Below are 54,440 nucleotides of genomic sequence, written 5' to 3' on the forward strand. Positions count from 1 at the left end.
TTGCCTAATCGACTTATCAGTTGACCTGTAGTAATTTTGACGAGTTAAATACAGGTTATGCTTTCAAACTATTGTTTTGTCTAGGTTCGGGCGCTTGGTGCGGCTCGAGTGCCGTTACAAGCGCATTTACTAATATAGCCCCTCTATTAGCCACTGTCAACCTTTTTGACTATCTTTTTTTTAAATTGTCTGAAATTCCTACCAGAGTGCCTTTTGAGCTAAGTTGGGTTGGGAAAACAAAAGACATTGGTTAAAGTGAGTTTTTAGAGATGGCAGCCTTACCTCCATTGATAGCGCTAGACCCTCTTTTGCGTAGTTGGTTGCTAGAGGATATCGGTCGAGGCGATCACACAACCCAAGGCTTGTTCAGCTCAGAGATTCGGGTAGGGCAAGCTGAATGGACTGCCAAGGAATCTGGTGTGATTGCGGGATTACCCATCGCTAGGCGGGTATTCCAGCTATTGAGCGAACAAACGCGCTTTATTCCTACTGTTGAAGAAAGTGAACCCTGCCGTCCGGGACAGATAATTGCTCATCTACACGGTTCCCTTGATACCCTACTGATGGGAGAACGAGTCGCCCTTAACCTCGTAATGCATTTAAGTGGTATTGCTACCCTGACACGCCAGTATGTAGACAAAATTGCCGATTTGCCGACTCAACTGGTCGATACCCGCAAAACAACACCCGGGCTGAGGCTGTTGGAAAAATACGCTATTCAGCTTGGAGGGGCGACTAATCATCGATTAGGGTTAGACGATGCCGTGATGATTAAAGACAATCACATTGCTGCTGCTGGTGGTATTAAGGAAGCGATCGCTTCCATTCGTTCTCAAATCCCCTATCCCCTGACGATTGAAGTTGAAACAGAAACGATTGCACAAGTCAAAGCAGCCCTTCAGCATGGAGCCGATATCATTATGCTAGACAATATGCCACTAGATACAATGCGGCAAGCCATACAGATGATTCGGGCTGCCAGCGACCGGATTAAAATTGAAGCCTCCGGCAATATCACTCTAGAAACAATTCGCAAAGTGGCTGAAACTGGAGTAGATTATATTTCCAGCAGTGCTCCAATTACGCGCTCAACTTGGCTAGATTTAAGTATGAATCTAGTGCAATTTGGCAAAACCAATCCACTCCTCTAGATTTTCTCAAATTTAGATACATATTTTCGTTATAAAAGAATTTGCACTAAAATTGTCTATCTCTACCCTAATGAACTCCACGCTTGAAGAGCTAAAAAGAAAATTTGAACAGGCGTTGACGGCAGCTTTTGGTGATGATATTGCTAGAACCGATCCCATGTTAGTACCCGCCAGCAATCCTAAATTTGGCGATTATCAATCAAATGCTGCTCTATCTCTTGCCAAACAGCTTGGTCAGCCACCACGAACGATTGCTGAACAAATCGTTCAGCATCTTGATGTAGCTGACATCTGTCAAGAACCTATTATCGCTAGACCTGGTTTTATCAACTTTACGCTGAAGCCATCCTATTTAGAAACAAAACTCAATACCATTCAAGCAGATCAACGCTTGGGAGTAGCATCCACTAAGCAACCACAGCGGGTCGTCGTAGATTTCTCCAGCCCCAATATTGCCAAAGAAATGCACGTTGGTCATCTGCGCTCCACAATTATTGGAGACTGCATTGCCCGCACTTTAGAGTTTCGGAATCATGATGTCCTGCGGTTAAACCATGTTGGGGATTGGGGTACCCAATTTGGGATGTTAATTACTTATCTCCGGGAAGTTTGCCCAGAAGCACTAACCAAATCAGAAGCTGTAGACTTAGGGGATTTAGTTACATTTTATCGACAAGCAAAGCAACGATTTGATACAGATAAACTATTCCAAGAAGCTTCTCGGCAGGAAGTAGTAAAATTGCAAGCTGGTGCCGAAGATACGCGGCAAGCCTGGCAGTTGCTGTGCGAACAGTCGCGCCGGGAGTTTAAAGTTATTTATGACTGGCTAAATATCAAACTCACAGAACGCGGTGAATCCTTCTATAATCCCCTACTACGGGGTGTGGTAAAAGACTTGGAGAAATTGGGTTTGTTAGTAGAAGATACGGGTGCTAAATGCGTCTTTTTAGAAGGATTTACTAATAAAAAAGGTGATCCTTTACCGTTAATCGTGCAAAAAGCGGATGGCGGTTATAACTACGCAACGACTGACCTGGCAGCATTGCGTTACCGCATCGAACAAGATGGATCTGAGCGAGTTATTTATGTCACGGATGCTGGACAAGCTAATCACTTTGCTCAGGTGTTTCAGGTGGCACGAAGAGCGGATTGGCTTCCCGATAATGTCGAAATTGTCCATGTCCCTTTCGGTTTGGTGTTAGGGGAAGATGGTAAAAAACTGAAAACTCGATCTGGGGAAACTGTACGGTTGCGGGATTTATTGGATGAAGCCATTGCTCGTGCTCGTGCAGACTTAGAAAACAGACTTCAAGAAGAAAGTCGCACGGAAACAGAAGAATTCAAAACCCATGTCGCTGAAGTCGTTGGCATTAGTGCTGTCAAGTACGCTGACTTGAGCCAAAATCGCACCAGCAATTACGTCTTCAGTTTTGGCAAAATGTTGTCTCTCAAGGGCAATACGGCACCTTACTTACTCTACGTCTATGCCCGAATTCAGAGCATTGGTCGCGAAGGGAATATTAATTTTGATCAGTTAAGGGGAAATAGCGATATTTTTTTGAAAAAAGATGAAGAATTAGCCCTAGGAAAACATCTGTTACAGCTTAGTGAGATTCTCTACGGAGTTGAACAAGATTTGCTCCCCAATCGCCTTTGTGAATATCTGTATGAATTGAGCAAAAAGTACAACCAATTTTATGAACACTGTCCCGTACTTAAAACAGAGGAACCTGTACGAACATCGCGATTAGTTCTGTGCGATCTAACTGCTCGCACGCTAAAGTTAGGCTTATCTCTCCTAGGAATTTCAGTACTGGAGCGAATGTAAGCTATTCCAGATTGGCTTTAAACTGGTTTCGGTAGATGTACTGGCGTTTAATCCCTTTAATGCGATTGCCGGGACAGTTTCAGATGGCAATTGACCAATGGCTGCTAGAACAGCATCAAGCTGGAATATATCCCCCAGTTTTGCGCTTTTACACTTGGGCATCTCCAACAATTTCACTGGGATATCATCAGCATCGGTGGGATTCTGCTTGGCAACAATTAACGTGGCAAGGAACGCCAGTAGAACTGGTACGGCGTCCTACGGGGGGACGAGCTGTATTGCACCAAGGAGATTTAACCTACATGGTGATAACATCAGGACTGACGGGTAAGCGCCTTGACGCCTATCAAAAAATGTGCGGATTTCTAATTCAGGGTTGGCGCTCGCTCGGTGTCGATTTGCACTACGGTTCGGCAGGACGGGACTATATTCGCAATCCCAATTGTTTTGGCATCGCTACGGGAGCAGATTTAGTAACAGCCAATGGCTATAAGCTCATCGGTAGTGCCCAATTACGACGGGGGGATGCAATTTTGCAGCATGGTTCTATGCGTTTGGAACCGGATACCCAGTTGTTTGAGCAAGTCTTTGGGGAAACGTTATCATATGTTAATTTACCTATTATCCAAGAGGGAGATGCCTTAATTCAAACGGTAGTTGAGGTGTTAACAAATGCTGCGGCTGATTGTTTTGGTGTTGAGTTGGTAGAGCAGCCGTTATCGAATGAAGAGTGGCAGAGGATTTTGAGGCAATCAAGTTTAGAACTGGGTTCACCAGTTGGCGATTTTGGGAAGGGTACAAGGGGAAGGGGGAGTTAAGTTGTCCGTATTTGCCAGTAGTATCAGGGAAAAGAATTATAATAGAAACCTTAACTATTTTTAACCCTTTATCCTTTTTTATTTTCCTTTTAGCTCTGAATTATCAACAACTCCTTCTCGCATAGTGGTTTGTAAGAGTCTGTCTCTAAGATGACTTATCTGATTGATTCCCGTTTCTTCCCCAGCATCACGTCCGAATCTGCACCGGCATGAGCAAATATGTCATCTTCATACCACCCAGAGGCGTGAGAATGGCAGGGCTGTTGGCGGCATTCATCTGCATTTGAATATCAGAAGTAGAAAGTGCCTTCAATCCATCAATCAGGTACTTAACATTAAAAGCAATATCTAAGCTGTCACCAATAATTTGAGCCGACAGGGACTCGGTGCCACTGCCAACATCTCGCGCCTCTACCGATACGTCAATCTGCTGGGCATCACTATCAATGCTAAATTTGACAATATTATTCTTCTGGTCAGCCAATACCGCAATCCGTTCCACGGCACTGAGCAGTTGACGCCGATCCATAATAACCTGGCGCTGAAACTGGTCTGGAATAAGCTGACGGTATGCCGGGTACTGTCCTTCCAAGGTACGGCTGGTTAAGCGGTATTCTCCTCCTTGGAAGATAATCTGACCCTGCTCAAACTGCAAGTCAACCATATCATTTGATTGACGCATCCCTAACATCCGTTCAACTTCCCGCAGTGTTCTAGCGGGTAGGGTTAACTCAAAGGAGGGAATCGGGGTAGAATCTTCTTTAACTTCGCCGTCTTCTTCTTCGCTGTTCTCCGTTTCCTGTCTACTATTAGAAGTTTGTACCACAGCTAATCGATGTCCGTCAGTAGCCGCAAATTCCAGGCTATCTTCAGAACAGGTGAGGTGAACGCCAGTGAGCACCTGCTTGGTTTCGTCAGAACTAGTGGCAAATAAAGAACCGCCCAATCCTTCACTTAACGCTGTTACAGGAAGTTGGAGATTAATCCCAGCTTCAATTTGTGGAAGTTCTGGAAATTCTTCAACATCCATTCCCCGCACTTGGTAACGTCCGGATGCAGAGGTTAATGCCACCAGGACACTACTGGCATCATCATCAGCGCTTGCTTCTCCAACTTTGTCTTCTAGGGTAATGTCTCCTTCTGGTAGGCGAGACACGATATCATTGAGCAGTTTCGCTGGAATAGCAATTGCTCCATCACTCTCTACATTAGCTGCAAAGCTGGTTTGAATACCCAGGCTGAGATCGAAGGCAGTTAGACGTATCTGCTGAGTTTCCGTATCTCCTATTAGTAAGACATTCGCCAGAATTGGATGAGTGGGACGGGAAGGAACCGCTCGGAGTACCAGCGAAAGATGGGTATTAAAGTCACTTTGAGTACAAACCAGTTTCATAGGAATTTCAATAAGTTTGAATGTTGTGAAGCTCGAAAGCCCCAGTCCCTGGTAGCGCAGCAATACGTCAGCGCGGTAGGTAAACTCCCGTATTATCGATAAGGGTTAACTGTGGGAAAATGTTACGAGCTTTACTAGGATAGTGCCGAGATTGGTTCTGGTCAACCATCTCATTTCTGCACGGGCATCTCATAAGTAGTGGCTGATTTTTGCCTTTTAGACGCCTCCAGAAATAGGTTGTTACCTTTTTTACCAATTGGTTAAAATAACTATCGCCGGAGAAACTGTGGAAAATGTGGAAAAATTCTTGCCAATTTCTTGACTAACTCTTACAAAATAAGCCGTTGAGGAATCGATTAGTTGTGGAAAAAGCTGTGGAAAAAATAGGAAACTTTTCCACACAGTATTTATACTTAGTCGCTAATTTCCAGCTCATTCACTGATTTTTCACCTCTAGGGTCTTAAGTTTGGTTTTGGGTTTTGCTGGCAAGGTTAATGCGATCGGTGAGCTGACGCAGTTTCTGTACCAATGCGCCATCAGTTTCCTGTAACTGAGCAATTTTATCGCAACTATACATAACTGTAGTATGGTCTTTACCGCCAAATTCTTCTCCAATTCTAGGCAAGCTCAAATTCGTATACTGTCGCATCAAATACATGGCGATTTGTCTAGACCAACTGATTTCTCGACGGCGGGAGTTACCCTTCAAATCATCAATTGAAACATTAAATGCATCTGCCACCGTACTTAAAATCACATCAGGAGAAGCCTGTATGTTCTTTAGGGGTGGGTTCAAAATCGGTGTAATGTTTTCTACTGTCATCGGCAACCCTGAAATTGAGATATAAGCAACTGTCCGAATTAAAGCTCCCTCCAATTCCCGGATATTAGAGGTGTATTGGGTGGCGATATACTCAATGACAGAGCGGGGCAAGCGTATGTTTTCGTACTCTGCCTTTTTTTGCAAAATTGCCATCCTGGTTTCGAGATCGGGGGGCTGAATATCAGCAATCAAACCCATTGAGAAGCGAGAACACAGACGTTCTTGCAAGCGAGTCATCTGGTTGGGAGGGCGATCGGATGCCAAGACAATTTGCTTGCCTGCTTCGTGCAAAGTATTGAATGTGTAGAAAAACTCTTCCTGGGTATATTCTTTACCTTCAATGAATTGAATATCATCTACTAACAGCACCTCTGCCGCCCGATAATGCTCACGAAAACTCTGCATACTGTCCTTGCGAATCGCGGCAATCAGGTCGTTGGTAAACTGTTCGGTAGAAACATAAGAAATTTTAGAATAGGGAGAATTTTCCAAACGAAAATGACCGATTGCCTGCATCAAGTGAGTTTTGCCCAAACCCACACCGCCGCAAAGAAAGAGGGGATTAAATTCGCGTCCTGGGGATTCTGATACTGCCAAAGCGGCGGCGTGTGCCATGCGATTATTGGAACCAACGACAAAGCGGGAGAAAGCATATTTTGGGTTTAACTCTGTAGGTTTGGGTGGTTGGTTGGATGAACTTTCTGAAGTGTTTGTGTCTGCGGGAAGTCCCCAAGACAAATCGGCATCGTCTGCTATCGAGTTGTCATCCCCCGTACTAGCAGTCAGGTAAATTTCCACTGGCTGACCCCAAATATCCTGTACAACCTCTGCGATCGTTTTGATATAGTACTTCTGTAACCAATTTCTGGCAAAGGGATTGGGGGTGCGAATCACCAAACAATTATTTTCGAGCTGCTGAACGCTGGTACTCTTGAGCCAGGTTTCAAAAGTCGGGCGACTTAGTTGCAATTGCAGGCGCTCCAGCACCTGAATCCAGAGCTTTTCGGGGGACGTTTCCACAGGTTTTCCTCTACCGTAGTCTTGACAAGTTCTCCTAAGTTGAGCGATTTAGAGATGTTTTATCACAGTGTCTCTCTAGTTCTCCAGAGTATGGCGTCTTCATACTGCGACTATTCGCCTAATGCCTCTTTACCAACCCAAGGGATGTAAAGGTTAAACTTTACCATTCTTTACACAGGCACGTTTATTTTATGTCGAACTAGTTACAACTCCAACGAAGTTATAAGGTTTTGTGCCGTACATCTCCTTATGATGATAGAGATGAACCCTTCTTTCAATTTCCCTTCATTATGACTGAATCACTACAGATCGCTCAGTTAGGCAACCCCATCTTGCGACAACCAGCCCAGCCGATCGATAATGTTCGAGATGAACATTTTCAACAGTTAATCGACGCCTTGATTACAACGGCTGTTGTATCGAGCGGCGTCGGGATTGCAGCACCGCAGGTATCTAAATCCTATTGCTTGTTTATCGTAGCGTCTCGTCCCAATCTCAGGTATCCCCATGCTCCAGCGATGGAGCCAACTGCTATGATCAATCCTCGAATCATCGCTCATTCCAATGAACGAGTCAGAGATTGGGAGGGTTGTTTGAGCATTCCAGGTATTAGAGGTTTAGTACCCCGGTATCGAGGGATTGAGGTTGAGTACACCAGCCGGGATGACAAGCTGTATCGAAAAGAGTTAACCGATTTTGTTGCCAGAATTTTTCAGCACGAATACGATCATCTAGAGGGTATTGTGTTTTTAGACCGGATCGAGAGTACTCAAAACTTGATGACTGAGCAGGAATACCAAAGACGGATTATCGAACAGCTTGGCTAATAGCAATGACTTATTCAGAGCTACTATCTTGATGGATATCAAAGTCTTGGTTTATATTTTTGGATAAAGGGTTGTTAGTATCCTGAAGAGTGGTGTTTGTTAAGGTATCCTCAGTTGGGGTTGGAACTGAAACAATATCTAATGCAGAGGGTTCTCCTAAGGGGGAGACTGGGGATTCCTGCCGATGGATGCGAATTTGGTGCAGGCGGGGTCCTTCAGCCGATACAACGGTTAATTCTAAATTGTCATGTTTTAACGTTTCACCTTGTACGGGAATTTTTTGAAACTGGTACAGTAAAAAGCCTCCCAGTGTTTGGTATTCGTCAGTTACAGGAAAGTTTAAATCTAGAAGTTCGTTCACTTCTTCTAAGTCCATTTGAGCTTGCACTAGGAAGGTTTGCTCATCTAAAATTTGTAGGGGTAATTCTTCTGTACTCTCGGGTTCGGCGTTGTCACCGATGATTTCGGCGACCAAATCTTTGAGGGTAACTAAACCCGCCGTACCTCCAAACTCATCTACAACCATAACCATAGCTAAGTGCGATCGCTGCATTAATGGCAGTAGCTCACTCAGGGGTGTTAATTCCGGCACAAACCGAGCTGGACGAATCCACAGATCAATGGATGTTTCTAGGGTTAACTTTCCTTGAGATAAGGGTTGAGCTAACTCTTTGAAGTAAATAATACCTCGAATATCATCTAGAGATTCACCGGTCACGGGATAGCGAGAGTGATTGGTATCAGCAATTTCTTCTAGCAACGTCTGAAAGGTTGCAGTGCTGGGAATTGCCTCAATGCTCGTGCGGGGAACCATAACCTCTGCTGCCACAACCTCACCAAATTCAAATACATTGTTGAGTAGCTCTCGTTCTTCTGCTTCGAGTCCGGTAGACTCTCGCTCAGTGGTGATAATGAGCTGTAATTCTTCGGGTGTTACTTGGTTATACCAGCTTTGACCGGTATATTGGATACCTGCAAGCCGTAATAGCAAGCGGGTTGATTGGTTCAAAACCCAGATGAAGGGATTAAAAAACCGAGCGATCGCCACACTGGGGGGACCTAAAAATCTGGCTAGCTGTTCGGAATAAAGCAGGGCAACGGATTTAGGACAGAGTTCACCCAACACAATTTGCAGGTAAGCAATGAGGAGAAATGCCACCGGGATCGCCAGAGAATGGGCAATTAGCGCATTGAGTTCTGGGGATAGGGGAAGTTTTACTAGAAGCGCTCCCACCAGAACTGCCATTGTACTTTCACCAATCCAGCCAAGTGCCAAACTTGACAGGGTAATGCCTAGCTGAGTGGTTGAAAGCAGACGATCAATACTGCGTTGCAGCACTTGAACGGTTCTCGCTTGAACATCACCCGCATCCACAAGCTGATTGATGCGCGATCGCCGCACCGATACCATAGAAAACTCTGCCGTGACGAAAAAGGCATTGATTGTAATGAGGAGGAGTACCGATAACAATCGCAACAGAATATCTTGACTGGTGAGGTTAGTAGAAGCACTCGCTGTCAAGAGAACCATCAGGTTGGTAACCATAAGATAGGTAAGGGGTAGAAAGCCAAAGCAAAAGCGGTTCTATCGCTTTCCTTATGCTATTCACAACGGCACCCTGTTAAAGCCTGATCAGGCTCAGTGTGTTGTGCCATTCCGTTTAACATAAAGTAGCGATAGAACCGCTGCCGATAATAATTTTTTACAGTTGCCTTCCCCGTGGCAATTTACCTTGCTACGGGGATTTCAGACATTTTTAACTTGAGTTTTTGATCGGGATAATCTGTGAGCGTGAGGGAAAGCTCTTTGGCGTCATCCAGCAAAGCTGTTGGGATGCTCACCGTACCCGAAAAGTCTTCCCCACTTGCTGGCAATTCTCCTGGCAATCCTTCCGTAATCGCGCTGAGGGCTCGACCCTTATCATCCGTCACATTTAAAAAGCTGTAAAGAAACCGTACAGAATCGGCTCCTTCATTTTTTAAATTAACATTTAGCAATAAAGAGCCTCCCTGTAGATCGGTAGAACGAACCTCCAGTGTTACTCCCCGATCCTGAGCTTTGAGAGGTAAATTTTGACTAGAGCTTGTGCTAGTAAAGGATGCCTCAGGAGTCAATGCCTCAGATGTCGATGAATTTTCTTCAGTATCAGACTGGCTGCTCTCTGGTGCTGACTGATCTTGACTCTCTGCTTTGGTATCCTTGCTATCTGCCTGAGACTCTTCGCCCTTGCCATTAATGTAAGCATGAACGTTAACCAGAATATCTTCTTCCTTTAAGAGCGTTACCCCTTCCTTGCCAGAAGAAGTCGGCTGACTATCTGCCAGTTTTTTGGTGGGGCGGAAATCCGGTTGAGTAACGCCTTTAAGGGCTTCATGACCAAGAGAAAATCCCCACATAGAACTTACAAAACCAGCACCTAACATCATCGTCAAAAGTATCAAGGTAAGTGCCACAGTCGAGTTGAATTTCATTAGTAATTCAAGTTTCTCCGAAAGGTAACGCGACTCGTGCAGTATGCCCTAGCTGCATTAAAGCTCTTGGCTGTCATACAGACTCACAATCAACATCAAAGATTTGATGCCACTACAGACTAGCCCTATCTATATTTAGTTCCCTGTTTTAGCACAAACTTTTAATCAGGATTATGCTATCAGTTGCTAGGTGCTACCCTACTCAGTTTACAATAGTGGAAAAGCAACCAGGGTTGGCCGAGCGGTTGAGGCAGCGAACTCATAATTCGCCCAAGGCAGGTTCAACTCCTGCACCCTGGATTTGAACCTTTTGGCTGAGAAGTGACCTAACTTAGTGACTGCCAATCCCCTATCGTGGAGGCACTGTTTCAAAGAAAAACTCACTTCCCTCAATTCGGGGACTCACTTGAGGTCGAAAGCGAGCGGATACAGGCAATAATCGAATAGAGGTATCGAAGGGGTTGGCTAAATCAGGGGTGCGAATTACCGGATCACTAGCAAACTGCTGGTTTAAGGCATCTTCATAGAGAATATTAATGAGTTTGGCATCCCGCTCGATTTCCAGCTCGGGAAAAGCAGCTCCCCCCAGTCCACCCGGACCGATAATATAATCAATCTGACGCCCGATGCTGCGGTTGCGGTAAAAGTCCCCCGAATCGTTGAAAAAAGCTCGATTAAAGGACTCTGGAATCGTTTCTAAGCGGATCGGCTCAGAGCCAGATGATCGAGTTTGTGCCATTGTGCTATCGGCTATTCCAGTCGAAGCAGCAGCCACCACCAAAGCACTAAGCAATAGTCTCAACCGCATTTGCATAATCCTCACCCTCACTTTTTCTCAATAATATCTGATACTGACGTTCTCCTGCGTTATACCCAAACGATATAACGCAGGTTTCTCCCTTGGGAGATGGGGAGATGGGGAGATGGGGAGATGGGGAGATGAGTAACACCTCAAAAATTTCTTTGTCCCCTTGTCCCCCTACTCCCTACTCCCCCTGTTCCGATTGGATGCACAGCGTCATGCGAACGGTATCGCTGACAGAGAGAGGAACCCACCAGCTTAAAAGCGATCGCTTAATTAAATCAATGAGTGTTGCTTCGTTAAGAGTTGAGGCATCTTCATCCAACATTACCCGTACTACGCGACCTTTTCTGACGGGGAATTCAAAAACCATTTCACCCTTCAACCCAGACGGCAGGATTAGCGGTTGTAAGTGTCGCACCATATCTATCATGGCTATGTTGTCCAATCCCGCCACATTCTTAACGTACAGTTGGGGGTGAGAGGGGGTTGGTGTCACAGGAGAGAGATTGGCTTGAATATCCGCAAAGAAGTTGTCGATGAGGTTGTATTGGCGGAGTTCGACACCTGCCTGATTCGCCGCTAAACGGATTTCACCGGCGCAGATGGTATTGAACCCAACAATTGCAGCACCTGTGGCAGCCGCTAAGTCAACATCTGCTTGCGAAATAGCTCCAGCCTGCGCTAACAGCACCCGCCGCCGTATTTCTGTTTGAGGTAGCTGCGCGATCGCCTCTACTATCATTTCTACAGAGCTTTGAACATCTGCCTTCAAAATCAAATTTAGTTTCCCGCTCTCGTCGGTATGCAGAGGCACCCATCTGTCGTTCACCGCCTTAACTGTATTGATACTTGAGCGCAAGGCTGGACGTAAACTCCGAAGACTTTTCCCAGAAGAACCGTTGCTTGGATTGACATAATTTGTAGATTGTGTATATAAAGTTGAGCCACTCAGAGAAGTACCCCCAAAAATTCCCTCATAGCGAACTCCCTCCGGCATCTCGACTGGCACCCGTACTGAGAGGCAATTGCCTTCAGAATCAAGTTTCACTTCTTCACTAACGACCCCAAACGCCGTGTAAGGCGATAATAACTGGTAAGTTAGGGCTGTCTGGGTGACGGCATCGACTCCAGCTTTCGTTTCGCAGCGAAACATCTGATTCATTAAGTCTTTAATCCGCGCTCTGCCCCAGAGTTTGGCAATAGCCGGATTGCCAGTGTCTTCAAAAGCGAGACTGAATACCTGGTCGTAAAAATGCCCCCCTGCTGCCCTGCCAGTAATGCGCAGCGTGCCAGTATTAATCGGGAAAATTCGACCAAACAGGACAAGGGGTTGCTGGGCAAACAAATCTGGGGGGGTTACAGGATAAATAATCGCCTCGCCACTACCATCCCAGGTGACTTGAATATCAGTCAGAACTGGATTGTTGATGTGCTGTAAGAAACGAGTTGCCACCTCCTGAGAGGGTTCATTCTGACGTACAATTTGAGCGGTTCCCCGTCCAATTTCAGCAAGGCGATTGAGGAGAAAGCGATTGGGTGAACTCCCCACGCCAAAACTGTAAAGGCGATTTCCGGGTTGTAGATGCTGCTGCACCTCTGCTAGGATTTCATTCTCATTGCCAATATATCCATCCGTTAGTAGCACAATACTACGCAGGCGTCCCTCTGCTGCGGCTGGAAAATTCAGGACGGCACGAATGCCATTGAGTAAGTAGGTGCCGCCATTGCCACGCAATTGATTGATGTAGTTGATGGCTTCAAGTCGGTTTTGGGGCGTATTGGGTAGGGGTTTAGGCGATAGTTGGGTAGCGATATCGGCAAAATCAATAATGGTAAAGGTGTCGTTGGGATTTAGCCCGTTAATAAACTGGCGCATCAGCTCCTGAGATTTCCGCAGGGGATCACCCATTTGGGAACCGGAGGTATCGATCAGGAACACTACATCTTTGGGAATGATTTCATCAGTGGGGTAAGTTAAGGCGGGGATGAGATAGGCTGCAAAATGACCGCCTTGTTCGTCTGTCTGAGTGAGTAGTGTGGCAGTGGTGCGATCGGTTGCTATTCGATAGCGCAAGATTAAATCTTTGTTGGGAATCGTACTTCCTTCATCTAGTTTTACCCGCACAATCTGCCCGTCACGTTCAATTTTGATGGAGTGAGAGGGAGAGTGTACCTCAGAAATGGGAACACCTCCATCAATTTCTACAGTTACGCTAATATAATGTCTTGAACAGGTACTGGGAGGGATAATTGGAGCGGTAAGCCGGGAAGCATCAGCAACGCGATCAGTATCGCCACTTTTATCAATCGGAATACCAGGGATGAAGCGAACTCCTACAACCATCGGGAAGACAAATTCACAGTCTCCATCGAAAAAGGTGAGGCTTTCGGTATATCGGATCGTTGCAGTAATAGTTTCTCCGGGTTTAATATTTGCCAGGGATTGGGTAAAAATATTATCCCGTTCTTGTTCTAATAACCCAGCCGTGCGCCCCTCTTGGTGAGCTTGTTCGTAGATGGATTGAGCGTCTTCGCGTTTTTTAATGCTACTTTTGAGGATGCGATCGCCAATTTTAATGTTCATCTCATCGACAGCCGCTTCATCCGGCAAGGGGAAGAGGTAGATAGCTTCTAGGGGCTGGGTTAAAGGATTTTCAAACGTCTGCGTTACTTCCACTTGCGACAGGTTGCCTGCAATTTTGGCTTGAACACAGGTATGTTTCAGGGGGAAGACAAGTTGTTGTTCGCTGGTTTTGGCGTACAATCCTGCTAGCGGTTGATTGGAGCGTACTGGTACATTCGCTCTCATGAGCATATCCCTCATAAACTAGGCAAATGGAATAATTCCCGCCTGCAACCCAGTTGGAAGCTTTATTGGCAGGTTGATCCTTTATGCTAGCGTTAGAAAATTTGATACATCCAGGGAAAATCAATAATCATTAAACCCACTCCCCATTCCCTAACGATTGACATCACCCAACCGTGATGCAATCAACCGATCCATCCAGCTTTCCAAATACAGCCGATTTTTCTCCTGTTCTTCGGGATCATTCGTATCTAGGGAATAGGGTGCCAATCCCACAATTGCCGATGTTGTTACGCAAAACATCGACTTTTGGAAACTCTCACAAATCTGCACCCGCAAGTCATCTTCGCCCCGAAGAGATCGCTTGTAAACCTCATGTAGATAGTCCGGCAGGTAGTGGCGCATATCCTGCATCAGCAAGGTTGGGGGAATTCCCGAACTACCAATGGGTAATGGATCGGCATACAATGCCCCATACGCAAATCGACTTTGATCGGGGGAAATTTGATTCGCTTGGGCATTATAAGATACCGTACCTAAGAATGGCGTTCCCCGGAAGAAAATAGCTTCCACGTAAGGCACGGCTGTATCTGCTAGAAAAGTCAAACCAGCGGATTTGGGAATGATGTCATACAGGCGATCGCGAATTTTTACAGAGTAGGTAATCGGTTTGTTCGCCGCAGCAACTAAACCTGCCTTGATATGTTCTACGACTTGCGGAATGGATTCAATTTTCCCCTGGTTATAGCGATCGGATAAATCCATGAAAATATCACTCATTACCCGCCAAAATTGACCCAATCCGCTGTAATAAGCCATCTGACGGACTTGTTCCGGCAAAAATTCGGGAAATAGCCAATTAAGACTTTGCATGAGTGGGTTTCCCTGAAACTTTGCCCCAACTGCCGCAGCACATCGTTGCTTAAACTCTGGCGTATCCAGATAGGCATCCAAACCACCGCCACCGTGCCATAACATGGATTTCATACAGTATTCGGCGTATTCAAAATTAATCCGATCATGCCACCAGTGACGCAGTAGCTTCTTGAACGAAACCTCGCCATTAAAGTATTTAAAAAAAGGAAAAAGCACTAAAAATTGATTTTCAGCAATGTAGATGAGATTGCGAGAATAAGCATCAAGTACAATGCCATAACTGTGCAAAATACCCACAACTTCTAACACATTTTCGGATGAATCAGCTAGTAAAGTTTCCCCGGTACTCAGCCGTTCAATGTATGATTCTAAGGGATGATTGCGTTTTTTTTTCTTACTGATTACCATTACGATTCTCGTTACCAAACAGCGTTCTATCAGGAATTTTTATTCTCTGGGATGGTATTTCAATTTCGATCCGACAGTTGAAGTGCAACCGTAGGTGGTGTTGAAACCATAGCCGATGTCGTTGTCTCACTCAAGCCGACAGCCCATTCTGGCTGTATGCCCAAAACTACAATTAAAATCGCTAAAACAATGGCGGGTATCCGTTCACTCCAATACACGCGAGGTAAGTCAATTACTGGAGCAGACAAACGACCAAAAAAGGCACGATTCAGCAGAATTAAGAAGTAAACCGCCGTTAAACCCGTACCCAGCATACATAAGAGAGTTTGCGCTGGAAATACAGGAAAACTGCCCCGGAATACCAGAAATTCAGCGATAAATCCCGCCATGCCAGGAATTCCCGCACTCGCCATCACACCCAACACCATCAGGCTACCAATCAACGGCATACCCCGTTCCCGATTGAATAAACCGTTGAGAACCTCTAAATCGCGTGAACCTGTCTTTGTATAAACGATACCCACTAGAAAAAACAGTAGCGCCGATATCAAACCGTGACTCACCATCTGAAAGACGGAACCCGCTAACGAGATATCGGTGGCAGCAGCAGCAGCAAGCAAGATGTAGCCCATGTGAGCAACAGAACTAAATGCCACCATTTTCTTCATATCCCGTTGAGAAATCGCACTCAACGCGCCGTACAGCACGCTAATTGCTGCCCAAATTGCTAGCCAAGGAGCCAATACCGCCCACGCATCTGGAAATAACCCCAAGCCAAACCGCAATAAACCATAAGTACCCAATTTCAGCAAAACACCCGCTAACAGCATAGAAATGGGTGTTGATGCTTCAACGTGAGCATCTGGCAACCAGGTATGGAACGGTACTAGGGGAATCTTAATTCCAAATGCAACTAAAATAGCTCCCAGCAGTAGCAGTTGTCTACCAACTGGCAGTAATAATGCCATTTCTCGTGTATTCAGATAGGAAAAATTAGGCGCACCGCTCAAAAATACTAAACCGAGAAATGCGGCTAAAAGGAGAACTCCCGAAACCGCTGTATATAAAAGAAACTTGGTGGCTGCATAACCTCGCCGCTGTCCTCCCCAAATCGCAATCAAAAAATACAAGGGAATAAGTTCTAATTCGTAAAACAGGAAAAACAGCAATAAATCTTGCGCCATGAAAGCACCAGCAACCCCGGCATTTAATAACAGAATTAAAGCGTAATAAAACTGAGGGCGTTCCAGATTTTCATCCGTGCTGTAAAGAGCCATCCAAGTCAGCAAGCCGTTCAACACCAACAATGGCAAGGAAAGACCATCGACTCCTAGAGTGTACGTCAATCCTATCGTGTCAATCCAGGGCAGGGATTCTTGAAACTGAAAGTTGGCATTAGCAGCGTCAAACTGAAATAGCAGTAAAAGCGACCCTATAAAAATGCCACTCGTAACAACCAAAGACCCTTGGCGGATAACCTTGGGGGCAACAGTTTTGGGCCAAAATGCCACCAGCCCAGCGCTGATTATTGGTATCCAAATCAGAGCACTCAACATAACTTGACTAGTCTCCTTACTAAAATGATTACTGACCTTGAATGAGTGACCAGTGTTCAAAAGACCATTGACTTAGGGGCCAGCTCATTAGCAGTGCCAACAAACTAATTCCTAACAGGATAGTCAAAAGGTAAAACTGGGACTTACCCGAAACGTTGTACTTCAAGGTTTGACCCCCAAAAACGGTGACAAGCCCCACTAAGTTCACGACGCCATCGACAATATTCTGGTCAATCCAAGCGGTAATCTTGGAAAACGAGTCAACCGCAAGAACAAACGTGAGCCGGTAAAATCGATCAACATAAAAGTCGTATGCCAACAAGTCCTGTAAAAATCTGACAGGCAGACTGATGGATCTCAAGCCAGTTCTCGGCAGGTAAACGCTCGCTCCCACCACGCAACCTAGTAAGCTAGAGCCAAACAACACCAACTGTGGCACTCGAACCAGGTATTCGTATTTTGAGGGCGGTAAAAGCGATAGTCCTTGTAGCAGAACTGGCATACCCAGGTTCAAAATCGCCAGCGCTACCATTGCTGATGCCATCGGCCACATCACTTCGGGGGCGCGACGGGTTTTGGGTTGGGGCTTACCCAAGAAAACCAAACGAAATACGCGGGTTAAACCCAACGCCGTGATGCCATTCACTAGCAAAAAGGTTGCTACTAAAAAAGGATAGTCTCCCCAAAAAGCGTTAATCCCTTTACTTAGCGCCCAATAGCCGCCGAGGGGCAGCAGTCCAATCATGCCAGCCGTACCCACCACAAAAGCACTGGTTGTAGCAGGCATCCGCGACCACAACCCTCCCATTTCTGTGAGATTTTGATTGCTCGTTGTGAGAATAATTGAACCTGTGCTCATAAACAACAAAGCTTTGGCAAAGGCATGGGCAAGTAGCAATGCCGTGGCAACATCAGCACGTCCTGTACCCACAGCAATAAACACCAAACCCAGGTAAGCGCTGGTCGTATGGGAGAGCGATCGCTTGATATCAATTTGAGCAATCGCCACGAAGGAAGCGCCAATTGCTGTCACCGTACCAATCGCTACCAAAACCGATAAAGTCACGGGGGACAGGGCTAAAATTGGCAGGAGCTTAATCAGCACATAAGCCCCGCAACAAACAACCAAGGAGTTTCGCAAGACTGAAGCCGGGTTGGGACCTTCCATTGCCTCGTCTAGCCACAAATGCAGGGGGAATTGGGCGCATTTACCCAGCGGTCCAGCAATTAACGCCAATCCTAGCAGTGTTGCTGTTAACGGCGGCAGGTTAGCAGTACCCGCCCAGTCATACAAGTCATTAAAGTTGACGCTTCCCGATAGAGTTGCCAGTGCCACAACTCCCATCAACAACAAAACATCTCCCACCCGTTTGGTTAAAAAAGCATCTCGCGCCGCTGTCACCACCAAAGGCTGGGCATACCAAAAGCCGACGAGCAAGTAGGTAGAAACCGTGAGGGTTTCCAGTAGGGCGTAGGTGAGGAATAGGGAATTACTCAAGACAATTCCACTCATTGCCCCCTCAAAGAATCCCATCAAGGCAAAGAAGCGAGCTAATGCCCAATCCTTCTCCATATATCCCAGGGCGTACAGTTGCGCTAGCAAACTCAGAGACGTTACCACTTCCATTGCCCCAGTACTCACTGGAGAAATTTCCAGCACCAAGGAAATATCTAAATCACCAACCTGAAGCCAGTGAAATACTAATTCTCGCACTGGCTGGTTCCAGGCTTCAGAGAAGACTAACCCACCGTGAATGCAGGCTAAAATCGTCATCAATAAATTGAAATACGCCGCCGGTCTAGGTCCAGTACGCTGAATTAAGCCGGTTGCCCAGAGTAGAGTTAAAATTGCACCAATTAAACCGTAAATTGGTATTAACCAACTGGTCTGAGTAAGAAACTCAGTCATTGTGCTTGTATCCCTTGCTAGTTCATTAAAACATTCAATTCAATGGATTAAAGAAATCTAAAATTCTAAAAATCCCTATTTTGCAGGTTTTCTGAAAACTCAACTCATCGTTTTTTTTTAAATTGATACGGGGTTTAACTTGACAATCTTCTGGTTTTTAACGATAAAGTATTTAGGTATTTATTTCATGTTTTTCAGGATGTTTATTTGGGCTATAAGCTGGCTTATCAAAGCAATAAATCTAACTTATGACATTAAAGCGGATATCTCCTCCGTCTTGCTGTTGATTACACACTCAAGACTACCCCAGCAATCTCTGTCGCTTCCCTAGAACCTGCAACAGACCTTGAATGCTGAGTAAGATGCCGCTATCTTATATCGAAAAGTTATGAAAAAATTATAAAACAAAAGTAACCATTCTCAAAAATGGTTACTTTTCGTTAAACCATCTAGCTGATGAACGCCCAGTGTTAAGTTTTTATAAGCTCTCTCATTAAGAAGTATTATAATAATTTATATTGTCAAAGGATACCAAGTTTCTCTATGCTTGGTTTGTCTCGAGTTATATGAGCTTTCATAAGCTAATTATCGGCACCCCCGTCCGATTTTTGCGAGATACTCATTTTTACACTTGTATTGTTGACTCAACTGGAAGGAGAAAAGCACGATGCCAATTGCTGTCGGAATGATTGAAACCAAAGGTTTTCCCGCTGTTGTCGAAGCCGCAGATGCGATGGTCAAAGCGGCTCGGGTAACCCTGGTAGGATACGAAAAGATCGGTAGTGCTCGCGTCACTGTTATCGTTCGGGGAGATGTGTCCGAGGTACAAGCTTCAGTCTCTGCTGGCGTTGAAGCCGCAAATCGAGTCAATGGTGGTGAGGTGGTATCGACTCACATCATTGCCCGTCCCCATGAAAATTTGGAATATGTCCTGCCGATTCGATACAGCGAAGCGGTTGAACAGTTCCGAACGTATTAGCGCTGCGATCGCACATTAACCCCGGATAAGCTTCCCTGGCTTAAAACCGCAAGCTAGATATTTAGCATATTTCTTGTGGGATGGGCATATTGCCCTACCGGATTAGGCAAATTAGATGCACAGTAGCTTAGTAACTACTGCAACACCCTCAATTTTGGAGTCAAACGTATGTCAATCGCTGTTGGAATGGTAGAAACCCTAGGCTTTCCCGCTGTCGTCGAAGCCGCAGATGCGATGGTCAAAGCCGCCCGCGTTACCCTTGTGGGTTACGAAAAAATTGGTAGCGGTCGCGTGACTGTAATTGTTCGGGGAGATGTCTCCGAAGTTCAAGCCTCAGTTGCTGCTGGCGTAGATAATGTCAAGCGAGTCAATGGTGGTCAGGTGTTATCAACCCACATTATTGCCCGTCCCCATGAAAACTTGGAGTACGTGCTGCCAATTCGCTACACCGAAGATGTGCAGCAGTTCCGCGAGAGCACTAATGCCATCCGCCCGCTCAACCGTCCCTAGGATAGGCAAACGATTCTAACTATTGATTTTGGATTGGGGGATAGAGGCACACAACCAGGCGTATTTGTCCTGAATTTGAAGTTTCTGCCCAATAATCCAAAATCCTAACCACCAAAACCCAAAATGCTGGAGGATTAATGCAAATTGCCAAAGTTCGCGGCACGGTAGTGAGTACCTGTAAAGAACCAAGCCTCAGAGGGGTAAAATTTCTCTTGGTGCAGTTCTTAGATGATGAAGGGCAACTCCTGCCGAGTTATGAAGTGGCAGGCGATATTGTTGGTGCAGGCATGGACGAATGGGTTTTGGTGAGTCGTGGCAGTGCTGCACGGCAGGTGGGTGAGAATGAAAAGCGTCCCATTGACGCCATGGTAGTGGGGATTATCGACACCGTTAGTGTAGATAATCAAGCTCTTTACTCGAAGAAAGATCAATATCGTTAGTGGGTTGCGAGAGTGGTAACGTTGGAAAGTTAGAAGCAATCGACAGCAGGCTCTGTTCTTAAACATCGGCAACAGCAGCTTGCTCACTGCGGTTCCCTCAAACAGGAGTCAAAACAATCCCAAAATTCGGGCGCTTGGTGTCGCTATTGGAATTGGGACGTTCTTGATGCGGTAAATGCTGGATCAAACAGTCAAAACAGCCAAAGCTTCCAGCAAGTCATCCGCTGTGCATCGCTTTTTGGAGATAGGAGGAAGACAGTTATGGTCGTCCGCAGTTATGCGGCACCGCCGACCCCTTGGTCAAATACTTTGGCGGAACCTAAAATTCACGAAACAGCTTACGTACATTCTTTTTCTAACATTATCGGGGATGTCGAGGTTGATAAAAATGTAATGATTGCCCCAGGGACTTCAATTCGAGCCGATGAAGGGGGACCGTTTTACATTAGTGCTGGTACAACCATTCAAGATGGGGTTGTCATTCATGGCTTAGAAGAGGGTCGAGTAATTGGGGATAACCAACAGCCCTACTCAGTCTGGATTGGCAAGAATGCCTCCATTACCCATATGTGCCTGATTCATGGTCCGGCGTATATCGGGGATGATTGCTTTATTGGCTTTCGCTCCACCGTCTTCAATGCCCGGATTGGGAACGGCTGCATTGTGATGATGCATGCCTTGGTTCAAGATGTGGAAATTCCCCCCGGCAAATACGTCCCCTCAGGGGCAGTAATTAACAGCCAGCAGCAAGCCGACAGACTACCTGATGTCCAAGAAGAAGATTTGAAGTTTGCTCACCAGTTGGTGGTTTGCAATGATGCCTTGCGTTCGGGTTATCAGTGTGCGGAGGATGAGGAATGCATCGCCCCCATCCGCAACGAAATAACCCAGCAATCTGACTCGACTAGTGCCAATGGCAATCAACCCTCTCGTAGTTTTGATAAATCTTATAGTTCTATGTCTTCAATTACAGGATTAACCCCCGACCTTCAACAACAAGTTCGCCAACTGTTAGCCCAAGGGTATCGCATCGGCATTGAGTACGCCGACGAACGCCGCTTCCGTACCAGTTCCTGGAAGAGTGCTATCTCCATTGACTCTGATCGCGAATTGGAAGTTATGGACACCGTAGCAGATTGTCTGACAGAACATAGCGGTGAGTACGTGCGTTTGATTGGTATTGACCCCAAAGCGAAGCGGCGCGTCTTGGAAGAAATTATCCAACGCCCTGGGGATAGCGTTTCACCATCTGCTAAATCCTCCGCAGCATCTCGTAAAAGCTACAGCACACCTGCGTCAGCGAATAATCGTCCGGCGGCGGTATCGAGTACAGGAAAGGCTTCAACTATTCAAGAACAAGTTCGCGGATTGTTAGCCCAAGGGTATCGCATTGGAGCTGAGTATGCCGATGAACGCCGCTTCCGTACTAGTTCCTGGAAGAGTGCTCTCTCCATTGACTCCAATCGGGAAGCCGAAGTCATGGCAGAACTAATCGAATGCCTGAATGAACACGAAGGCGAATACGTGCGCTTGATTGGCATTGACTCGAAAGTGAAGCGGCGCGTTTTAGAAGAAATTATTCAACGACCGGATAGCAAAGCGCCGACGAGTACCGTCGCGTCTCAAAATGGTAGCAGCAGCGATCGCTCCAGCACTCGCTATAGCACCTCCGCTGCCAAATTCTCAGGCGAACCCGCCCCCCCTACTGACACATCCTTAACCAAAGAAACAGTGGAACAAGTGCGTCAGCTATTGGCTCAAGGCTACAAAATTGGTACAGAACACGCCGATAAGCGTCGATTCCGTACCGGTTCTTGGCAAAGCTGTTCTCCCATCGAATCCAATCGTGTGTCAGACGTGATTGATGGTTTAGAAGGCTGCATGGCAGAACACAGCCATGAGTACGTGCGCTTGATTGGCATCGATCCGGCAGCCAAACGACGTGTTCTCGAGACTATTATTCAAAAGCCCTAACTGAGCTTTTGTAAGTTTTGAGTTAGAAAGTGCTGAGTTCTGAGTTTTAAGCTCCCGATGCCGACTTGGTAGGGGTTACGCCCTGGGTTACTCATAGTACTCAGCACTAAAAACAGATGCTAAGAGCTTTGTTACCATAAAAATGCACTTGCCCTCACTGCCATTGAGCAGGAACGCTGATGTATACGTCGAAGGCGATGTGAGTATCGACCCTAGTGCTGCGATCGCAACCGGAGTAATTTTGCGGGCTGACCCAGACAGTCAAATTATCATTGCTGCTGGCGTCTGTATTGGCGCAGGGTCAATTCTTCACGCTTACCAAGGAACTCTAGAAGTGGAAGCCTGTGCGAATTTGGGGGCTGGAGTGCTGATCCTTGGCAAGGGCAAAATTGGGGCAAATGCCTCAGTTGGAGCGCTTACAACCATTTACAATGCGTCTCTTGCTCCAGCTCAGGTCGTACCTGCCACTTCCGTAGTTGGAGACAGAGGGCGGCAGGTTACCGATTTCTCCCCAGCCGTTACGGATACCCCTAGCGCCAAACCCCCAGAGGCGACCTCAGCGTCCGCCAGCACAACTAATGAGGACTCTATTAACGGGCAATCTCCCATCCGTCCAGGGGCGGCATCTGACAATCCAACCGATGAGGATTCGTCAACTGTGCCAACCGCAGAATCACCAAATCCAGAAGCAGAGACATCGGTCTATGGACAAGGTAGTCTAGACCGAATTCTTAAGACTCTGTTTCCTTATAATAAATAAATCATCCAATCAGTTGTTAGTGTTTAGTTGTAAGTTTTTAGACTGGATCTACAGCCAACAACTAACAGCCGACAACTAAATGGAGCGCCTCCCTATGGAGTCATACAATCCGGGGATTGTTCCCCAAGACCCGTTTATCCAACGCAAGCGTAGTCAGTATTCTTTGGGCTTGGTCTCTACTCTCAGTTTTCCCGTCATTGTGAGTACTGCTGATGCGATGCTCAAAGCTTCTGGAGTAACACTGGTTGGGTTTGAAAAAACTGGCGGTGGTCACTGTACTGCAATTGTACGGGGTGCGACTGCCGAGGTACGGATTTCTGTGGAAGCGGGTATCGAACACGCCAAACGAGAAGGTCAACTTCTTTCCTCTCTAGTCCTGCCCCGACCCTTCCCAAACTTAGAGGTCGTATTTCCCATCGGTTCCCATCTGCTTGAACAGGTGGGACATCCGAGTCGCTCTCGCCATAGCTCTCAAGCCTTGGGTCTTTTAGAAACTCGGGGATTTCCGGCAATTGTGGGTGCTGCCGATGCCATGCTCAAAGCGGCTGATGTCGAACTAACGGGTTACGAAACCATTGGAGCGGGTTTGTGTACTGTTATTATTCGGGGACGGATTGCTGAGGTGGCGATGGCATTACAAGTGGGAATGTCTGAAGCTAGGCGGATAGGCGAACTCATTGCCGTGACAGTGGTGACTCGACCCCTAGAGGATTTAGAGCAAGCGCTACCGATGACAAGTTGCCTAATTGAAGAGCAACCGGAACCCCTAAGGCTGCCCGTAGAAGTCAAGGAAGCCGAAAAAGAACTAGTCGAACTGCCGGATTTGGGGAAATTACAAATTCCTGCCAAAGAACTTCCTTCCCAAGAACCATGATTGCTTCTGATCACCGTCACTCAAGCTTATTCATCCTTCGTGTTAAAGAAAAAAAGGCGTTGCACAAAGAAAGAGCGTATGGCAGGATAGATCCGCCTTTATGATAAAAGGATGACAGTTAAGCGATCGCACCCAAACCTAACACTGGTCATTGTGCAACGCCAGATGGAAGGAAGACTGTCACTTGTTTGGTGTTATCTAAAAATGATCATAACCCGAAATATTTATAGATAAACTACATTGTTATTAATACAAACAATAGAGTATGCTCTATGTATTATGGCTTAAGGAGCACTAACGTTGAGGCAAGCCACGCTGCACCAGCTAAAAGTCTTTGAAGCGGTCGCTCGGCACAATAGCTTTACACGAGCAGCAGAGGAACTGTTTCTCACCCAGCCCACTGTTTCAATGCAGGTTAAACAGTTAACCAAAGCCGTTGGTATGCCACTGTTTGACCAAGTGGGGAAGCGCCTCTATCTTACCCAAACCGGTGAGGAACTTGTCAAGACCTGCCGCGCTATCTTTGACAATTTAGATCAGTTTGAGATGACGGTGGCAGATCTCAAAGGTCTTAAACAGGGACGTTTGCGACTGGCTGTCATTACCACCGCCAAGTATTTTGTCCCCCGCTTACTCGGACCGTTTTGCCGACGCTATCCCGGAATTGATGTTTCCCTACAGGTCACAAATCACGAATACATCTTAAATCGCCTGAGTGAAAACTTGGATGACCTGTACGTGATGAGCCAACTCCCAGAAAATTGGGATATTACTTACCAGCCCATTCTCGAAAATCCCTTGGTAGTAATGGCTCCGGCTGATCATCCTCTAGCTAACGAAAAAAATATCTCCCTCAAACGTCTGGCAGAGGAGCCATTTATTATGCGAGAACCGGGATCAGGGACGCGCAAGGCGGTACAAGAACTCTTCGACGTCCATGAAATTCCCCTGAAAGTTCAGTTAGATTTGGGCAGTAATGAGGCAATCAAGCAAGCTATTGTCGGCGGGTTGGGAATCTCTATTTTATCCTGCCATACCCTCGCCCTAGAAAGTTCTGGCAGTGAAATCACTATCTTAGATGTTGAGAAATTCCCCATCGAACGCTATTGGTATGCTGTATACCCCAGCGGTAAACAACTATCAATTGTGGCTCGCACCTTTCTCGACTACCTGTTGACGGAAGGCAAACAGATTGCAGAAAAGACAGCCTCTAAAAAGATTGCTAGAGCAGGCTTGCCGAGTAAAACCCTGATACCTAACGCTGTAAGCTGCGCGGATCAAGAGCATCCCGAAGACCATCCCCCAGCAAATTAAAGGCTAAAACCGTCAAGATAATCAGCAACGCGGGGGGCCAAATCAACCACGGCTGGAGTACCAAAATAGAAGCATTCGTTGCCAAAGACAGCAAATTGCCCCAAGATGGGTCAGGTTGCTGAATGCCAAGACCGATTAAACTCAGTACGGATTCAGCCACAATGAAGCCGGGAACTGCCAGGGTAGCTGAGATGATCACGTAGGTAGAGGTTTGGGGCAGAACGTGGCGAAGAATGATGTAAAAAGGTTTGGCTCCCATGGCTTTTGATGCTTGCACAAATTCTCGCTCTTTAAGCGATAATACCTGTCCGCGAATGACCCGTGCTAATCCAGACCAGCTAATGAATGAAGTAATCAAGACGATTAATAAAAACCGTTGGGCGCTGGTTAGTCCTGGGGGTAGCACAGCAGCTAAGGCTACCAGCAGGTAAAGGGTGGGAATGGTCATGAGAACCTCGACTAGGCGCATTAAGCCACCATCTATCCAGCCTCCGAAATAACCAGCAATTCCGCCAACTAACAACCCCAGAGGGAACGAGATAGCAATTCCGACTAGACCAATGCTGAGACTGATCCGACCGCCATACACCAAGCGACTGAACTGGTCGCGCCCCTGTTCGTCTGTACCGAGTACATTAAGTTTGCCTTCACCAAGGGTGCCAAACAGGTGCAGATTCATCGGAATACCGCTAAATAATTCCACCTCCTGAAAGCTGGGGGGTAGGGGCAGACGAATTTGAAAGAGCTGATAATCAGAACCTTTAACAAAGAGGCGCATCGGCGAGGGGTTTTGCCAATCGACAATCAGTTCTCGCCTGCCTGTCTCCAAGTCCGTCGGACCTTGGGTGGTGGGATAAACGTGGGGTCCAATAAACTTTCCCTCGGGAGTACGCCAATAAATTTGGGTCGGTGGGAGTAGGGAACCGTTGGGTTGCGAGACATAGGGGTCATAGGGAGCAACAAAGTCGGCGGCTATGACCGTTAGGTAAAAAATTAAGAGCAGCACAGCCCCAAAGCGAGCGAGTGGGTTCTTTTTGAGTTTCTGCCACCAGTTCATGAAGTTAAAGGGTTAAGAATGAAGCTGTTGTGCGAGTTGCCTCTGTGCCTCTTCATTTTTTTCGTGTTCGACAACAAAAACGTTTGAGTAGAGGTTAGCGGCAATTTGCTTGCCTTCCTGGGTCAGTGACAGGTAGCGCAGGGCTTCTTGGATAAACGGGAAAACACCACTCCAGTAAAACTGAGAATATTCTGTCCGCAGATCGCCGGGATGCTGATATCCTAACGCTTTGTTGACACCAGTTTCTTCAAATTCGTAGTAAAGAGAACTAATTTTCTTGAGATAGCGTGGGTCAGAAAGCTGACCAATTAAGTCAGACGCGCGAATTAAACCAGCATAACTATGGGTATCCCGATGATCTCCCTCTTTTGGCACTGGAAAACGAGTGAGTTCAATATTGCGCTTTATTTGCTCGGCGTCAATTAGTTTATGACCCCCAAACCGCTCATCGGTAAATAGTTTGGCGCGATCAACATGATAGGGAGTGAGGGACGCATCTGTTGCTCCTGGGAGCAGATGCACCATCTCATCATTTTGACCTGTTGCGTACAATCTTTCAGCATCTCGGTCTTGGCGACAAACTCCCTTGACGTAGCCAATGTCATGACAGACTAGGGAAATGATAAAGTGCAACCAGTCTTCTGCTGTCACCCCACCCTCACGAATGTGTTTGCCCCGTAGGATTTCCTGTCCTACTAGGGTCACTAGGATTGAATGTTCGACATTGTGATAAAGGGCGTCACTGTTGGCAATGTTTTCCATTGCCATACTTCCCGCCCAGGCAATAATATCTTCAAAGTCAGTTTTCAGCCCCCCGTAAGTCCGGCGGTAGCCTTCTCGAAGTTTATGAACAAAGACATCAATTAAAATTTCAGTTGCATTAAACATTCTTAGTACTCACCCGCTCCAATCGTGCTTTTTTTTAGGGCTTGCGGAACAGTGACAATATCTATGCCTTATGGACTCCAATAAAGTTTTGCTAATCACTTCCTTGAGGATTACCACAGGGTCGTCATTTCAAGCAAAAATCAGGATAATGATTAAATGTTGCTAACTTCACGAGATAAATGCTCCCAAAAGCTACAGGATTTGGATAGATATTGAGGAACGGTTGCAGGAATGGCGATGCTGTACGGTGCTGAGGAGGCTTGAAACGCAACGCTGTCATAGAGAATAGGTTGAGTGATGCTAGTGATCAAGCCTCAATACCTTAGCTTTGACAGTCAACGATTAGCTTCCCAAATTATTGATATAATAGCCTATAGATCTGATTAAGAGTAGATATGCGGGTGTAGTTCAGTGGTAGAACGTCAGCTTCCCAAGCTGAATGTCGTGGGTTCGAGTCCCATCATCCGCTTTGAGTTATGTACACTGACCAGCCCTTTCAAGGTGTCAGCTTTTTGGCTTTAGTTTGGGCTAGAATCTTAGCAGTAGAAACATGAGGGCGGTTGGCAGGACGCTGGCGTTTGAGTCGGAAGTTTGTCTTCTTTTCGAGACGTGGGTGACGTAGAAAGGCTCTCAAATTAACCAGACCCGCCAAATCCAGAAGCACCTGAGTCAACTCCATCAAACTCATCTGCTCAAAAACCTTCCATTCACAAGGAGGAATCGCAATCATCATGCCGCGATAAGTGCCTCGAATTTCGTCAGCCAGATAATAGCAGGAAACTTCTTGTTCAACTTTCTCGCTGCCATAAACGCTTCTGTTCGAGCGGTAGCTGCTGCCCCACCAGCAGGCACGACGGAGGAGGGCGCGGCGGGCAGCGGTAGCACCAAAACGCGGCAGCGCACACGCGGGCGCTGGGGAGCTAGAACCCACACTCCGCACTTCAAGGTATAGTACAATAGAATACAGAAACGTCCCTGAGAATACTAAGCATAAATACTCACTTTACTGAGAGTTGATACCTTGAAATAATTAGCCAGTTACCTGGGACTATTTAAAAGAGAGATTAACATTGTCTAAATCAAGAACGATAGAAGTCAAAAACTTAGACCATTTAGGAATTATAGCTGGATTAATTGATGAAATAGGAATAGTTGATATCATCAATGAAAAATTAGGAATAGACAAGCGAGAAAAAATCTCATCGCTTTATAAAATTAAAGCCAAACCCGAAAGACAGGAGCAAGAAATTACTGCCAGAGAAAAACAAGCAGGAAGATTTATCCTAGCGACGAACGTTCTCGAACAAGAAGTTCGGAATTCAGCCGAAATCCTTTTAAATTACAAAAATCAACAATCTTGTGAAGGAGGATTTAGATTTTTGAAAGACACAGATAGTTAACTTGACGGACGAACGTCAATTTATTTTGAACTTCTTGCCATCTTCTTGTCAAAAATATTATCTGTGATTTTTTTTGACTCACATTCGTGGCAATTGGGGGGTTTTTGGATAATGGATAAATCCGTGTCAGGAGAGTAGATACTCTTCAATTTCTGCTGCTTAAAAAAGCTCATAAGAATCTCCCAAACAATTACGGTTTCCTGAAAAGATATTCAAGTGTTTAATTTTTCAGACTTTTTCCCTTGATTGGATATGTAGCTTCTTGTACTTCAAGCTGAAGTGCGGAGTCTGGGTTTTATCTCCAAAGGCAGAGGCTTTGGAGAGTTCGGTAACGGCTTTGAGATAGCGTTGTTTACCGTCTTCTAACTCTAAAATATGGTTGACGGCGGCGGGGATAACCGAGAGACGTTCACCGGGAGTGCCGTTGAAGAATTTGGAATAGCTGTAAAACATGATAACATTATGGGCGATGGCTTCTAGAAGCCAACACCAAAATTTTGTCTCTCCTTTCAGTAAACTCAAAATTAGATGAAATTTAACCATCAATTGTCTGCCTTACTTGCTGGTACTGCCATCACTAGTGCAATTGTTATTACTTTACCCCCAAATGCTCAAGCCCTAACTGGCACCCAAGTCAATGAAGTAGCGCGTGCTGTGACTGTGTTAATTGTAGGACAACAAGGCAACGCCCAAGGACATGGTTCTGGTGTAATTATTGCCAAGGATGGCAATACCTACTATGCATTAACCAATGTGCATGTAATGTATGGTTTGGATAAAGCTTTACTTGTTGCCCCCGACAAAGAAGTTTACGAAATACCTCTTAATAAAGTTAAATTTTTACCCGATGTTGATTTAGCTTTAGTGGAATTCACTAGCGACAAAAATTACCAGGTTGCTACCTTGGCAAACTCTGAACTTAGCAGTGAAGGTCAAGATGTTTTCGTTTCCGGTTGGCCTGCGGCTGGACACAGTGGAGAAGTTATTCGTCAATTTACCGATGGTCGTATTTCCGGGTTTTTAACGAAACCAGTAGATGGCTACCAAATGATTTACACTAATGTAACTCGTCGAGGCATGAGTGGAGGGCCTGTCTTTGATGCTGGTGGTCGCGTCATTGCTATTCATGGTCGAGGTGATTATGAAGATCCCAGACAGCTTGCTGGTTCTGAGGGAATGAGTCCGGAGGCAGCAGTTAGAGTTGCCAGTCTAATTAAACCTGGTTTTAATTATGCTATTCCCATCAACACCTATTTACAACTTGCCCCTCAAGCTGGCATTTTTCTAGGTGTAAAAGTGGAGAATTCCCCAGCACCAGAATTGGGGGCACCTTATCAAGCGAGTGGTAAACCCGACTCCCGCGATAAAATTGACGACATCAACAATACCTTAAACACGGTGAATCGGGCACTTGATACTGTTGACAGAATTCGCCGTATTCGTCTTCCTTTTTAAGGTGTTGCTAGCGTCTTTCCTCGCTTGAGTTGAGGGGTTCCGGGGGCGCTTGTCGCCCCCGGAATTTACACACTCAGAAACTGACAGGCGATCGCTTGCATTTTCTGGCAGAATTTTAAGTGCAGCTGGGATATTGGGTCAAACTCCGACGGAATCAACGATGAATGTGTCGATATTTTCTCCCTTAAGCTGCCCAATCTTTACACAGTAATTCGGCTTGTTGCAGTACCGTTACGGTTGCCTTTTCCTGTTTATCGGGGGGATAGCCATACTTGCGTAACAGTCGTTTTACAATGGTTCGCAGTTTTGCTCTGACGCTTTCTTTTACCGTCCAGTCTATTGTGACATTACGCCGCACGGCTTGCACGAGTTCGCGGGCGATAGCTTTTAATGTTTCATCCCCCAACACCTGCACCGCACTATCATTAACCTCCAGTGCGTCGTAGAATGCCACTTCATCTTCCGTTAATCCCAAATTTTCGCCCCGGCTCTGGGCTTGGGGGATTTCTTTTGCCAGTTCAATTAGTTCTGTGAGAACTTGGGCGGTTTCAATGGAGCGGTTTTGATACCGTTTAATGGTATCCTCCAGTATGGCAGCGAAGGAGCGAGACTGGACTAAGTTTTTACGCGATCGCATTTTTATCTCATCCTTAATTAGTTTCCGCAGCACCTCTAGTTCACCGGGAGTGCCGTTGAAGAATTTGGAGTAGTTGAAGCTGCCGTACATGGCTTTGACGACTTCGTATTTCTCTTGCAAAATAGCTAAAGCTGCATCGGTGGGGATGCCTGTATTGTTTCTATCGCCTTCGGTGTAGTATTGTAGGGCTTGTTTGAGTTGGTCAGCGATGCCCAGGTAATCGACGACTAAGCCACCGGGTTTGTCTTTGAAGACGCGGTTAACTCTGGCGATTGCCTGCATTAAACCATGTCCGCGCATGGGTTTATCAATATACATGGTGTGCAAACTGGGGGCATCAAATCCAGTTAGCCACATATCCCGGACGATAACTAATTTCAGGGTATCATCGGCGTTTTTGAAGCGTTTGGCAAGGTCTTTGCGGCGCTTTTTACTGCGGATGTGGGGTGGTAGTTTGGCGTCATCGGCGGCGGAACCGGTAATTACGACTTTGATTGTGCCTTTGTCGTCGTCGTCGTGGTGCCATGAGGGGCGAAGTTGGATAATAGAGTTGTAGAGTTCAGCGCAGATATCCCGACTCATGCCAACTATCATGGCTTTCCCTTGGATGCTGGCTTGGCGGTTCTCGAAGTGAGAGACAATATCGTTAGCCACTTGATTGATGCGGGGTTCTGCACCAACTAGGGCTTTGAGTCTTGCCCATTTACTTTTTAATTGGTCTTTGGTAGTCTGTTATTCGTCTTCGGTGAGTTCTTCAAATTCGGGGTCAATGTGGGGACGTTCGGATTCGTTTAAATCGAGTTTGGCGATTCGGGCTTCGTAGTAGATGCGGACGGTGGCTTCATCTTCGACTGCCCGTTGGATATCGTAAATATCGATATAATCGCCAAACACTGCTTTTGTGCTTTTATCGCCGAGTTCGATAGGGGTTCCGGTAAAGCCGATGAAGGAGGCATTGGGGAGGGCATCTCTGAGGTGTTTGGCGAAACCGTAGGAAATATAGGCTTCCTCTGTCTTTTTGTCTTGCTTAACATGGGCTTCGAGTTCGTATTGGGAACGGTGGGCTTCGTCGGCGATAAATATAATGTTACGACGGGGGGAGAGTTGGGGGTATTGTTTGCCTTTTTCTGGGGCAAATTTCTGAATGGTGGTGAAGATAACGCCACCGGATGCCACTTGTAGTAATTCTTGGAGGTTGTCGCGGTTTTCGGCTTGTTGTGGGGTTTGGCGGAGTAAGTCGGAACAGGTGGAAAAGGTGTTAAACAGTTGGTCGTCTAAGTCGTTTCTATCGGTGAGAATGACTAAGGTGGGGTTTTCCGTGTCCGGATGTTGGATAATTTTTCCGGCATAGAATGCCATGGTGAGGCTTTTTCCGCTGCCTTGGGTGTGCCAGATAACGCCAACTTTTCTATCACCGCCTGGGTTAGTGGCGGTAACGGTATTATGGATGGCTTTATTGACGGCATGGAATTAGTGGTAGCCTGCCATCTTTTTGGTGATTTTTTCGCCGTCTACTTCAAAGACGATGAAGTTTTTGATTAAATCCAGGAGGCGGTGTGGGGTAAAGATGCCTTTGATGATGATTTCGAGTTCGGCGCTGCCTTTGGGGGCAATGGTTTCTCCATCAATGGTGCGCCAAGGCATGAACCATTCCCAATCGGCGGTGAGGGTGCCGACTCTGGCATAGGTGCCGTCGGATACGATGAGGAGTTCGTTATAGGAAAATAAGCTGGGGATGTCGTTTTTATAGGTTTGCAGTTGGTTAAATGCGCCTTTAATTGTGGCGTTTTCGTCGGTGGGGTTTTTGAGTTCGATGACTGCTATGGGTAAGCCGTTGATGAAGATGACGACATCGGGGCGGCGGTTATTTTTATTTTCGATAACGGTAAGTTGATTGACGGCTAACCAGTCGTTGTTGTCGGGGTTGGTAAAGTCAATGAGCCAGACTTTATCGTAGATGGTGCGATTTTCGGCTTGATATTCGACATCAACGCCATCGGTGAGGAGTTTGTGGAAGCGGCGGTTGTTTTCAAAGAGGTTGGGGGTATCGGTGCGGGTAACTTTTTTAATCGCGTCTTCGATAGCGTCGGGGGGGATATTGGGGTTGATAATTGTTAAGGAAGAACGGAGGCGGTTAGTTAGGATGACATCGCTGTAGGTTTGGCGTTCCGAGTTGGGGGAGTCGGGGGCAATTTCAGAGGCGTGAATAGGAGTGTAACCTAAGCTTTCTAGCCATTCGATGGTGGCTTCTTCGACAACGGATTCAGTAAAACAAGCGCTAGGCATAATAATTAATTTTTAGCTGACTAGCATTTCTTTAAATTCCTGTCGCCTCGACCAATAGGCGAGGTCAGACACTTCTTCTAAAAGACGAATATTTTCAGAACTCCATACATCAAAGCTATCGTCAAACAATGAGATGAATTGCGAACTATTTCCATTTTCTTTTAAATAGCTGAGGTCAGACCAAGCCGTAAAAACATTATCAGCTCGACTATTAGCTGCTGCTCTACTTCCTGTACTAAGTACATCTATTAACGCATTATGTCGAGCATGTTGAGTATAAAAATCTACTTTTCGAGAACGACCGGAGCGACCCTTAAATTTTTTGTTTTGTTCAAAAGGTATCTTTGATTCTTTTAAAAATTCTGCTACTTCCTCGATAATTGACTCAAAAGCTCTTGTTTTAAAGGTAAACCAAATATCAGAAACTCTAAATGCTGCTTGAGATAAGCGTATGACCGCAGAGGCTAAATTTTCTTCTTTTTTTATCCGAAGTATGAGCATTCCACGGTATCGCTCGACTCCATGAGTTAAAAGGGTATCTTGAATAAGAATTTCTTGCTTTTCGGAACGCTTTGGAGATATAGTTTGCATTCGCAACCAGCGCAGGGTTTCACCCAGGTCTGTTAGTACATACTGTCCGTCTTTCTCTTTTAAAAAGACATCGATTACGTCACCGTCTGGGTAGAGGTAGGGGGTACGGATGCGGATAAAGTCGTTGACAGTAGAACAGGTAAACAACTCTCCGATGGTTTTAGCAATTTCTTGGCAAATGGTAGACATCAGAGGAACAGATCCAACTGTAACGGTGGTGGTTCTTGCATAATTCCATTATGGGTGATTCTTGACTCCAGACAAAACTGCTGCCATATTGTGACTGGCTCAGTGATTGGAGCTGTTATATCGGGTGGAACATAGGCTTTTTTATCTCGATACAGTTCGTCCCAGCGATGTTTGTGTTTTTCTCCTACTTGTTCGCCATCGGGATTTCTATGGTCTTGTCCTAAGTCCAAGCCATAAATCCTACCAGCAGCACGATGAATGATTACATAGCTAAGCTTTTGAGCAAGCTCATTGTAGCTTCCTTTAATAAAGATTGGATAACCAGCATCTGAAACTACCTCAACACGAAATTCTACAGCAGGAGAATGGTCTTCATCATCAAGCCATCTGATATCTCCTTCTATACGTTTATTGGTATCAGTTATGAGTTCCTCAAATTCATCTTGAGATAACATAAGGAATGGCTACAGAATAGTAGATAGTTTACTAATATCATTGTTTAGTTTTTCCATGTTGCATCTAAGGTAAAGTTATGGGAGTTCTTGAGGAGTAAAGTGTTATTTTCTTTGATTAAGTCGCCCGTGCAGTATATAGGAATGCGTTCTTGATAAGCTTTGATAGCCAGAATATAGTCACGTCCAGTTAATTCGGTCTGAATTTTGCACAGTTGATCCGTGACAGCTCCAAAAATTGTAATTTGACCACTTAATTCTGTCGTTTTGGGAGTTTGAATTTGCATTACTACTCCCTGAACAGTTACGGCGGTTGCTGTTGCGTTTAATAATTTGCTTGTTTCTTGACCCGTAATGGTCGCGTAAAGGACAACTGGATCGAGGTCGGCTTCATTTTCCCATTGAATAGTTCCTAAATCAGGATTTACTTGGACTTTTGCAAAGTAGTCTGGGTCTTGTAAGGGAGTAAATATCCCTGTAAATTCTATAATTTTGCTAATGTCAACGATGCCCTCAATGCCATCATCAAATCGTAGACGGAGTTTATATCCTTCTAAGGGTTGGACATCGATAATATCTTTTAGCATGGCTTACTCTAAAGGAATAATTTTGTTTAAAGGTTGATTATTTTGGGCTAGTTCCCAGTTTTCCATTAGTTCGGTTTGATGTAGAGTTGCCCACTCAGTCACGATTTTATTAGCTTTCGAGGTTAGCTCTCCGGCTATGATTTCAAGGGTATTGATACTGATAAGGGCTTTTTGTTGGTTATAGCGGACGTGAAAATGTGGGGGGAAGTGGTCGTTATAATACATGGTAATGATGATGCCGAAAAAACGGCTGATTTCTGGCATTAAATTACCTCGTTAACTGCCTCATCTTTCTATCTCCAAAATAAAATCAACTGGATTAAGGGTTTTTAGAAGTAATCATTGACAAAGTTTAGGCTTCTACTTTGGGTCTTTCTCTAATCGGTTGATGATATAAAACCATTAATTGATTGTCTGTTAAAGTTTCTATGGCATAGGCGCGACCTGTTAAATCGCTGAATTCAATTTCAAAGGCTCCTGGTTCGTATTCTTCTACAATTGTTCCAACTTGACCGCGATATAAACCTAGTTCTGGTAAATCTTCTAACAGAGCGACAACATCTAATAGTTTCATCAGCTAATACCTCTTAATTAAAGAACGTAACACGTTATGAGACGGGGGAAGTCTTCGTTATTTCTAATTATCCAGACGCTATGAATAATTGCCTGTTTGTCACCGCGAGTCATGGGAAAGTCGATGATGTATTTTTGACCGTAGGGATTGCGTTTATCAGGAATAGCATCATGGGCTTGAAGGGCTTGTAAAAGGGCGGCTTCGAGTTCTTCAATATCGTCTGAATCTAGGTCTAAGGCAGATTTGAATACTCGTGCTTTATGTTGTCCATCGGGATGTTTTGGGTTGAGGCAATAACCTGCTAGTTTTTGGCTGTCAATGATGGCGCGTTCTGGATTAGGCAGTTTCATGTTACCTCCTCTACTACTTTCTCGGCTTCTTTGACTCGGATTTCGCCTGATAGGAGTTTGGGGAGTAGGGGGCGATTTCAAAGGCGTTGAGGGGGGTGTAGTTGAGGGTTTCTAGCCAGTCGAGGGTGGCTTGTTCGACAATGGATTTATTCCAATTTTCAATTATGGAACGCCTATAATGTTCCTCGGAGATATCTATACATTTTTCTATTAATTTTTCAGGCAGGATAATTTCACCGCCTTTTTGAGGTTTAAAGCCCCATAAGCCAAAAACTAAAGAAATTATTAGAGCAAGATAACTAAAAATCTTTAATAACAAACAGAGCTTACAACTCAGAGAGATATCGGTATTGGGAAAATCAATAATAAAAGATTTGTCAGGTAAGCTTGATGAAAAGCGGATAAGAACCGCATCAAACCCAATGACTGTCCCCAGCTTGGTATTTAGGATATTGCTACTGTCGCGTATATTTTTTAATGCATTCTCCGCATATTCGTAAATTAGGTTTATATTTGAAGTATGTTTATCAATACTCAAAGGAGCCTCCATGTCTGATAATCAAAAAAATCCGTCCTCAACTCAAGGGCAGTCTAATAGTTCTCAACAAGGACAATCTAATCCCTCTCAACAAGCCAAAGTAAAAAATAATCCACCCCCTATTAAGTTTGAAAATACAGTTCATTTGAGGAATGACTCCCCAACGTAATATTTGAATTTGTCATCTTTGAATCCACCACCAATTGCAAAGTTTCCTGGTGTGAGGAGTATGTCTCCTGGTGGTTCAGTTCGGAAAAACTCTCCTTTGAATGCCTACCCATGCTTGATATCAATCAAATCGCCAAGTGCTGTTACCTCCCACCCCTTCGGAATCTTCCCCAACGCCGAATCTTCAAACTCATCAGGGAAAAGGTGAGCCGTTGCAGCGTCCATTCCTACTGGCTGTCTGCCGTCCATCTTGGCGCGAACAGGGTCAAAGTCCACAAACCAGGATTTGAAGATTGCCCGTGCGATCGCTTCCAGTGTCCCGTTCATCTGCTGGTTCAGCTCGATTTTGTCGTCTAGTGAAGAGAGGATATGTGCGATCGCTTTTTGTTCAGAAGGCGGAGGAACTACAAACGGAAGCGCAGATAAAATCGATGTATTGAGATTTGGCATAGTAGCGCCGATGGCGTGCCGAACTATCCACTCCCGAACATTGGGATGACTTAAGTAATAAGACGCATACAACGGGTCAATTTCACCGTTACCGAATCTAACGCGCAGACAACCAGTGCCACAAAGCCAGCCCTCCTCTTCAGCACGAATTAAGGCTCTACGTTCAACATCACCACGCCGGCTATAAACAATGTCACCTGTTCTTACCAAATAACGACTGAGCCTTTCAGCATCTTGAGCAGTAATTCGAGCAATTCCTTCGGTCACAACGCGGTTATCACCGATATTTTTAGGCATGATCGAAGGAATACCAAAAGGCACATAGTCAGAGGCATGTAATTGACTTCCGAAAGGACCTGTTTGAATATCACCGCCAGTTCTTTCGCATACTTTACCAAGTGTCGTTACTTCCCAATGGGCTGGTAATGAATTAAAAAGCGATTCAACCGCCATACCCCAATCCCTTAAGTACCTTTACTGATTCAGCCTCTCCCTCATCCATCGCCGAAATGCCCTTAACGCTTGAGAAGTTCCTGACTGTCGCCCCATCTCTAAAAACTGAGAAATCCCCTCAATCACCGGAAAATTAGGATTTCCCGGAAACTTCTTGTCCGTCAAATTTGGGTCGTCCTCAATTGAACCTGTTGGCTCAACTATATAGGGCTTGCTGAATAAGTCGGCAAAAACAACCGATGGATTAATTAGTTATTTAATCCTGAATAAAAGATAAGTATTTATTGTTAATAATTCCCTGGCTGATAGCCTTTAGTAATAAGTGATGACCGAAAAAGACTTTCTGAGAGTTGGAAGCACAAAAAAAGACAAAAAACCTGCCGTAGCAGGGTAGACAGATTCATGACCAAAAAAGTGATAGCAATGGCTGTTTCTGAAGTATGAGGGAGTTTAGCCATGATGCGATTCAGCGTCAACCTACGTTTAGAGACTCAAATTTTCCCTCAATAGCGTTACGGATTTTCTCGTCTTCTTTGGCTTGTTTCTTTATAGCTTTTCTTCTTTCTTTTCTTGACGATTTCCGTTTTTTGGCGACTCTCAAGTACTCTTTTCGGGCGAGGTTTCTATAAGTTTTGGGTTTTTTATCAAGTTTGGCTTTTACAGGTTCATAAAGAGTATCTATTATTTCTTCCGTTTTGACTCTGGCTTGATTCAATAGCCCCAAATCATTGGGATAGCTTATATCGAGAGGCGCACAAGTGGCATCAAGGATTAATTGACCTCGAGAGAGCTAACTCTCTTTTTTCTTGGCTTTCTGTTTCTGAGCTTTTTTTTTTAGATTCTGACTCCGCCTCTAACTGACTCTTTTTCACCATTCTTTCATTCACTTGGTTGACGAGACTTCCTGTTATTCTTTCCCGGAATCTTGCCAATAGTGATGGGTCATACGGGGCTTCACTGCTGTAATAGGTTTTTCCTATAAAATACTGTAAGTAAGGGTTCTCTTTTATTTGTTCAACTGTCTCTCTATCACTTATTCCTAATTTTTCCTTAATTATTAATGAACCCAAGGCTACCCTAAAGGGTAGAGAAAGCAAGTTCAGCCCCCCAAATAGTGCGATAGCGAAGCGCTGACTTCGGCGTGAGCGCTCAGTCGAACGCTGCGTACTCCGTTGGAGAAGCCGGAGGCTAGCGCAGATCGCACACCGTCTCTGTAGAAAAATCCCCCTACCAGAAGTACAATACTACTGCCATTTTAAGAAGAAAAACCCACGTCACACCCTCAGCACTGCCTGAAGCACTGAGGGAGATGATGAAGGTAGACGCATATCTGGTTAATTTTTGACAAGGATTGGGTAAATCCTTCGGGGAGAAGCCTCTCTCACTCTAAAATCCTCCACAATTCCCCAATTTTCCAGTTCAGTTTAGTCGCAGCCACCCCCCCAAAAACTGAGCTTGACAGGGCTGGAGCGATCGCACCACAGCTCACCGCCCTTCCTGGTACTCGCTAAAACACTTCACCTCATGAGGCACTAAGAGCAACTGTAAAGATAACCTGATTGTCAATTTCAAATCGTTGGTTCAAGAGAATTTTTGGCAGCTCCTGAGTGTCAATTACCAGAATAATTGCCTCTTCAAAGTCGAGCCGTTCTGTAATCAGCTCTTCTCGGCTGGTTTTGGTAATCAACTCTTCTTTAGTTATCAATCTATTGCGACGTGAAGCAATGACAAAGAGACGGTTTCCTTCTTCCTGAATGAGAACCTTGCTGAAGTCGTCCCAAAACGGAGCTTCATCGGCTTCCCCTTCCAGAATCAGAGGATACAAGTCTAACCACGGCTCGACTCGAACCCATTCGCGATCGCACATAACCCTAGCCAGGTAAAGCTTCTCAATATCATATCGGTTTCCCGTCTCGCCCTCTTTAACCACAATCCACGGGGGCACCCTGTAAGTAGATGCTAATATCTTATTACCTGAGCGATCGCTGATATAATTCCAAATTTCTACAGTATCCTCACGGACAATTTGAAATTTGATCTCAACGAGTGGGCTAGACGCTTCGGTAAAGTAAAGGTGTTGCCCAGAAATAAATCGATTACCATTGTCAACTAGAATGTACCAACGCTGAGTAGCCGCATCAATCCATTGAGCATCCAGGTGAGGAAAACTGGCATGCAACTCTTGCCTTTCCAAAAGCTGGATGTTTTCGGGTTCCGAGCAATCAAACTTAAAAATAAATACAGGTAGTTCAACGTTATCCAGAACATAGGCAATCTTTTGAAGGGGCTGAGTAGCGACGATAATGGATTGCGGTGTTCGGACAATTTTAAAGATTTGAAGTTCTGTTGAGTCCTCAGCATTCAGCAAAGGCTTCGATTCGAGTTCGATGTAGCGTTGCGATTGAGGCTCAAATGCCAGCAGGAGCAGTCGGTCACGGCGATGCAAAGTATCTCTGGCAGCAAAGATTAAATCAGGGAATGTCATACAATACAGAGATTGCTGAATTTTCTACCTTGGCAGGTTGGCGGTTGTATGGCACCAATGCCCCCAGAACACGATTATCCTTGGTAGAGGCAGTGTCCTACTATCGGGAACAATGGCAACCGGAACGAGGCTTTCATCTTTTTAAGCGAGGTCTCCTCCCCGCACTTTCCATCTACTTCCAAGATGATACTCGGATTCGAGGGTTAATGTTTTTGCTAACCCTCGCACTACAGCTATTCACCCTCATGGAGTTTGTCGTGCGCCGTGAGTTAGCTAACCAGCAAGAGTCCTTAACGGGTTTGGCTGATGAGTATTCCTGAGTCTATTTATACTCTCCCTGTGTTAGTTCCCGAATGAGTTTAACTGTCGAATGTTCGCGTCAATCTCTCGCGGACATAAACTCGCTCTATTGAACTAACTTTTGTTTAACCTAAATGGTGCAATTGCTTACTCAGACTACTGTGTGGCTGCTGATAAAGCTAGTGGGCTATCCATTTGAGCGAACGGTGAGTTAGAAGCATTCTGGTTGTTTTCCCTCAGCATTTTGGATTTCTTTAGCCAACTACAAATTGGGGAAAATAACAAGACCTTGAAAGGGCTGCTCCTACTTTCTTACTATCGCCAGCCTTCGTTTTGAGCATTGCCTTCAGCGCACCTTTTTTAATTGCCTTGCTCGTGCGCCTCTTCTGCCGTTAAAGATTCTGCATGATGCTCCTGTAATTGCTGGATGTGATCGCACCTCGGAGGATAAGGAAAAGCGATCGCTCTTTCATTGCCTGCCAACTTTAGACAAATTTATGGTGGTGGATGACGACCTAGCAATTCCTCTTCTGCCCTAATCGCCAACATTGTTGTTCGATTCAAATCAAGTGCTTGTACCGTTGCTCGACCTGTAGCTGTCAACCCGACAACTTGCACACCATTCCAACTAAAGTGTTCTTTCCATGCCTGTTGGCGAGGATTAAAAATGGAGACAACTTCACCCGTCTCCGAGTCCTCAAGATTTTGCCGTGCGCCCTTGCGAAGTGAACAGGAGACATAAGCAAGAGCTAAGTTTTCAGCAATCGTCTCACCACCAGCTACAACAGGAATAATGTGGTCGATATGAAAAGTAGCGACTTGACCAATTTGCGATATCCTGCAATATTCATAACGGTTCTCTGCTCTTTGAATGACTAATCGACGGAGGGAAGCTGGAATTGTTACCATCTATGTCTGCGGAAGATGCTTTAGAAATACGGCGGCGGGTTTTACTAGCTTTTGAAGCCGCAGAAAAAGAACCCGATCCAGAAAAGCGCCGTAGTTTGTTAACCTTTGTCCTAATCGGCGGTGGACCGACCGGCGTTGAGCTAGCAGGAGCACTGGCAGAACTCGCTCACGGCACCTTAAAGCAGGAATTTCGTAACATCGACACGTCAGAAACTAAAATTTTGTTACTTGAAGGTCTAAATCGGGTGTTGCCGCCGTATCCACCGGAGCTATCTGCAAAAGCACAAGCGGCGTTGGAGCGCTTGGGAGTTACAGTACAAACTGACACTCTGGTTACTAATATTGAAGAAAATTCTGTAACAATCCGTCGCGGTGAGCAGACTGAACAACTATCGGCACACACCATTTTGTGGACAGCAGGGATGAAAGCTTCTTCAATGGGAGAAGTACTCTCTAGAGCCACGGGTGTACAACTTGACCGAGCGGGACGAGTTATTGTCAACCCAGACTTAACCGTAGCAGACCAACCCAATATTTTTGTGATTGGTGACTTAGCCAATTTCCCTCATCAATACGAAGATGGCAAACCCCTACCAGGAGTTGCCCCAGTTGCCATGCAAGAAGGGCAGTATGTTGCCAATCTCATCCAGAAGCGACTCAAGGGAGAAACGCTGCCTCCTTTTAGCTATAACGATTATGGCAGTTTGGCAGTAATTGGACGAAATGCTGCCGTTGTCAATTTGGGATTTGTGAAGTTTTCAGGGTTCCCAGCTTGGCTTGCCTGGATTTTCGTCCATATTTTCTTTCTTATTGAATTTGACAATAAGTTAATTGTGATGATTCAGTGGGCGTGGAATTACTTTACGCGTAAACAAGGAGCACGGCTAATTACGAAACCCGATCTATCTGACTCAAGTAGGAGTGAAGTGGAGAGAAATTCTGAGATACACGATCGCGCAGTAGCCTAGTGAAGAGCAAGGAACTCGGGGTCAAGATAGCACGTTCGCGGCAACCTTTCAACGAGGCGATCGCGCAAACAATTACAGCATAGAGTATGAGGAGCAATAACCCAGCTAGGAAAGCACTTCGTCATTATTAGATACTGGCGGCAAGGGTAAGGCACAGCAGTTTACATCATGTAAGCAGACTTTACCCCATTGCAGTGCCCAACGCACCAATGCGACTCGATTATCGGTGGATGTCTTCTGCAAAATATTGCTGATGTGGTTGTCAACCGTGCGCTTACTGATTTCCAGTTTCTGGGCAATCTCCTGATTGGTTAAACCAGCACTTACCAACTCTATAATCTGTAACTCCCGGTCTGATAGAGACGCCGGGATATCGGACTTGCCACCAGCCATAGGTATTTTGTCCTTGGTAAATCTACTCATTGCCTCCTTATAATTCTAGCTAACTGCGCCCAAGCCCTACGCTAACTATCTCTTACCAACAACCAATGACCCATAACGACCCTCACCCGTTCGCTTTAATTGTGCCTACCTACTTATTGAAAGCTGTAGATTTTTTGAGTGGTTAAGCGATCGCAAATCGAAGACGGGCGCTGACTCAGGGGGAATCTTTGTCGATCAAGCTGAACTTGCAAACCTGTTAAGGGATCAATGCCCGTAGATACCAAAAATTCTAGGCGTCCTAGTTGCGACCATTCGCTTAGGGTGTCCAAAATCTGAGCGATCGCTTGCAAGTACGGATGCTGTTTGTGTTGATACCAGTCTGGTGTAGCTAAGTTGGCTTGATCAAAACCGAGGTGAACGATTAGAGACGCTTTGCCAAACAACGCGATCGCAACAGGTCGGGCTTCTTCCTGCAACAGCATATTGTGATTGTGTACCAAATGCCGTAATTTTTCCAATCGTTCATAGCGTTCGGTTACGGGTTGGGGGGCATCTGACCACTGAATTGCCACCGTCACTAAATAAGTTTGTAACAGTAGATGCCCCAATTTCTGAGCCTTGGTTGCCAAGTAATTGGAATTATAGTCATTCGATTCAATCAACAATGGCACCCGATCAACCACCTCAATACCGTACCCCCTCAAACCCGCGATTTTACGGGGATTGTTGGTAATTAAGCGAATTTTCTTGACACCAATATCATTAAGCATTTGCGCTCCCATGCCGTAGTCCCGCAGGTCAGCCGGAAATCCTAGGCGTTCATTGGCTTCTACCGTATCCAGACCCATATCTTGTAGAGAGTAAGCCTTCAGCTTATTCACCAAACCGATACCACGCCCTTCCTGGCGCAAATACACTAACACGCCCTGACCTGCAGCCTCAATCATTTTCAGAGCCGCTTCTAATTGCTGCCGACAGTCACAGCGCAGGGAACCCAAGGCATCGCCCGTCAAGCATTCGGAGTGCATCCGCACCATAACCGGATTATCTTGGAACTCGATGGGGTCTCCCTTAACAATTGCAACGTGTTCGGAGCTATCCATCGTGTTACGGTAGCCGTAAATCTGGAAGTTTCCAAAAACCGTAGGCAATGTGGCAATAGTTTCCCGGTAGACAAAGCGATCATGCTGAAGGCGGTAACTGATTAAATCAGCAATGCTGATCAGTTTGAGGTTGTGCTGTTTAGCGTATTGAATGAGTTGAGGCAAACGCGCCATCGACCCATCAGAATTTTGAATTTCACAAATTACCCCGGCTGGGTAAAGTCCCGCGAGTCGGGGGAGGTCAACCGCCGCCTCCGTATGACCTGCCCGCTTTAAAACCCCGCCCTCTCTAGCACGGATCGGGAAAATGTGACCCGGACGCCGCAAGTCATGGGGTTCACTCTCTGGGTTAATGGCAACTTGAATCGTTTTCGCCCGGTCTTCGGCAGAAATACCCGTGGTGACGCCTAAATGGGATGCCGCATCAATACTAATGGTAAATGCTGTCTGGTTGCTATCAGTATTTTTGCTAACCATTAGGGGTAGATCGAGGGCGTCAAGGCGTTCGCCTGTCATTGCCAGACAAATAAGCCCCCGTGCTTCTACCGCCATGAAATTAATCATGTCAGGGGTAGCGAATTGGGAGGCACAGATTAAGTCCCCCTCGTTCTCTCGATTTTCATCATCGACCACGACCAAAGCTCGACCGGCTTTTAGGTCGGCTAGGGCGTCGTCGATCGAGTCAAATATAAACGTATTAGTTTCCGGCAATTCCACTGCAAGAGCGCGATGCTACAACCCTTAAGATTTCTACAACTTATTCCTTCTTAATTGTATCCCGTTTGCTTGGGTACAGGATTAGTGATGGTCATCTGTTGAAAAAAAGTTTGCCCTATCAGTAAATTTGTTGCAACAAACACTCCATGATGAATGACTTATAAGGAATAACTCGTGCAATCTCGTCAGATTTTTTATCACCAAAGTGCGTGTTTGATACTAAAATGCAGCAAATGTTCAACTGTTTTTGATTTGTGCTCTCTTAGGAAAGGAATATCATGGGTGATTTAGGACGCCTGCCAGTAGGAATTATTGGCGCTTCCGGTTACGGTGGTGTACAACTTATACGTCTGTTGATGGATCACCCAGGCGTTGAGGTGGTTTATTTGGGGGGAGATAGCAGCGCAGGGAAATCATTTTCTGAGTTGTACCCTCATTTAGGTCATTGCGTCAATCTGACCATTGAGCCTCTTGATTTAGATAAAATTGCTACCCGTTGTCAAGTTGTATTTCTCTCGTTGCCCAACGGTTTAGCTTATCAGATGGCACCCAGTTTGCTATCTAAGGGTTGTAAGGTGATCGACCTTTCGGCTGACTATCGGTTTAGGAACTTAGAGACTTACAAAACCTGGTATGGAGGAGAACGGCATGACTTAGAAACCGCAGCCTTAGCCGTTTATGGTTTACCGGAACTGTATCGCGATCGCATTGCGGGGGCTCAACTAGTGGGCTGCCCTGGTTGCTACGTTACCACTAGTTTGCTAGCACTCGCCCCCCTTCTGAAACAAGGATTAGTTATTCCAGAAACGGCAATTATCGACGCCAAATCGGGGACATCGGGAGCTGGACGGACAGCAAAAACTAATCTTTTATTGGCAGAAGCGGATAACTCCATTTCCCCCTACGGTGTTGCCCGCCACCGACATACTCCAGAAATCGAACAAACGTGCAGCGATTTAGCAGGGCATGATGTTACCGTGCAGTTTACTCCTCACCTAATGCCGATGGTGCGGGGATTGCTGGCAACGGTTTACGCAACTCTTCGTGATCCGGGACTCGTGCGAGAAGATTTGACAACGATTTATACTGCCTTCTACCGAGCCTCTCCCTTTGTGAAGATTTTGCCAAGCGGTACTTATCCTCAAACGAAATGGGCTTGTGGGACAAATCTCTGTTATATCAGTGTGGAAGTCGATCCGCGTACTGATCGGGTAATTGTCATGTCGGTTACAGATAACTTGATTAAAGGTCAAGCTGGTCAAGCTATCCAATGCTTGAATCTGATGATGGGTTGGCAGGAAACTTTAGGATTGCCTCAGTTGTGTTTTTATCCGTGAAGGCGGCAGTATCTAGAAGTTCAGCGATCGCATTTTGCTTAGAGGTGCGATCGCACCTAGGGTGCGGACGCCTGTACCTGAAAGGTCAGCGTCTGGGGAATTGCCGCCAACTAATAAACTGAGCGATAGCGAATCGACAACGGGTTTTACGGCTACGACGACCTCTCCTTAAAGCTCTGCGAGACTCAAGGGAGCCTTTAATCTGTTGTCCTCGATGAGAGATTTCTAGAGCGTTGGTTACGTGCCCCAGAACTTAGCGGTGAGTTGTTGACAATCGCTCACCTAGAATGCAGTGCCATCGACTGCGATTCCCGGCTCATTTGGAAAACCACCATAGTTGTGAGCTTCATACTGATTAACAAAGGCAAGAGCTTGCAGGAGTGCTTCTTTACGAGCTGACACTAAGTGCTGCGCGGGTATGAGATCCAACACTCCAAAGCGTTCCAGCCGCCGTTTGGTTTGACCCGTGGCACCGACGATGAAGACTTGACGACCTTTGTCAATGGCATCCTTGATAGCATTCTCAATTGCCAGAGAAGATGTAACACCTAGTATGGGTACGTCGCTCAGGTCGAGAATGAGTACATCGTGGTCTTTCATCGCTATATGCTGACGAGAGATTGCCTTGGAAACCCCGAAAATCATCGGACCGTTGAGCTGGAACAACAGCACGCGACCATTACCGCGATCAAGCAACTCTTTCTCTTCGTCGCTCATCAAAATTGCATCATCAGCATCGGTAATTGTCTTAACTTCCTCAGATCGCAGGTTAGAAAGACGCTCGATAGTCAAGATATTAGCAACGAAAACCCCAACGCCAACAGCAACAATCAGGTCAACAAATACGGTGAGTCCAATCACCCCGTACATAATCAGGGCGGCTTTCATTGATACGTGGTGAGCGCGTTTCAGGAAACCCCAGTCGATAATATCTATACCTACCTTGAGGGCAATACCTGCCAACACTGCCATCGGAATAGTCGCAGTCAAAGGTGCAGCCCACAAGACTACAACGAGTAAAATTAGGGCGCGAGTTAAGCCAGATACAGCGGTGCGACCACCTGCCTGAATGTTAACGACCGTTCCCATGGTGGCTCCTGCACCAGCGATACCGCCAAACAGCCCAGAAAAGAGGTTCCCAAGACCTTGACCGATTAATTCTTTATTGGAGTCGTGTTCGGTACGAGTCAGACTATCGGCAATCATTGAGGTGAGTAGGGCATCAATGCAGCCCAGCATACCCAGCACCAAGGCATCGACGAGCATTTTCTGGAACTGAGCTGCACTAAAAGTAGGGATCTGCAAGCTGGGCAAACCCGCCGAAATTTCCCCAATGCGGCGAATATCTATATCTTGGAAAACAACGAGCGAAAGTACCGTTCCTACTACTAGCGCAATCAATTGCGGGGGAAGCAGTCGCTTGACATTGGCTGGGGTGAATATAATCAGAGCTACCGTCAAGGCAGCTAAAGCCGTTTCAGCAGGATTAATATTGCTCAACAACTCCGGTAAGTTACCCAGGGTACCGAGAACGCCACCTTTGGGACTAGCTTGACCAAGAAATGGCCCCAATTGCAAGATAATCAGGATAATTCCAATCCCGGACATGAAACCGGAAATCACCGTGTAGGGCATGAGGGTAACGTACTTACCCAGTCGCAATGTACCCAGAATGATTTGGAATATCCCAGCCATCATGACCACAGTAAATGCCATAGCCAACCCGTTCTCAGGGTTAGTAGCAATGAGTCCAGCAATGACTGCCGTCATCACCACGGTCATCGGTCCAGTTGGCTCGGAAATTAATGTGGGAGTGCCGCCGAAAAGAGCTGCAAAAAAGCCGACCAAAACAGCGCCCCAAAGACCAGCAGCAGCACCGGCTCCAGAAGCTACACCGAAAGCTAGAGCCATTGGTAGGGCAATAATTGCGGCAGTTATACCCCCAAAAATGTCGCCCTTGAGGTTTCTGAAATGGATACGATTTGTAACTTGCATGAAAGCACAGTCCTCCTTCCTTGTTTATTTGCTGTAGTTACACAACAAGTTACACCAGTGTTTAATAACCTAGCTGTATAGGGCGAGCGCATATCGCTTTACCCCTACATCAACGTTGTGTTTCTCGTCTGTGACAAATCCAAGTGGCAGTAGATTAAAACTTTGTAAAACTACTTAATATTTTCCATGGCTATATTAAAATGACTCTGAATATAATGTAAATATTATGATTCTTATTGAAATCATAGATAAAATACTATAATTCATGAAAATGCTCCCTCTCGTGCTAATTCCAATAGTTTTCCACCAGGGGTCTGCCGCCGTCTACTAGTCGTAACTCCAGGGCAATTTGTACCTTTTTGAGGATTCTAGGGAATCTCATCTTCGTTATGTTGCAGTTATTGAGCATCCGAAAATCCACGAAAAGCAATAATTATGGCTGAAAAACCTCAAAAAGAAGTGAAACAGGTCACTCCAGAACCGATCATTTCAGATATACCCGTAGAAAATAAGGTTGGTGAACCCATTGTTTCTGATTTATCTGCAGAAGTGACTGAATCCTACGGAACTGGCGTTCATCCAAAGCCTGGTCTTAACAGGGGTGGGCGAACGATGAATGAGCAGATGAGTCAATATGGGGCAGTCAGTCCAGAGCTATCGGCAGGGGATATCGATGCTGCTTGGTCACAAGCTGAAGGAACAGCAGAAGAAACAGTGGGTGGAACGGCTGCCACTCCAGACCAAGATATTGTTGATAATCTAGGTAGTGCTGTAGGTTTAGAGATGGACGATAAATCGTTCCTGCGAACCAATGAGATACTAGCGGATCGCGATTCTCAAAGATGGGAACTAAACCCCAAATCTTCTGAAGATTATCAGAAGCGCCGGGACTGAACTGCCTCCTCCGCTCCCCCAGTCCCCTACTCCCTTGTTGCCCTGGCACTATCCAAAAACTGTGAGATTGTGGAAAGGTAGAAGAGAATGTTAATTATACCCAGTCGGCAGTTCATTAGAGTGAGGGGGATAGCCCTTTATTTATGGATCAGCGAATCTTAAACCAGGCAGTCTTTAGCCAGGGCAGCAACATGAATACCACCTATAACTACCAATTCGGAGGGTGTTTACCCGCTGACGCACAAACCTATGTGTGGCGGCAAGCGGATGCCGAACTTTATGAGGGCTTGAAAGCCGGGGAATTTTGTTATGTACTCAACTCCCGACAGATGGGTAAATCCAGCTTGCGGGTACAAACGATGCGCCGATTGCAAGCTGAAGGCATTGCTTGTGCGGCGATTGACTTAACGAAGATTGGTTGCCAAAATCTCACTCCAGAGCAGTGGTACGCAGGATTGGTGCGTCGGTTAGTAATTAGCTTCACGCCCTTTTTTTCCCCGACTGCTGGAAAAAATACGGCGGGGTTTAATTTGCGCAGGTGGTGGCGCGATCGCGATTTACTTTCCCCCGTGCAGCGTTTCAGCGAATTTATCGAGCAGGTACTGCTGCCCACAGTTCCTTACAATATTGTCATTTTCGTAGACGAAATCGATAGTGTTCTCAGCTTGAACTTCCGAGTTGATGATTTTTTGACAGCTATCCGTGCTTGCTATGACAGTCGGGCTGACCATCTGCCCTATCAGCGCCTCACTTTCGCCCTTTTGGGGGTAGCTACGCCATCGGAGTTAATTCGAGACAAAAACAGCGCCCCGTTTAACATTGGTCAAGCGATTGAACTGACAGGCTTTCAACTGCATGAATGCTTTCCCTTACTCCGAGGTTTAGCATCCAAGATCAGTAGCCCTCAAGCTGTTCTCAAAGAAATTTTGACTTGGACGGGGGGGAAACCATTTCTTACCCAGAAGCTTTGTCAGCTCGTCCTAGAAAGTAATGAACTTAACACCATCAATGATGAACTCAAACGAGCCGCTAATATTCATCAGGTTTCATGCATCGTTCATCATTTTGTCAAGAATTTAGTTAGATTCCACATCATCGACAACTGGGAAGCCAAAGATGAACCGGAACATTTGAAAACGATCCGCGATCGGCTTTGTCGGCGTGCAGAGCGCAATCGCTTGTTGCGCAACAGCTCTAGTACTCGCCGACTGCTAGTACTCTACCAACAAATTTTGCAACACGGGGAAATCCCCGCAGACGAGAGTCCAGAACAGATCGAACTACGGCTGTCAGGATTAGTAGTCAAGTGTCCCATTGGTCGAAACTACAGCCGACCTGTTCTGAGAGTTTACAACCGCATTTACGAGTTAATTTTTCATCTTGGCTGGGTTGCCAGAGAACTTGCTAGCCTGCGTCCCTATCAGGTTACGATGGATGCTTGGTTCGCATCTGGGGGACGGGATGAATCGCGGCTGTTGACTATGTCGGAATTGCAGAATGCCTTTATCTGGGCAAAGGGTAAGCGATTGAATGAGCGAGATTATCAGTTTTTGAGCGCCAGTCGTCAAAAGGTTTTGGCAACAGTTGCCAGGGAGTACAGGGGGGCAGGTAGGCAGGGAAGCAGGAAACCCTTGTCTTCACTTTCCCCTTCACATTCGTCTAACGGAATCAATCGGCAGAATTCTCCCTCATTATCTAAACCCTCTAAGCATCGTCCCTCTCGTCCAGATGAACAGATGATCTATGAGCATCTGGTTTATTGTGTGCAGCGGGAATCCCCCCAGGAACTAATCGAGCGCTTCGATCAGCTATTTATCAAAGGCAGCGGTTATTCTGATCCAGAGATTTTCGCTAGTCTACAGCGCGTTATCCTCTCGAATCCCAGTGAAGAGGAATTTAAATACATTATTAATCGCTGCTGCCACATTCTTATTAACCGTTGGCAAATGCAACCCCAACACCAAGGAGCAATCGCAGATTTGGTGGCTTTATTAGAGAAAACCTCTCAAACTAGAACAACAGCAGTCCTCTCCACTGCTCGCAAACGCTTGCAAACACTCATCCACAAGTTTAGCCGAAGCGAGGAATATCTGAAACTACGGCGTTTGGTGCAAGTGGTAGCCCCGGATGCCAATCGCCAAGGAACTAATTCTCAACTAGGTCGGCTGATTTGTCGGTATCCCTACTTATATAGCCACGCCCTATTGAGTCAGGACAGTTCTTACGAACATCAGCAAACGATTCGCCACATTCAAGCGCAACGGCAGTGGCAGTTTGAAGTGAATCTGTCCCAATACGTGACTTACATGGTGAGGCGAGCGCAAAGTACTCGTGATACCTCCTCACGGATTATCCAGCCTGTGCCAAACCCGACTTTATTGAGCGATCGCGAATTGTACTCGGCGCTCCAGCAATTTATGGGCAATGTTGAAGGTTCGTCTTACACCTATCGAGACTTAGCTCAAATTTTCCTCAACCGCCGGAGTCAGACTCAGTCTTACCGAGCCTTTAAAGCCGATCTCTACGAGTACTTAATTAGTTCTATCGAGCCAGAATACGGCAAGCATCAATTTAATGAACGTTTGTACAAACAACTCACTAAGACCTTACCCGATAGCGATTCCCAAAAAATAAACGATTTCTTAATTCTGCGGACGTGCAGTCAATTGCTAAACTTCCTAGTAGGAAATCCTCAAAACCCTAACCACTATATCTTTATTGACTTGATTTCTAATATGGGACCGACTCAGACGATGGGATTATTACTGAAAATTGTGCTGCTTTCCACTAAAATTAAGCCTGATTTAGAACGGCGATTTTCTATTTTATTCAGTCACTACGAACGCCAAACTATCAATGAACTTGTCTGGTTAGTGAAGTCTCTAGAGAACTTAAATCTGGCGTTTGTCGTGAATTTCGGAAATGTGGATTTGTCCTCAGTTAATATGATATTAATGGGTCGATAAGTCTTTCGACACCAATAAATCCATATTCCGCACCCAAAGAGTGTAACATTACGGATTTTAGGGAGTGGATTGTTTAAATATTTGTAGAATTTTCTTGACTTTATTGCAGATATTAAAAGGAAGAAAGCGATCGCTGTTACCAAAATCGCCTCTTCCTTTGGCTCGATACAACTGATATTTTCAACCAAGCTTTGCTAGGAGAACCATCGTGGACTTAATGTCGTCCGCTATCTATCCTGGATTTGCCTGCCTCACCCCGTCTTCTGGGTTGATGGCATCTGCCTTATTTTCAGTCCCCATTACCGATCCGGTAGCCGTTTTTTTGACAATTCTGGCGATTATGTTAGTCGCCCCTCTGTTGTTTGAGCGGCTGCGACTTCCCGGTATTGTTGGGTTAATCCTTGCGGGTGTCATTGTCGGACCGAACGTCCTCGGTCTTTTGGAGCGTGACGATACCATTGTTCTGCTCGGTACAGTCGGGCTGTTATTTTTGATGTTCATGGCGGGGTTAGAAACCAGCCTTGATGACTTAAAACATAGTGCTGACAAAGCCGCAATCTTTGGATTGGCAACGTTTTCCTTACCGATGATTTTGGGTACAGGAGCTATGTTGCTACTGGGATACGGCTGGCTAGCATCTATCCTAGTGGCGTCTTGTTTTGCCACCCATACGCTTTTAGCGCTGCCAGTTCTCTCCAAGCTGGGACTGATGCGATCGCCAACTATAACAACAACCCTGGGGGGTACTCTTATCACCAACGTGCTGGGACTTTTAGTACTAGCCGTAGTAGTGAAAGCCCACGGGGGAGATTTAACCCTTGGTTTTTGGTTATTTCTGATTCCAGCACTGACTATTTATACCTTTGCTACCCTATGGGGTGTCCCAAAACTTGGTCGCTGGTTCTTCCGGCGATTTGGACATGATGAAGGGGCAGAATTTATTTTCGTCCTGGCAACGTTGTTTGTCGTCTCTTATGCAGCGGGTTTGATTGAAATCGAACCGATTATTGGTGCGTTTTTAGCCGGAATTGCCATTACCCAAATCATTCCCCAACTGAGTCCTTTAATGAATCGGATTCAGTTTATTGGCAATACCTTGTTCGTACCATTTTTTCTGATTTCTGTAGGAATGCTAATCGACCCGCTTATCCTGGTGAGAGAGCCAAAATCCATCTGGATTGCCACGGTTATGATTGGCGCTGAGGTATTGAGTAAGTTCTTGGCAGCGTGGGGACCGGGTAAATTTATGGGTTTTCGGTTCCCTAATATTATGGTGATGTTTGGTCTTTCCGTCGCTCAGGCAGCGTCTACTTTAGCCGCAATTACCGTTGCCTACAAAATTGAACTGGTGGATCAGTTAACGGTCAATGGTATTATTGCCATGATTTTAGTAACCTGCGTGGCATCCCCTTGGATTACGGAGCGCTGGGGTAAGCAGATGAAACCTCACGGTCAACGGGCAGTGGATGACCAAAGCACCACTCAACCCTTGGCAAAACGAGTTTTAGTTCCCGTTGCCAACCCCAATACCGAAGATAACCTGCTTCAGTTGGCTTTGATTCTGGCAAAAACTGCTAAGGGAACGCTACTACCCCTGCACGTTCTTTCTGATAAGACAGGTCCGGTTTCCCCGGAAGCCAAGATGTTGCAAAATCAGTTATTGGCAGCCGCAGAAACCATCGCTCACGCCGCCGTAACCAAGGTGGAAACAATTGGTCGTGTGGATGATGCTATTGACCGAGGTATTACGCGCACCGCAGCAGAACGGGATGCTAGTCTAATTGTTTGCGGTTGGAAAGGATATTCTACCACCCGCGAGAACTTTTTTGGTAGCGTGATTGACAATGTGGTGCGACGTTCTCACGTACCTGTGTTAATTGCGCGATTTCGACACCCTGTTCAGAATACCTGCCGAGTGCTTCTGGCAGTGAGCGATCGGGAAATATCATCGCCAGCGTTTAAGCAAACGGTCGTTTTAGCAAAAACTCTGGCAGCAGAACTCAAAGCAACACTGCAACTTATCATGCTTGTCACCCATTCTGGTGGCTTGCAACTAGAACCAAAATCCCTAGGCTTAAGCGCTGATGTTTCCATTCAGCAAGTGCGGGGCAACTTTGTTAAAAAAGTCTCGCGTATGCTGCAAATGGACGATTTGCTGATTTTAACGGCAAGTACTCATCCGAGTTATTTGTTAACTATACCCGCAATTGGGCTGGAACCGGAAGCGATCGCACGTACTCACACGCAAACGTCTATTATTGTCGTTCATTTTCCGGTAATTAGCTGCTGACACCCTCCCTCCCTAAATTGAAGATTATGGGGAGAGATTTTATCCACTCTCCGAGTTCGGATTCGTTAACGGGGGAACTCTAATCGGACATCCTCCTTGCTCCATCGATTGGGAAAGACAACAGAGAATCTGTACGAGTTGAGCACCAACCCAGCCAGAGGATAGGGGAGACGATTGGTTGTAACGAACACTTGTGAGAAAGCGATCGCACACTAATCCTAGGGGTTCCTCAGCAGGGATGTTTAGCACTTCACAGCGTTGACCGATAGGCGTAAAAGAATCGCTATTTTGCTTGAATGACCCGTGTTGGAGGGTTAAAGGGGCATTAGGTTGCAGTTCATCAAAGATCAACGTTCCCTGACTGCCCACAACCCCAAGACGTCGCTGCTTATCAGGATTGAGCCAACACAGGTGAATCAATGCCTGAAAGCCAGTGGGGTAGGTTAACGTAGCTTGCACCCAGTCCGCTAAAC

General features: G+C 45.8%; 48 protein-coding genes, 2 tRNA genes and 7 pseudogenes. 23 read left to right on the top strand and 34 right to left on the bottom strand.

The window, feature by feature from the left end:
• Positions 1 to 269: 269 nt before the first annotated feature.
• The 3 genes from nadC (at position 270) to IQ257_RS09365 (ending at position 3,797) form a co-directional block, all read left to right on the top strand.
• On the top strand, positions 270 to 1,151 hold the full coding sequence (nadC, locus tag IQ257_RS09355; RefSeq protein WP_193880407.1) for a carboxylating nicotinate-nucleotide diphosphorylase: 882 nt from the start codon (positions 270 to 272) through the stop codon (positions 1,149 to 1,151).
• Positions 1,152 to 1,221: 70 nt separating this feature from the next.
• Entirely contained in the window at positions 1,222 to 2,979 is a 1,758-nt protein-coding gene (argS, locus tag IQ257_RS09360) for an arginine--tRNA ligase (protein WP_193880410.1), read from the top strand.
• A 35-nt stretch (positions 2,980 to 3,014) separates the two neighbouring features.
• Positions 3,015 to 3,797 (top strand): lipoate--protein ligase family protein, encoded by a 783-nt coding sequence (locus IQ257_RS09365; protein ID WP_228060564.1) that lies wholly within the window; start codon positions 3,015 to 3,017, stop codon positions 3,795 to 3,797.
• A gap of 187 nt (positions 3,798 to 3,984) precedes the next feature.
• Here the strand turns inward: IQ257_RS09365 and dnaN are convergent, their stop codons facing one another.
• Both dnaN and dnaA read right to left on the bottom strand, forming a co-directional pair.
• Positions 3,985 to 5,190 (bottom strand): DNA polymerase III subunit beta, encoded by a 1,206-nt coding sequence (dnaN, locus tag IQ257_RS09370; protein WP_193880413.1) that lies wholly within the window; start codon positions 5,188 to 5,190, stop codon positions 3,985 to 3,987.
• 461 nt (positions 5,191 to 5,651) lie between these two features.
• Complete coding sequence (gene dnaA / locus IQ257_RS09375) at positions 5,652 to 7,034, bottom strand: chromosomal replication initiator protein DnaA (protein WP_193880416.1); 1,383 nt, start codon at positions 7,032 to 7,034, stop codon at positions 5,652 to 5,654.
• Between the two features lie 290 nt (positions 7,035 to 7,324).
• Here dnaA and def point away from each other — a divergent pair, with 290 nt between their 5' ends.
• Positions 7,325 to 7,861, top strand: a complete 537-nt coding sequence (gene def / locus IQ257_RS09380) for a peptide deformylase (protein ID WP_193880419.1) — start codon at positions 7,325 to 7,327, stop codon at positions 7,859 to 7,861.
• Positions 7,862 to 7,871: 10 nt separating this feature from the next.
• Here the strand turns inward: def and IQ257_RS09385 are convergent, their stop codons facing one another.
• Both IQ257_RS09385 and IQ257_RS09390 read right to left on the bottom strand, forming a co-directional pair.
• A complete protein-coding gene (locus tag IQ257_RS09385) occupies positions 7,872 to 9,407 on the bottom strand; it encodes a hemolysin family protein (RefSeq protein ID WP_193880422.1) in 1,536 nt (511 codons plus the stop codon).
• Between the two features lie 182 nt (positions 9,408 to 9,589).
• On the bottom strand, positions 9,590 to 10,333 hold the full coding sequence (locus tag IQ257_RS09390) for a hypothetical protein (protein ID WP_193880424.1): 744 nt from the start codon (positions 10,331 to 10,333) through the stop codon (positions 9,590 to 9,592).
• 227 nt (positions 10,334 to 10,560) lie between these two features.
• On the opposite strand from IQ257_RS09390, the gene IQ257_RS09395 reads away from it, so the two are divergent.
• A tRNA-Ile gene (locus tag IQ257_RS09395) sits at positions 10,561 to 10,633 on the top strand.
• 49 nt (positions 10,634 to 10,682) lie between these two features.
• Here IQ257_RS09395 and IQ257_RS09400 read toward each other — a convergent pair.
• From IQ257_RS09400 to IQ257_RS09420, 5 genes are all read right to left on the bottom strand, one after another.
• Complete coding sequence (locus tag IQ257_RS09400; RefSeq protein ID WP_193880427.1) at positions 10,683 to 11,141, bottom strand: hypothetical protein; 459 nt, start codon at positions 11,139 to 11,141, stop codon at positions 10,683 to 10,685.
• Positions 11,142 to 11,319: 178 nt separating this feature from the next.
• Positions 11,320 to 13,947 carry a VIT domain-containing protein gene (locus IQ257_RS09405; RefSeq protein WP_193933006.1) on the bottom strand — a complete coding sequence of 876 codons (2,628 nt, stop codon included), beginning with the start codon at positions 13,945 to 13,947 and terminating at the stop codon, positions 11,320 to 11,322.
• Between the two features lie 150 nt (positions 13,948 to 14,097).
• Positions 14,098 to 15,228: a CO2 hydration protein gene (locus IQ257_RS09410; RefSeq protein ID WP_193873652.1), complete on the bottom strand. Its 1,131-nt coding sequence runs from the start codon at positions 15,226 to 15,228 to the stop codon at positions 14,098 to 14,100.
• Positions 15,229 to 15,287: 59 nt separating this feature from the next.
• Entirely contained in the window at positions 15,288 to 16,784 is a 1,497-nt protein-coding gene (locus IQ257_RS09415; protein ID WP_193873653.1) for an NADH-quinone oxidoreductase subunit M, read from the bottom strand.
• Positions 16,785 to 16,812: 28 nt separating this feature from the next.
• The gene (locus IQ257_RS09420; RefSeq protein WP_193873654.1) at positions 16,813 to 18,693 is read right to left on the bottom strand and encodes an NAD(P)H-quinone oxidoreductase subunit F; all 1,881 of its coding nucleotides are present in this window, start codon (positions 18,691 to 18,693) and stop codon (positions 16,813 to 16,815) included.
• 667 nt (positions 18,694 to 19,360) lie between these two features.
• Between IQ257_RS09420 and IQ257_RS09425 the strand changes: the two genes are divergently transcribed.
• From IQ257_RS09425 to IQ257_RS09455, 7 genes are all read left to right on the top strand, one after another.
• Complete coding sequence (locus tag IQ257_RS09425; protein WP_193873655.1) at positions 19,361 to 19,672, top strand: carbon dioxide-concentrating mechanism protein CcmK; 312 nt, start codon at positions 19,361 to 19,363, stop codon at positions 19,670 to 19,672.
• A gap of 168 nt (positions 19,673 to 19,840) precedes the next feature.
• A complete protein-coding gene (locus tag IQ257_RS09430) occupies positions 19,841 to 20,182 on the top strand; it encodes a carbon dioxide-concentrating mechanism protein CcmK (protein ID WP_015184030.1) in 342 nt (113 codons plus the stop codon).
• A gap of 137 nt (positions 20,183 to 20,319) precedes the next feature.
• Positions 20,320 to 20,622 carry a EutN/CcmL family microcompartment protein gene (locus IQ257_RS09435; protein ID WP_193873656.1) on the top strand — a complete coding sequence of 101 codons (303 nt, stop codon included), beginning with the start codon at positions 20,320 to 20,322 and terminating at the stop codon, positions 20,620 to 20,622.
• 261 nt (positions 20,623 to 20,883) lie between these two features.
• On the top strand, positions 20,884 to 22,596 hold the full coding sequence (locus IQ257_RS09440; RefSeq protein ID WP_193873657.1) for a ribulose bisphosphate carboxylase small subunit: 1,713 nt from the start codon (positions 20,884 to 20,886) through the stop codon (positions 22,594 to 22,596).
• Positions 22,597 to 22,738: 142 nt separating this feature from the next.
• Complete coding sequence (locus IQ257_RS09445) at positions 22,739 to 23,356, top strand: transferase (RefSeq protein ID WP_193873658.1); 618 nt, start codon at positions 22,739 to 22,741, stop codon at positions 23,354 to 23,356.
• A gap of 94 nt (positions 23,357 to 23,450) precedes the next feature.
• A complete protein-coding gene (locus IQ257_RS31445) occupies positions 23,451 to 24,230 on the top strand; it encodes a BMC domain-containing protein (protein ID WP_193873681.1) in 780 nt (259 codons plus the stop codon).
• 300 nt (positions 24,231 to 24,530) lie between these two features.
• On the top strand, positions 24,531 to 25,544 hold the full coding sequence (locus tag IQ257_RS09455; protein ID WP_193873659.1) for a LysR family transcriptional regulator: 1,014 nt from the start codon (positions 24,531 to 24,533) through the stop codon (positions 25,542 to 25,544).
• Here IQ257_RS09455 and IQ257_RS09460 read toward each other — a convergent pair.
• From IQ257_RS09460 to IQ257_RS09470, 3 genes are all read right to left on the bottom strand, one after another.
• Positions 25,486 to 26,601, bottom strand: coding sequence for an ABC transporter permease (locus IQ257_RS09460; RefSeq protein ID WP_193873660.1), 1,116 nt, complete (start codon positions 26,599 to 26,601; stop codon positions 25,486 to 25,488). The two genes, IQ257_RS09455 and IQ257_RS09460, sit on opposite strands and share 59 nt — an antisense overlap.
• A gap of 12 nt (positions 26,602 to 26,613) precedes the next feature.
• Positions 26,614 to 27,489 carry an Npun_R2479 family HD domain-containing metalloprotein gene (locus IQ257_RS09465; protein ID WP_193873661.1) on the bottom strand — a complete coding sequence of 292 codons (876 nt, stop codon included), beginning with the start codon at positions 27,487 to 27,489 and terminating at the stop codon, positions 26,614 to 26,616.
• A 152-nt stretch (positions 27,490 to 27,641) separates the two neighbouring features.
• Positions 27,642 to 27,800 (bottom strand): hypothetical protein, encoded by a 159-nt coding sequence (locus IQ257_RS09470; protein WP_193873662.1) that lies wholly within the window; start codon positions 27,798 to 27,800, stop codon positions 27,642 to 27,644.
• A gap of 86 nt (positions 27,801 to 27,886) precedes the next feature.
• Here IQ257_RS09470 and IQ257_RS09475 point away from each other — a divergent pair.
• Positions 27,887 to 27,958: transfer RNA gene (locus IQ257_RS09475), tRNA-Gly, on the top strand.
• 27 nt (positions 27,959 to 27,985) lie between these two features.
• Here the strand turns inward: IQ257_RS09475 and IQ257_RS09480 are convergent.
• Complete coding sequence (locus tag IQ257_RS09480) at positions 27,986 to 28,420, bottom strand: hypothetical protein (protein WP_193873663.1); 435 nt, start codon at positions 28,418 to 28,420, stop codon at positions 27,986 to 27,988.
• 139 nt (positions 28,421 to 28,559) lie between these two features.
• Between IQ257_RS09480 and IQ257_RS31450 the strand changes: the two are divergent.
• Positions 28,560 to 28,712, top strand: a pseudogene (locus IQ257_RS31450) (DUF4277 domain-containing protein); the annotation flags it as partial.
• Positions 28,713 to 29,117: 405 nt separating this feature from the next.
• Here IQ257_RS31450 and IQ257_RS09490 read toward each other — a convergent pair.
• Positions 29,118 to 29,432 carry a type I restriction enzyme endonuclease domain-containing protein gene (locus IQ257_RS09490; protein WP_193873664.1) on the bottom strand — a complete coding sequence of 105 codons (315 nt, stop codon included), beginning with the start codon at positions 29,430 to 29,432 and terminating at the stop codon, positions 29,118 to 29,120.
• Here IQ257_RS09490 and IQ257_RS09495 point away from each other — a divergent pair.
• Positions 29,418 to 30,344: a S1 family peptidase gene (locus IQ257_RS09495; RefSeq protein WP_193873665.1), complete on the top strand. Its 927-nt coding sequence runs from the start codon at positions 29,418 to 29,420 to the stop codon at positions 30,342 to 30,344. The genes IQ257_RS09490 and IQ257_RS09495 overlap by 15 nt on opposite strands.
• A 184-nt stretch (positions 30,345 to 30,528) precedes the next feature.
• Here IQ257_RS09495 and IQ257_RS31455 read toward each other — a convergent pair.
• The 8 genes and pseudogenes from IQ257_RS31455 to IQ257_RS09535 all read right to left on the bottom strand — a co-directional run bounded on the left by IQ257_RS31455 (position 30,529) and on the right by IQ257_RS09535 (position 36,548).
• Positions 30,529 to 33,267, bottom strand: a pseudogene (locus tag IQ257_RS31455) (type I restriction endonuclease subunit R).
• A 12-nt stretch (positions 33,268 to 33,279) separates the two neighbouring features.
• Positions 33,280 to 34,047 (bottom strand): DUF1828 domain-containing protein, encoded by a 768-nt coding sequence (locus tag IQ257_RS09505; protein ID WP_193873666.1) that lies wholly within the window; start codon positions 34,045 to 34,047, stop codon positions 33,280 to 33,282.
• Positions 34,047 to 34,502 carry a DUF6978 family protein gene (locus IQ257_RS09510; protein ID WP_193873667.1) on the bottom strand — a complete coding sequence of 152 codons (456 nt, stop codon included), beginning with the start codon at positions 34,500 to 34,502 and terminating at the stop codon, positions 34,047 to 34,049. Before IQ257_RS09510 ends, IQ257_RS09505 begins: the two co-directional genes overlap by 1 nt.
• A 44-nt stretch (positions 34,503 to 34,546) precedes the next feature.
• Positions 34,547 to 35,086 (bottom strand): DUF2442 domain-containing protein, encoded by a 540-nt coding sequence (locus IQ257_RS09515; RefSeq protein ID WP_193873668.1) that lies wholly within the window; start codon positions 35,084 to 35,086, stop codon positions 34,547 to 34,549.
• Positions 35,087 to 35,089: 3 nt separating this feature from the next.
• Positions 35,090 to 35,350, bottom strand: a complete 261-nt coding sequence (locus IQ257_RS09520; RefSeq protein ID WP_193873669.1) for a DUF4160 domain-containing protein — start codon at positions 35,348 to 35,350, stop codon at positions 35,090 to 35,092.
• An 88-nt stretch (positions 35,351 to 35,438) separates the two neighbouring features.
• Positions 35,439 to 35,660 carry a DUF4926 domain-containing protein gene (locus IQ257_RS09525; protein WP_193873670.1) on the bottom strand — a complete coding sequence of 74 codons (222 nt, stop codon included), beginning with the start codon at positions 35,658 to 35,660 and terminating at the stop codon, positions 35,439 to 35,441.
• Positions 35,661 to 35,677: 17 nt separating this feature from the next.
• Complete coding sequence (locus IQ257_RS09530) at positions 35,678 to 36,010, bottom strand: DUF6883 domain-containing protein (protein WP_193873671.1); 333 nt, start codon at positions 36,008 to 36,010, stop codon at positions 35,678 to 35,680.
• 13 nt (positions 36,011 to 36,023) lie between these two features.
• Complete coding sequence (locus IQ257_RS09535) at positions 36,024 to 36,548, bottom strand: hypothetical protein (RefSeq protein WP_193873672.1); 525 nt, start codon at positions 36,546 to 36,548, stop codon at positions 36,024 to 36,026.
• A gap of 10 nt (positions 36,549 to 36,558) precedes the next feature.
• On the opposite strand from IQ257_RS09535, the gene IQ257_RS29985 reads away from it, so the two are divergent.
• Positions 36,559 to 36,717, top strand: a complete 159-nt coding sequence (locus tag IQ257_RS29985; protein WP_193873673.1) for a hypothetical protein — start codon at positions 36,559 to 36,561, stop codon at positions 36,715 to 36,717.
• A gap of 104 nt (positions 36,718 to 36,821) precedes the next feature.
• Here IQ257_RS29985 and IQ257_RS09540 read toward each other — a convergent pair whose 3' ends face one another.
• The 5 genes and pseudogenes from IQ257_RS09540 to IQ257_RS09555 all read right to left on the bottom strand — a co-directional run bounded on the left by IQ257_RS09540 (position 36,822) and on the right by IQ257_RS09555 (position 40,104).
• Complete coding sequence (locus IQ257_RS09540) at positions 36,822 to 37,619, bottom strand: restriction endonuclease subunit S (protein ID WP_193873674.1); 798 nt, start codon at positions 37,617 to 37,619, stop codon at positions 36,822 to 36,824.
• 135 nt (positions 37,620 to 37,754) lie between these two features.
• A pseudogene (locus IQ257_RS09545) lies at positions 37,755 to 37,826 on the bottom strand (NAD(+)--rifampin ADP-ribosyltransferase); the annotation flags it as partial.
• A gap of 80 nt (positions 37,827 to 37,906) precedes the next feature.
• Positions 37,907 to 38,077: a hypothetical protein gene (locus IQ257_RS31460; RefSeq protein ID WP_416207925.1), complete on the bottom strand. Its 171-nt coding sequence runs from the start codon at positions 38,075 to 38,077 to the stop codon at positions 37,907 to 37,909.
• Between the two features lie 44 nt (positions 38,078 to 38,121).
• Positions 38,122 to 38,701: pseudogene (locus IQ257_RS09550) on the bottom strand (transposase); the annotation flags it as partial.
• Positions 38,702 to 39,141: 440 nt separating this feature from the next.
• Positions 39,142 to 40,104 (bottom strand): hypothetical protein, encoded by a 963-nt coding sequence (locus tag IQ257_RS09555; RefSeq protein WP_193873686.1) that lies wholly within the window; start codon positions 40,102 to 40,104, stop codon positions 39,142 to 39,144.
• Between IQ257_RS09555 and IQ257_RS09560 the strand changes: the two genes are divergently transcribed.
• A complete protein-coding gene (locus IQ257_RS09560) occupies positions 40,098 to 40,424 on the top strand; it encodes a hypothetical protein (protein ID WP_369076430.1) in 327 nt (108 codons plus the stop codon). The two genes, IQ257_RS09555 and IQ257_RS09560, sit on opposite strands and share 7 nt — an antisense overlap.
• Before the next feature lie 340 nt (positions 40,425 to 40,764).
• Here the strand turns inward: IQ257_RS09560 and IQ257_RS30715 are convergent, their stop codons facing one another.
• Both IQ257_RS30715 and IQ257_RS09565 read right to left on the bottom strand, forming a co-directional pair.
• Positions 40,765 to 40,887: a hypothetical protein gene (locus IQ257_RS30715; RefSeq protein WP_265584463.1), complete on the bottom strand. Its 123-nt coding sequence runs from the start codon at positions 40,885 to 40,887 to the stop codon at positions 40,765 to 40,767.
• A 12-nt stretch (positions 40,888 to 40,899) separates the two neighbouring features.
• Positions 40,900 to 41,313, bottom strand: coding sequence for an HNH endonuclease (locus IQ257_RS09565; RefSeq protein ID WP_193873676.1), 414 nt, complete (start codon positions 41,311 to 41,313; stop codon positions 40,900 to 40,902).
• A gap of 8 nt (positions 41,314 to 41,321) precedes the next feature.
• Between IQ257_RS09565 and IQ257_RS09570 the strand changes: the two are divergent.
• Positions 41,322 to 42,281, top strand: a pseudogene (locus IQ257_RS09570) (NAD(P)/FAD-dependent oxidoreductase); the annotation flags it as partial.
• A gap of 105 nt (positions 42,282 to 42,386) precedes the next feature.
• Here the strand turns inward: IQ257_RS09570 and IQ257_RS09575 are convergent.
• Both IQ257_RS09575 and ribBA read right to left on the bottom strand, forming a co-directional pair.
• Positions 42,387 to 42,674, bottom strand: coding sequence for a helix-turn-helix domain-containing protein (locus tag IQ257_RS09575; RefSeq protein WP_193873682.1), 288 nt, complete (start codon positions 42,672 to 42,674; stop codon positions 42,387 to 42,389).
• Between the two features lie 143 nt (positions 42,675 to 42,817).
• Positions 42,818 to 44,485 carry a bifunctional 3,4-dihydroxy-2-butanone-4-phosphate synthase/GTP cyclohydrolase II gene (gene ribBA, locus IQ257_RS09580; RefSeq protein ID WP_322744261.1) on the bottom strand — a complete coding sequence of 556 codons (1,668 nt, stop codon included), beginning with the start codon at positions 44,483 to 44,485 and terminating at the stop codon, positions 42,818 to 42,820.
• Between the two features lie 278 nt (positions 44,486 to 44,763).
• Here ribBA and argC point away from each other — a divergent pair, with 278 nt between their 5' ends.
• A complete protein-coding gene (argC, locus tag IQ257_RS09585; protein WP_193873677.1) occupies positions 44,764 to 45,822 on the top strand; it encodes an N-acetyl-gamma-glutamyl-phosphate reductase in 1,059 nt (352 codons plus the stop codon).
• Positions 45,807 to 45,944 (top strand): hypothetical protein, encoded by a 138-nt coding sequence (locus IQ257_RS09590; protein WP_193873678.1) that lies wholly within the window; start codon positions 45,807 to 45,809, stop codon positions 45,942 to 45,944. The genes argC and IQ257_RS09590 overlap by 16 nt, the downstream gene beginning before the upstream one ends.
• Before the next feature lie 11 nt (positions 45,945 to 45,955).
• Here the strand turns inward: IQ257_RS09590 and IQ257_RS31140 are convergent.
• Together IQ257_RS31140 and IQ257_RS09600 are read right to left on the bottom strand one after the other, a co-directional pair.
• A pseudogene (locus IQ257_RS31140) lies at positions 45,956 to 46,069 on the bottom strand (RRXRR domain-containing protein); the annotation flags it as partial.
• Positions 46,070 to 46,104: 35 nt separating this feature from the next.
• Positions 46,105 to 47,817, bottom strand: coding sequence for a SulP family inorganic anion transporter (locus tag IQ257_RS09600; RefSeq protein WP_193873679.1), 1,713 nt, complete (start codon positions 47,815 to 47,817; stop codon positions 46,105 to 46,107).
• A gap of 435 nt (positions 47,818 to 48,252) precedes the next feature.
• On the opposite strand from IQ257_RS09600, the gene IQ257_RS09605 reads away from it, so the two are divergent.
• The 3 genes from IQ257_RS09605 (at position 48,253) to IQ257_RS09615 (ending at position 53,967) form a co-directional block, all read left to right on the top strand.
• Positions 48,253 to 48,711: a DUF6335 family protein gene (locus IQ257_RS09605; protein WP_193873680.1), complete on the top strand. Its 459-nt coding sequence runs from the start codon at positions 48,253 to 48,255 to the stop codon at positions 48,709 to 48,711.
• Positions 48,712 to 48,854: 143 nt separating this feature from the next.
• Positions 48,855 to 51,677 carry an AAA-like domain-containing protein gene (locus IQ257_RS09610; RefSeq protein ID WP_228060567.1) on the top strand — a complete coding sequence of 941 codons (2,823 nt, stop codon included), beginning with the start codon at positions 48,855 to 48,857 and terminating at the stop codon, positions 51,675 to 51,677.
• A gap of 271 nt (positions 51,678 to 51,948) precedes the next feature.
• Positions 51,949 to 53,967 (top strand): cation:proton antiporter, encoded by a 2,019-nt coding sequence (locus IQ257_RS09615; RefSeq protein WP_228060571.1) that lies wholly within the window; start codon positions 51,949 to 51,951, stop codon positions 53,965 to 53,967.
• A 39-nt stretch (positions 53,968 to 54,006) separates the two neighbouring features.
• Here the strand turns inward: IQ257_RS09615 and IQ257_RS09620 are convergent.
• A pseudogene (locus tag IQ257_RS09620) lies at positions 54,007 to 54,440 on the bottom strand (gfo/Idh/MocA family oxidoreductase); the annotation flags it as partial.

This window comes from Coleofasciculus sp. LEGE 07092, from assembly GCF_015207375.1.
Lineage (GTDB): Bacteria > Cyanobacteriota > Cyanobacteriia > Cyanobacteriales > Coleofasciculaceae > LEGE-07092.

What these genes read in the sequence shown, in the direction of transcription:
- IQ257_RS09460 (WP_193873660.1), bottom strand. Translation starts at nt 26,601, where the DNA reads ATGAACTGGTGGCAGAAACTCAAAAAGAACCCACTCGCTCGCTTTGGG.
- IQ257_RS09600 (WP_193873679.1), bottom strand. Translation starts at nt 47,817, where the DNA reads ATGCAAGTTACAAATCGTATCCATTTCAGAAACCTCAAGGGCGACATT.
- IQ257_RS09505 (WP_193873666.1), bottom strand. Translation starts at nt 34,047, where the DNA reads ATGTCTACCATTTGCCAAGAAATTGCTAAAACCATCGGAGAGTTGTTT.
- IQ257_RS09530 (WP_193873671.1), bottom strand. Translation starts at nt 36,010, where the DNA reads ATGAAACTGCCTAATCCAGAACGCGCCATCATTGACAGCCAAAAACTA.
- IQ257_RS09510 (WP_193873667.1), bottom strand. Translation starts at nt 34,502, where the DNA reads ATGTTATCTCAAGATGAATTTGAGGAACTCATAACTGATACCAATAAA.
- IQ257_RS09440 (WP_193873657.1), top strand. Translation starts at nt 20,884, where the DNA reads ATGGTCGTCCGCAGTTATGCGGCACCGCCGACCCCTTGGTCAAATACT.
- argS (WP_193880410.1), top strand. Translation starts at nt 1,222, where the DNA reads ATGAACTCCACGCTTGAAGAGCTAAAAAGAAAATTTGAACAGGCGTTG.
- IQ257_RS09515 (WP_193873668.1), bottom strand. Translation starts at nt 35,086, where the DNA reads ATGCTAAAAGATATTATCGATGTCCAACCCTTAGAAGGATATAAACTC.
- IQ257_RS09615 (WP_228060571.1), top strand. Translation starts at nt 51,949, where the DNA reads ATGGCATCTGCCTTATTTTCAGTCCCCATTACCGATCCGGTAGCCGTT.
- nadC (WP_193880407.1), top strand. Translation starts at nt 270, where the DNA reads ATGGCAGCCTTACCTCCATTGATAGCGCTAGACCCTCTTTTGCGTAGT.
- argC (WP_193873677.1), top strand. Translation starts at nt 44,764, where the DNA reads ATGGGTGATTTAGGACGCCTGCCAGTAGGAATTATTGGCGCTTCCGGT.
- IQ257_RS09420 (WP_193873654.1), bottom strand. Translation starts at nt 18,693, where the DNA reads ATGACTGAGTTTCTTACTCAGACCAGTTGGTTAATACCAATTTACGGT.
- IQ257_RS09610 (WP_228060567.1), top strand. Translation starts at nt 48,855, where the DNA reads ATGGATCAGCGAATCTTAAACCAGGCAGTCTTTAGCCAGGGCAGCAAC.
- IQ257_RS09540 (WP_193873674.1), bottom strand. Translation starts at nt 37,619, where the DNA reads ATGGCGGTTGAATCGCTTTTTAATTCATTACCAGCCCATTGGGAAGTA.
- IQ257_RS09575 (WP_193873682.1), bottom strand. Translation starts at nt 42,674, where the DNA reads ATGGCTGGTGGCAAGTCCGATATCCCGGCGTCTCTATCAGACCGGGAG.
- IQ257_RS09490 (WP_193873664.1), bottom strand. Translation starts at nt 29,432, where the DNA reads ATGGTTAAATTTCATCTAATTTTGAGTTTACTGAAAGGAGAGACAAAA.
- IQ257_RS09400 (WP_193880427.1), bottom strand. Translation starts at nt 11,141, where the DNA reads ATGCGGTTGAGACTATTGCTTAGTGCTTTGGTGGTGGCTGCTGCTTCG.
- IQ257_RS09555 (WP_193873686.1), bottom strand. Translation starts at nt 40,104, where the DNA reads ATGACATTCCCTGATTTAATCTTTGCTGCCAGAGATACTTTGCATCGC.
- IQ257_RS09565 (WP_193873676.1), bottom strand. Translation starts at nt 41,313, where the DNA reads ATGGTAACAATTCCAGCTTCCCTCCGTCGATTAGTCATTCAAAGAGCA.
- IQ257_RS09405 (WP_193933006.1), bottom strand. Translation starts at nt 13,947, where the DNA reads ATGAGAGCGAATGTACCAGTACGCTCCAATCAACCGCTAGCAGGATTG.
- IQ257_RS09560 (WP_369076430.1), top strand. Translation starts at nt 40,098, where the DNA reads ATGTCATACAATACAGAGATTGCTGAATTTTCTACCTTGGCAGGTTGG.
- IQ257_RS09605 (WP_193873680.1), top strand. Translation starts at nt 48,253, where the DNA reads ATGGCTGAAAAACCTCAAAAAGAAGTGAAACAGGTCACTCCAGAACCG.
- IQ257_RS09430 (WP_015184030.1), top strand. Translation starts at nt 19,841, where the DNA reads ATGTCAATCGCTGTTGGAATGGTAGAAACCCTAGGCTTTCCCGCTGTC.
- IQ257_RS31460 (WP_416207925.1), bottom strand. Translation starts at nt 38,077, where the DNA reads ATGGCTAAACTCCCTCATACTTCAGAAACAGCCATTGCTATCACTTTT.
- IQ257_RS09495 (WP_193873665.1), top strand. Translation starts at nt 29,418, where the DNA reads ATGAAATTTAACCATCAATTGTCTGCCTTACTTGCTGGTACTGCCATC.
- IQ257_RS09390 (WP_193880424.1), bottom strand. Translation starts at nt 10,333, where the DNA reads ATGAAATTCAACTCGACTGTGGCACTTACCTTGATACTTTTGACGATG.
- IQ257_RS09365 (WP_228060564.1), top strand. Translation starts at nt 3,015, where the DNA reads ATGTACTGGCGTTTAATCCCTTTAATGCGATTGCCGGGACAGTTTCAG.
- IQ257_RS09435 (WP_193873656.1), top strand. Translation starts at nt 20,320, where the DNA reads ATGCAAATTGCCAAAGTTCGCGGCACGGTAGTGAGTACCTGTAAAGAA.
- IQ257_RS09410 (WP_193873652.1), bottom strand. Translation starts at nt 15,228, where the DNA reads ATGGTAATCAGTAAGAAAAAAAAACGCAATCATCCCTTAGAATCATAC.
- dnaN (WP_193880413.1), bottom strand. Translation starts at nt 5,190, where the DNA reads ATGAAACTGGTTTGTACTCAAAGTGACTTTAATACCCATCTTTCGCTG.
- IQ257_RS09425 (WP_193873655.1), top strand. Translation starts at nt 19,361, where the DNA reads ATGCCAATTGCTGTCGGAATGATTGAAACCAAAGGTTTTCCCGCTGTT.
- IQ257_RS09445 (WP_193873658.1), top strand. Translation starts at nt 22,739, where the DNA reads ATGCACTTGCCCTCACTGCCATTGAGCAGGAACGCTGATGTATACGTC.
- IQ257_RS09415 (WP_193873653.1), bottom strand. Translation starts at nt 16,784, where the DNA reads ATGTTGAGTGCTCTGATTTGGATACCAATAATCAGCGCTGGGCTGGTG.
- IQ257_RS31445 (WP_193873681.1), top strand. Translation starts at nt 23,451, where the DNA reads ATGGAGTCATACAATCCGGGGATTGTTCCCCAAGACCCGTTTATCCAA.
- IQ257_RS09465 (WP_193873661.1), bottom strand. Translation starts at nt 27,489, where the DNA reads ATGTTTAATGCAACTGAAATTTTAATTGATGTCTTTGTTCATAAACTT.
- IQ257_RS09385 (WP_193880422.1), bottom strand. Translation starts at nt 9,407, where the DNA reads ATGGTTACCAACCTGATGGTTCTCTTGACAGCGAGTGCTTCTACTAAC.
- IQ257_RS09525 (WP_193873670.1), bottom strand. Translation starts at nt 35,660, where the DNA reads ATGAAACTATTAGATGTTGTCGCTCTGTTAGAAGATTTACCAGAACTA.
- def (WP_193880419.1), top strand. Translation starts at nt 7,325, where the DNA reads ATGACTGAATCACTACAGATCGCTCAGTTAGGCAACCCCATCTTGCGA.
- IQ257_RS29985 (WP_193873673.1), top strand. Translation starts at nt 36,559, where the DNA reads ATGTCTGATAATCAAAAAAATCCGTCCTCAACTCAAGGGCAGTCTAAT.
- IQ257_RS09520 (WP_193873669.1), bottom strand. Translation starts at nt 35,350, where the DNA reads ATGCCAGAAATCAGCCGTTTTTTCGGCATCATCATTACCATGTATTAT.